General features: G+C 65.8%; 49 protein-coding genes and 2 pseudogenes (1 of these 51 only partly in view). 19 read left to right on the top strand and 32 right to left on the bottom strand.

Annotation, left to right across the window (positions count from 1 at the left end):
- Both QP140_RS07255 and QP140_RS07250 read left to right on the top strand, forming a co-directional pair.
- A protein-coding gene (locus QP140_RS07255) for a galactan 5-O-arabinofuranosyltransferase (protein ID WP_284758884.1) crosses the window boundary here: on the top strand, positions 1-1356 show its 3' portion. It extends 645 nt beyond the left edge of the window; 1356 of the gene's 2001 nt are visible here — the last part of the coding sequence; the start codon falls outside the window, past its left edge; its stop codon occupies positions 1354-1356.
- Between the two features lie 54 nt (positions 1357-1410).
- Positions 1411-5049 carry an arabinosyltransferase domain-containing protein gene (locus QP140_RS07250; RefSeq protein WP_284758882.1) on the top strand — a complete coding sequence of 1213 codons (3639 nt, stop codon included), beginning with the start codon at positions 1411-1413 and terminating at the stop codon, positions 5047-5049.
- A gap of 7 nt (positions 5050-5056) precedes the next feature.
- Here the strand turns inward: QP140_RS07250 and QP140_RS07245 are convergent.
- From QP140_RS07245 to QP140_RS07225, 5 genes and pseudogenes are all read right to left on the bottom strand, one after another.
- Positions 5057-5494: pseudogene (locus QP140_RS07245) on the bottom strand (DUF305 domain-containing protein); the annotation flags it as partial.
- A gap of 15 nt (positions 5495-5509) precedes the next feature.
- Complete coding sequence (locus QP140_RS07240) at positions 5510-7744, bottom strand: copper-translocating P-type ATPase (protein ID WP_284758881.1); 2235 nt, start codon at positions 7742-7744, stop codon at positions 5510-5512.
- Between the two features lie 51 nt (positions 7745-7795).
- Positions 7796-8122 (bottom strand): heavy-metal-associated domain-containing protein, encoded by a 327-nt coding sequence (locus QP140_RS07235; RefSeq protein ID WP_015381102.1) that lies wholly within the window; start codon positions 8120-8122, stop codon positions 7796-7798.
- Between the two features lie 111 nt (positions 8123-8233).
- Entirely contained in the window at positions 8234-9361 is a 1128-nt protein-coding gene (locus QP140_RS07230; RefSeq protein WP_284758878.1) for a sensor histidine kinase, read from the bottom strand.
- Positions 9358-10080, bottom strand: a complete 723-nt coding sequence (locus QP140_RS07225; RefSeq protein WP_284758876.1) for a response regulator transcription factor — start codon at positions 10078-10080, stop codon at positions 9358-9360. The genes QP140_RS07230 and QP140_RS07225 overlap by 4 nt, the downstream gene beginning before the upstream one ends.
- A gap of 403 nt (positions 10081-10483) precedes the next feature.
- On the opposite strand from QP140_RS07225, the gene QP140_RS07220 reads away from it, so the two are divergent.
- From QP140_RS07220 to QP140_RS07205, 4 genes and pseudogenes are all read left to right on the top strand, one after another.
- Positions 10484-11059 (top strand): CueP family metal-binding protein, encoded by a 576-nt coding sequence (locus QP140_RS07220; RefSeq protein ID WP_284758874.1) that lies wholly within the window; start codon positions 10484-10486, stop codon positions 11057-11059.
- A 70-nt stretch (positions 11060-11129) separates the two neighbouring features.
- Entirely contained in the window at positions 11130-12611 is a 1482-nt protein-coding gene (locus QP140_RS07215; RefSeq protein ID WP_284758872.1) for a multicopper oxidase family protein, read from the top strand.
- A gap of 146 nt (positions 12612-12757) precedes the next feature.
- Positions 12758-13230, top strand: a pseudogene (locus tag QP140_RS07210) (TlpA disulfide reductase family protein); the annotation flags it as partial.
- A 1-nt stretch (position 13231) separates the two neighbouring features.
- Entirely contained in the window at positions 13232-13360 is a 129-nt protein-coding gene (locus QP140_RS07205; RefSeq protein ID WP_262368734.1) for a hypothetical protein, read from the top strand.
- A 201-nt stretch (positions 13361-13561) separates the two neighbouring features.
- Here the strand turns inward: QP140_RS07205 and QP140_RS07200 are convergent, their stop codons facing one another.
- The 3 genes from QP140_RS07200 to QP140_RS07190 all read right to left on the bottom strand — a co-directional run bounded on the left by QP140_RS07200 (position 13562) and on the right by QP140_RS07190 (position 16733).
- Positions 13562-14884: a glycoside hydrolase family 25 protein gene (locus QP140_RS07200; protein ID WP_284758870.1), complete on the bottom strand. Its 1323-nt coding sequence runs from the start codon at positions 14882-14884 to the stop codon at positions 13562-13564.
- Positions 14885-15033: 149 nt separating this feature from the next.
- A complete protein-coding gene (locus QP140_RS07195) occupies positions 15034-16008 on the bottom strand; it encodes a PrsW family intramembrane metalloprotease (protein WP_284758868.1) in 975 nt (324 codons plus the stop codon).
- The gene (locus QP140_RS07190; protein ID WP_284758866.1) at positions 16005-16733 is read right to left on the bottom strand and encodes a hypothetical protein; all 729 of its coding nucleotides are present in this window, start codon (positions 16731-16733) and stop codon (positions 16005-16007) included. Before QP140_RS07190 ends, QP140_RS07195 begins: the two co-directional genes overlap by 4 nt.
- Positions 16734-16872: 139 nt before the next feature.
- Between QP140_RS07190 and QP140_RS07185 the strand changes: the two genes are divergently transcribed.
- Positions 16873-18909, top strand: coding sequence for a M13 family metallopeptidase (locus tag QP140_RS07185; protein WP_284758889.1), 2037 nt, complete (start codon positions 16873-16875; stop codon positions 18907-18909).
- A 9-nt stretch (positions 18910-18918) separates the two neighbouring features.
- Here the strand turns inward: QP140_RS07185 and QP140_RS07180 are convergent, their stop codons facing one another.
- Both QP140_RS07180 and QP140_RS07175 read right to left on the bottom strand, forming a co-directional pair.
- A complete protein-coding gene (locus QP140_RS07180) occupies positions 18919-19752 on the bottom strand; it encodes a VOC family protein (RefSeq protein ID WP_284758864.1) in 834 nt (277 codons plus the stop codon).
- Positions 19752-20114, bottom strand: coding sequence for an RNA-binding S4 domain-containing protein (locus QP140_RS07175; protein ID WP_371260091.1), 363 nt, complete (start codon positions 20112-20114; stop codon positions 19752-19754). The genes QP140_RS07180 and QP140_RS07175 overlap by 1 nt, the downstream gene beginning before the upstream one ends.
- 90 nt (positions 20115-20204) lie before the next feature.
- Between QP140_RS07175 and QP140_RS07170 the strand changes: the two genes are divergently transcribed.
- Complete coding sequence (locus QP140_RS07170; protein WP_284758862.1) at positions 20205-22457, top strand: NADPH-dependent 2,4-dienoyl-CoA reductase; 2253 nt, start codon at positions 20205-20207, stop codon at positions 22455-22457.
- Positions 22458-22529: 72 nt separating this feature from the next.
- On the opposite strand, the gene QP140_RS07165 is transcribed toward QP140_RS07170, so the two are convergent.
- Positions 22530-23222: a DNA-3-methyladenine glycosylase I gene (locus tag QP140_RS07165; RefSeq protein ID WP_284758860.1), complete on the bottom strand. Its 693-nt coding sequence runs from the start codon at positions 23220-23222 to the stop codon at positions 22530-22532.
- Between the two features lie 379 nt (positions 23223-23601).
- On the opposite strand from QP140_RS07165, the gene QP140_RS07160 reads away from it, so the two are divergent.
- Both QP140_RS07160 and QP140_RS07155 read left to right on the top strand, forming a co-directional pair.
- Positions 23602-23958 (top strand): hypothetical protein, encoded by a 357-nt coding sequence (locus QP140_RS07160; RefSeq protein ID WP_284758858.1) that lies wholly within the window; start codon positions 23602-23604, stop codon positions 23956-23958.
- 95 nt (positions 23959-24053) lie between these two features.
- Complete coding sequence (locus QP140_RS07155; protein WP_284758857.1) at positions 24054-26669, top strand: ATP-dependent helicase C-terminal domain-containing protein; 2616 nt, start codon at positions 24054-24056, stop codon at positions 26667-26669.
- A 64-nt stretch (positions 26670-26733) separates the two neighbouring features.
- Here QP140_RS07155 and QP140_RS07150 read toward each other — a convergent pair whose 3' ends face one another.
- Positions 26734-27498: a PspC domain-containing protein gene (locus QP140_RS07150; protein WP_284758856.1), complete on the bottom strand. Its 765-nt coding sequence runs from the start codon at positions 27496-27498 to the stop codon at positions 26734-26736.
- Positions 27499-27663: 165 nt separating this feature from the next.
- On the opposite strand from QP140_RS07150, the gene QP140_RS07145 reads away from it, so the two are divergent.
- Together QP140_RS07145 and QP140_RS07140 are read left to right on the top strand one after the other, a co-directional pair.
- On the top strand, positions 27664-28992 hold the full coding sequence (locus tag QP140_RS07145) for an ATP-binding protein (protein WP_284758855.1): 1329 nt from the start codon (positions 27664-27666) through the stop codon (positions 28990-28992).
- On the top strand, positions 28992-29738 hold the full coding sequence (locus QP140_RS07140; RefSeq protein WP_284758854.1) for a LuxR C-terminal-related transcriptional regulator: 747 nt from the start codon (positions 28992-28994) through the stop codon (positions 29736-29738). Before QP140_RS07145 ends, QP140_RS07140 begins: the two co-directional genes overlap by 1 nt.
- A gap of 60 nt (positions 29739-29798) precedes the next feature.
- Here QP140_RS07140 and QP140_RS07135 read toward each other — a convergent pair whose 3' ends face one another.
- Positions 29799-30086 carry a GlsB/YeaQ/YmgE family stress response membrane protein gene (locus QP140_RS07135; protein WP_070758582.1) on the bottom strand — a complete coding sequence of 96 codons (288 nt, stop codon included), beginning with the start codon at positions 30084-30086 and terminating at the stop codon, positions 29799-29801.
- 62 nt (positions 30087-30148) lie between these two features.
- Positions 30149-30622, bottom strand: a complete 474-nt coding sequence (locus QP140_RS07130) for a DUF488 domain-containing protein (protein ID WP_070758581.1) — start codon at positions 30620-30622, stop codon at positions 30149-30151.
- Between the two features lie 70 nt (positions 30623-30692).
- On the opposite strand from QP140_RS07130, the gene QP140_RS07125 reads away from it, so the two are divergent.
- A complete protein-coding gene (locus QP140_RS07125) occupies positions 30693-31013 on the top strand; it encodes a hypothetical protein (protein ID WP_070758580.1) in 321 nt (106 codons plus the stop codon).
- Between the two features lie 12 nt (positions 31014-31025).
- On the opposite strand, the gene QP140_RS07120 is transcribed toward QP140_RS07125, so the two are convergent.
- Positions 31026-31517: a flavodoxin family protein gene (locus tag QP140_RS07120; protein ID WP_284758849.1), complete on the bottom strand. Its 492-nt coding sequence runs from the start codon at positions 31515-31517 to the stop codon at positions 31026-31028.
- 49 nt (positions 31518-31566) lie between these two features.
- Between QP140_RS07120 and QP140_RS07115 the strand changes: the two genes are divergently transcribed.
- Positions 31567-32124: a gamma carbonic anhydrase family protein gene (locus QP140_RS07115; RefSeq protein WP_012359352.1), complete on the top strand. Its 558-nt coding sequence runs from the start codon at positions 31567-31569 to the stop codon at positions 32122-32124.
- Between the two features lie 177 nt (positions 32125-32301).
- Positions 32302-34794: an acyltransferase family protein gene (locus QP140_RS07110; RefSeq protein ID WP_284758847.1), complete on the top strand. Its 2493-nt coding sequence runs from the start codon at positions 32302-32304 to the stop codon at positions 34792-34794.
- Positions 34795-34904: 110 nt separating this feature from the next.
- On the opposite strand, the gene QP140_RS07105 is transcribed toward QP140_RS07110, so the two are convergent.
- Both QP140_RS07105 and QP140_RS07100 read right to left on the bottom strand, forming a co-directional pair.
- Positions 34905-35777 carry an NgoMIV family type II restriction endonuclease gene (locus QP140_RS07105; RefSeq protein WP_284758845.1) on the bottom strand — a complete coding sequence of 291 codons (873 nt, stop codon included), beginning with the start codon at positions 35775-35777 and terminating at the stop codon, positions 34905-34907.
- Between the two features lie 17 nt (positions 35778-35794).
- Entirely contained in the window at positions 35795-36850 is a 1056-nt protein-coding gene (locus QP140_RS07100) for a DNA cytosine methyltransferase (protein WP_284758843.1), read from the bottom strand.
- A 251-nt stretch (positions 36851-37101) separates the two neighbouring features.
- Between QP140_RS07100 and QP140_RS07095 the strand changes: the two genes are divergently transcribed.
- Entirely contained in the window at positions 37102-37683 is a 582-nt protein-coding gene (locus QP140_RS07095; RefSeq protein WP_284758841.1) for a hypothetical protein, read from the top strand.
- A 21-nt stretch (positions 37684-37704) separates the two neighbouring features.
- Here the strand turns inward: QP140_RS07095 and QP140_RS07090 are convergent, their stop codons facing one another.
- Positions 37705-38913, bottom strand: a complete 1209-nt coding sequence (locus tag QP140_RS07090; protein WP_284758839.1) for a proline-rich domain-containing protein — start codon at positions 38911-38913, stop codon at positions 37705-37707.
- 210 nt (positions 38914-39123) lie between these two features.
- Here QP140_RS07090 and QP140_RS07085 point away from each other — a divergent pair, with 210 nt between their 5' ends.
- Positions 39124-40227 carry a hypothetical protein gene (locus QP140_RS07085; protein WP_284758838.1) on the top strand — a complete coding sequence of 368 codons (1104 nt, stop codon included), beginning with the start codon at positions 39124-39126 and terminating at the stop codon, positions 40225-40227.
- Here QP140_RS07085 and QP140_RS07080 read toward each other — a convergent pair.
- The 10 genes from QP140_RS07080 to QP140_RS07035 all read right to left on the bottom strand — a co-directional run bounded on the left by QP140_RS07080 (position 40224) and on the right by QP140_RS07035 (position 51395).
- The gene (locus QP140_RS07080) at positions 40224-40994 is read right to left on the bottom strand and encodes an NAD-dependent deacylase (RefSeq protein ID WP_187441077.1); all 771 of its coding nucleotides are present in this window, start codon (positions 40992-40994) and stop codon (positions 40224-40226) included. The two genes, QP140_RS07085 and QP140_RS07080, sit on opposite strands and share 4 nt — an antisense overlap.
- Before the next feature lie 157 nt (positions 40995-41151).
- A complete protein-coding gene (locus QP140_RS07075; RefSeq protein ID WP_284758836.1) occupies positions 41152-42435 on the bottom strand; it encodes a Fic family protein in 1284 nt (427 codons plus the stop codon).
- 172 nt (positions 42436-42607) lie between these two features.
- A complete protein-coding gene (locus tag QP140_RS07070; RefSeq protein ID WP_284758834.1) occupies positions 42608-43357 on the bottom strand; it encodes an SDR family oxidoreductase in 750 nt (249 codons plus the stop codon).
- Positions 43358-43411: 54 nt separating this feature from the next.
- The gene (locus QP140_RS07065) at positions 43412-44770 is read right to left on the bottom strand and encodes an MFS transporter (RefSeq protein ID WP_284758832.1); all 1359 of its coding nucleotides are present in this window, start codon (positions 44768-44770) and stop codon (positions 43412-43414) included.
- A gap of 76 nt (positions 44771-44846) precedes the next feature.
- Positions 44847-46004, bottom strand: coding sequence for a cysteine desulfurase family protein (locus tag QP140_RS07060; protein WP_284758831.1), 1158 nt, complete (start codon positions 46002-46004; stop codon positions 44847-44849).
- Positions 46004-46864, bottom strand: a complete 861-nt coding sequence (gene nadC, locus QP140_RS07055; RefSeq protein WP_284758830.1) for a carboxylating nicotinate-nucleotide diphosphorylase — start codon at positions 46862-46864, stop codon at positions 46004-46006. Before nadC ends, QP140_RS07060 begins: the two co-directional genes overlap by 1 nt.
- Before the next feature lie 101 nt (positions 46865-46965).
- Positions 46966-48570 carry an L-aspartate oxidase gene (locus tag QP140_RS07050; protein ID WP_284758829.1) on the bottom strand — a complete coding sequence of 535 codons (1605 nt, stop codon included), beginning with the start codon at positions 48568-48570 and terminating at the stop codon, positions 46966-46968.
- Entirely contained in the window at positions 48570-49853 is a 1284-nt protein-coding gene (gene nadA / locus QP140_RS07045) for a quinolinate synthase NadA (RefSeq protein WP_284758827.1), read from the bottom strand. Before nadA ends, QP140_RS07050 begins: the two co-directional genes overlap by 1 nt.
- A gap of 93 nt (positions 49854-49946) precedes the next feature.
- The gene (locus QP140_RS07040; protein WP_284758825.1) at positions 49947-50657 is read right to left on the bottom strand and encodes an NUDIX hydrolase; all 711 of its coding nucleotides are present in this window, start codon (positions 50655-50657) and stop codon (positions 49947-49949) included.
- 93 nt (positions 50658-50750) lie between these two features.
- Positions 50751-51395, bottom strand: coding sequence for a CPBP family intramembrane glutamic endopeptidase (locus QP140_RS07035; RefSeq protein ID WP_284758824.1), 645 nt, complete (start codon positions 51393-51395; stop codon positions 50751-50753).
- A 139-nt stretch (positions 51396-51534) separates the two neighbouring features.
- Between QP140_RS07035 and QP140_RS07030 the strand changes: the two genes are divergently transcribed.
- Positions 51535-52527, top strand: coding sequence for an asparaginase (locus tag QP140_RS07030; RefSeq protein ID WP_284758822.1), 993 nt, complete (start codon positions 51535-51537; stop codon positions 52525-52527).
- 73 nt (positions 52528-52600) lie between these two features.
- Here the strand turns inward: QP140_RS07030 and QP140_RS07025 are convergent, their stop codons facing one another.
- Both QP140_RS07025 and QP140_RS07020 read right to left on the bottom strand, forming a co-directional pair.
- A complete protein-coding gene (locus QP140_RS07025) occupies positions 52601-53737 on the bottom strand; it encodes a GmrSD restriction endonuclease domain-containing protein (protein ID WP_284758820.1) in 1137 nt (378 codons plus the stop codon).
- A complete protein-coding gene (locus QP140_RS07020; RefSeq protein ID WP_284758818.1) occupies positions 53682-54944 on the bottom strand; it encodes a glycosyltransferase 87 family protein in 1263 nt (420 codons plus the stop codon). Before QP140_RS07020 ends, QP140_RS07025 begins: the two co-directional genes overlap by 56 nt.
- Before the next feature lie 76 nt (positions 54945-55020).
- Between QP140_RS07020 and QP140_RS07015 the strand changes: the two genes are divergently transcribed.
- A complete protein-coding gene (locus QP140_RS07015) occupies positions 55021-55821 on the top strand; it encodes a PaaI family thioesterase (RefSeq protein WP_284758817.1) in 801 nt (266 codons plus the stop codon).
- A gap of 121 nt (positions 55822-55942) precedes the next feature.
- On the opposite strand, the gene QP140_RS07010 is transcribed toward QP140_RS07015, so the two are convergent.
- Positions 55943-56506 (bottom strand): hypothetical protein, encoded by a 564-nt coding sequence (locus QP140_RS07010; RefSeq protein WP_148792317.1) that lies wholly within the window; start codon positions 56504-56506, stop codon positions 55943-55945.
- A 167-nt stretch (positions 56507-56673) separates the two neighbouring features.
- Entirely contained in the window at positions 56674-57198 is a 525-nt protein-coding gene (locus QP140_RS07005) for a GNAT family N-acetyltransferase (RefSeq protein ID WP_284758888.1), read from the bottom strand.
- Positions 57199-57348: the final 150 nt, after the last annotated feature.

The raw sequence follows: 57348 nt of genomic DNA, 5'->3' as shown, positions 1-57348 counted from the left end.
CTGGCCTCCGGCGCGACGGTTGCGCTGGTCACGGCGGTAGCGACCCTGCACGTAGCCCCGGAGGAGCCCTACGCGGCCATCGTCGCGGTGGGCATGCCAGCCGCAATGGTGATGACCCGCCACGCACTGCTCGGCTCCCGCTGGGCACTGTTCGGCGTGATGGTCTACCTGGGACTTTCTGCCAATCTGTACACCCTCTTCACGGCACTCTCTGCACTCTCGGTGGTGGTCATGGCCATCGCCGCCGCGATCCGGCAGAAGGGAATCCGCCCGCTGCTGAGCCTGCTGGCCATGGGGGTCGGCTCGATCCTCATCGCGCTGCTTGGCTGGTTCCCCTACCTGCGCGCGCTACTCACCCAGCCCCACGGTCCAACGGGCAAGGCACAGCACTACCTCCCCGAAGATGGCACCGCGTTGATGATGCCCTTCTTCGACCTCTCCGCGCTCGGTGTTCTGACCCTGATCGGCCTGGTCTGGCTGGTTGCCCGCCACCGTCAGGACGACGCCCGCGCCCTGCTGGTCGGCATCCTCACCGCCTACGGTTGGGCGGTCGCCTCCATGGCCATGCCGCTGCTCGGCACGACCCTGCTGGGATTCCGCGTGGCGCTGCCGATCGCGCTGCTCTTTGCCGTGGCCGGCACGCTGGCGATCATCGACCTGCGGGGTGTGGGGATGCCGAAGTTCTACCCGGCGACCGTGGACCCCGCGAAGTCCCGCGGTGTGACGCGCGTGTTCGCCGCGATCCTGGCATTCGGGACGCTCTACTACGCGATCGATATCCCAATGAATCACGAGAAGAAGATCGATACCGCCTACACGGACGCCGACGGCAACGCCATGCGCGGTGACCGCATGCCCGCGGACGCCACCGTCTACTACGCGCAGATCGACGAGCACCTCGCCGAAAAGCTGGGGAAGCGCTCCGGGGCGACCATCCTCACCGATGAGCAGCACTTCATGAGCTTTTACCCCTATCACGTGTATCAGGCGATGACTGCCCACTACGCCAACCCGCTGGGAGAGTTCGAGCGGCGCAACGAGGAGATCGAGTCCTGGACACAGATCACCGACCCAGATGAGCTCATCGCCGCGATGGATCGGGCAGCCGAGGAAGAAGGGTGGACCGCGCCAGACGCCCTCGTCCTGCGTGGCGAGGTGCCAGCCGAGGAAGGTGGGCCGGCGGGTCGCGACGCCACCCCGATGGAGGAAGCGGAGTTCTCCTACCTCATCGCGGATGACATCTACCCGAACCAGCCGAACGTCCGTTTCCGCACCGTCCACTTCCCGGCGAGCGCGTTCCAGAAGCACTGGGATGTCACGCAGATTGGACCGTTTGCCGTCGCCGTGCGTAACTAAGGCCACGCGCGTACTAGTCCACATTTGACCGGCGGTAACGTACAGTTATTAGCCGTGTCTACGGTGCAGCAGCAGAATAATAAACAGCCAGATCAAGGGCCCGGAAGCTCGGTGAACCCCACCGCGCCGCCACAGGCGAACCAGGCCCCGAAGAGTGGCACCAGCAGTCGGATCACGACCCTCGCGATCGTCTCCGGCTTGCTGGGCTTCTTGCTTTTCATCGCCACTCCATTCTTGCCGGTCAACCAGGAGCAGTCCTCCTTTTCTTGGCCACAGAACGGGGACCTGCGTAGCGTCACCGCACCGCTGATCAGCTACTCCCCAGAAAGCCTGGACGTTTCGATCCCGCTCTCCGAGATCGACAAGCTCAACGATGGCCAGAGCAACGTCCTATCCACCGTGCCGGAGGGCTCGAAGGAGGAGACGCTGCGCGGGCTCTTCGTCCGTAACACCGACTCCGGCCTGGACGTCATCATCCGCAACGTGGTGCCGCTCTCCCTCAAGGAGAAGGACCTCAAGGAACTCTCCGATGATGCCCTGCTGCGCATCACCTCGGATGCCGAGGTCACCCGGGTCTGGGTGGACGGCACCACAACCGACGGCGAAGAGCTGGACCCTGCGGTGTACTCCGGCGATATCGACCGGGACACCCGCCCGATGCTGACCGGCATCTACACCGAGTTCGAGAACACCCCGGACAACGCGAAGGCCGCAGCCGATGCGGGGCTCAAGGCCGACGTCAAGGTGGATTCTCGCTTCTCGAGTACTCCGACGCTACTGAAGAACATCGTCATGTGGCTCGGCCTGGCCTTCATGGTCGTCTCGCTGTGGGCGCTGCACCAGATCGACAAGTTGGACGGCCGCACCGGCTCCGGTCGCCTGATGCAGAAGGACTGGTGGAAGCCCCGCTGGGTGGACGGCTTCGTAGGTGCCGTGCTGCTGATTTGGTTCTTCATCGGCGCGAATACCGCCGACGATGGCTACCTGCTGACGATGGCCCGGGCCAGCCACGAGTCCGGCTACATGGCCAATTACTATCGCTGGTTCGGCGTGCCGGAGTCTCCCTTCGGCTGGCCGTTCTACGACCTGCTGGCGCTGATGGTCAACGTCTCCTCCACCTCCCTGTGGATGCGACTTCCCGCCCTGCTGGCTTCCGCGGTGACCTGGCTGGTGCTCTCCCGCGAGGTGCTGCCGCGCCTGGGCGTGAAGGTTAACCAGCGCGCCGTGGCGCACTGGACCACCGCGGTGGCCTTCCTGATGTTCTTCATCGCTTTCAATAACGGCACCCGCCCGGAGCCGATCATCGCGGTCTTCTCGCTGCTGACCTGGGTCTCCTTCGAGCGAGCCATCGCCACCCACCGGCTGCTGCCGGCGGCGATCGGTACGCTGCTGGCCACCCTGGCGCTGGGTGCGGGTCCGACCGGCCTGATGGCCGTGGCGGCGGTGCTGGTCTCCCTGAGCGCACTGATCCGCATCGCGGTGCGCCGCCTGCCGTGGCTGGGCGCCGAGAAGGGTGCGGGCCGCGGGAAGGTGATCCGCGGCATGCTCGCACAGATCGCACCGTTCCTTGCTGCGGGCACCGCGATCCTCGTCGGCGTATTCGGCGACCAGACGTTTAGCACCGTGCGCGAGGCCATCGCCGTTCGCTCCGACCGGGGTCCGTCGCTGTCCTGGTACCAGGAGTACGTGCGCTACACCTCACTGCTGGAGCAGTCCACCGACGGCTCCTTCGCGCGCCGCTTCATCGTGCTGATGATGATCTTCAGCCTCGGCGTGGTCGTGGCGTCCATCCTGCGCAACGGGCGTGTCCCGGGCGCAGCGAAGGCCCCCACCGCTCGCCTGATTCTGGTCATCCTCGGCACGGCCTTCTTCATGGTCTTCACGCCGACGAAGTGGACTCACCACTTTGGCGTCTACGCGGGCATTGGTGCAGCCCTGATCGGACTCGCGGCGATCGCCGCCTCGCACTTCTCGGCGAGCTCCGCGCGCAACCGCGTGCTCTTCCTGGGCACCACGCTCATGCTCTTCGCGCTGTCGCTCTCGGGCACGAATGGCTGGTGGTACGTCTCCAGCTTCGGTGTTCCGTGGTGGGATAAGACGATCCAGATCGCTGGCATTGAGGCCTCGACGGTGATGTTGGTCATCGCCCTGCTCACCCTGATCTGGGGCGTGCTGCTGGGGTACCGCACGGATGCGCAGAAGGCCCGCGCCCAGTCCGCGGGCGAGGTTGCTGACGTCGGCAACGGCACCGATGACGGTGCGGTGACGGATACGACGAACCGGAAGCGCAAGTACCGCGTCACGATGGTGACCGCGGCACCGATCGGTGCGCTAACCATGCTGGCACTGGTGTTCTCGATCGCGTCGATGGGCAAGGGCTTCATCTCGCAGTGGCCGGCGTACTCGATCGGCAAGGGCAACGCCGTCTCCCTGGCTGGGCACAGCTGCCAGCTGGCCGAGGATGTCCTCGTGGAGACGAATACGAATGATTCGCTGCTCAAGGTGGCCGATGGTTCGCCGATCGGTGACTCCCTGACCACCGAGGACTCCACTGGCTTCCTGCCGAACCGCATCCCGGCGCACATCGACCCGGATGGTCGTGGCGAGGATGCCGTGAGCCAGAACTCGGTGGAAACCGCGATGAAGCTGGATGGCGATCAGCCGAGCAGCGGCACGAATCTGAGCGAGGAAGCCAGCCAGGCCAGCAGCGAGGGTACGGACGGTACCGCTGGTGCCTCGTCCAATGACCGGAACGACGACGCCGCAGCCTCCGGTGACCGCAGCGGTGGCGCAGAGGCTGCGGACGGTGGTCAGGATTCCGGCACCGCCGGTGGCCTGCTGCCGAAGCCGGGCGTGAACGGTTCGCACGCGCGTCTGCCATTCGAGCTGGATCCTCAGCGCGTACCGGTGGTCGGTTCCTTCCAGGAGGGGCCGCAGTTCTCCGCCTCGACGACGACCAAGTGGTACTCCCTGCCGGAGAACCGGGAGGATCATCCGCTGATCACGTTGAGCGCGGCGGGCACCATCGGCCACTACGATTCCGACAATGTTTTCCAGTACGGGCAGCTGGTCAAGGTGGAGTACGGCAAGTCGACCGGCAAGGGTCAGGACGACTTCGAGCCGCTGGGCGAGGATCTACCGCTGGACATCGGCACCGCCCCGCAGTGGCGCAACCTGCGCATTCCGATGGAGTGGATCCCGGAGGAGGCGGATCAGATCCGCATCGTCGCGGTGGATACCAACCTCACCCCATCCGAATGGCTGGCGCTGACCCCGCCCCGCGCCCCGAAGCTGGAGCCGCTGAATGACTACGTGGGTTCCGAGGCTCCGGCGCTGCTGGACTGGGCCACGGCTTTCCAGTTCCCGTGCCAGCGGCCATTCGACCACAACGTGGGCGTGGCTGAGGTGCCGGAGTTCCGCATCTCGCCGGATCACTCCGCCCGCCGCATCCTTACCCCGGTGATGGACTACGCCGGTGGTGGTTCCGTGGGGCTGGTGCAGATGAGCACTCAGGCCACGGAGCTGCCGACTTACCTGAAGGATGACTGGCTGCGGGACTGGGGTGTGCTGGACCGCCTGCGGACCTTCCCGGATGCCACGGGAGAGAAGCCGCGTCCGGTTGAGGTGGACGTCGAAGAGAAGACCCGCTCGGGCTTCTGGTACAACGGCCCGATGAAGTACAACGATGAATAGTTAGCGGCTGGCCGTCAGCAACCTCGTCACGGGCCATGTCGACCGCACCTTCGTGGTGGGCGGTCATCTGCTCCAGGTAGAGGCGGGCAGCCTCGGTGCCCTGGGCTTCCTCAAGGGCTGTCATGTCCTCCTGGCTCATCATCCCGCTCATGCCACCCATTTCCCCGTGATCCATTCCACCCATCTCGTCCATGGTCCCCATGCCCCCGGAGTCGGTGACCGGCTGCTGTCCCCAGGCCTCGAGCATGGCTTTCATCCGGTCAATCTCCGGCCCCTGGGCGTCAATAACCGCCTGGGCAAACTCCACGACCTGGGCGGGGATACCCTCCTTGGCCAGGAGCATCTCACTCATCTCCACGGCCTGCTGGTGATGGGGGCTCATCATCTGGGCAAACATGATGTCCGCGTCGTTGTGATCGGCGGAGATCTCCCCGTCCGCCTCAGTCGTCGCCGTGGTGGATCAGTGGGCGGCGGCGGATGCCGGAGTAGGCGTGGTGTGTTCCTCCTTCGACTCGGTCGGAGCCAGGTGGGCCGGATCCAAATCAATGCGGCGCAACAGCTGGGCGTTCAGGGCCACCACGATGGTCGAGGCAGACATCAAGATCGCGCCCACAGCCGGGGACAGCACGAATCCGATCGGGGCGAGCACTCCGGCGGCCAGCGGCACGGCAAGGATGTTGTAGCCAGAGGCCCAGATCAGGTTCTGGATCATCTTGCGGTAGCTGGCCTGGGACAGCTCAATCATCGACAGCACTGCCCGCGGGTCATCACTGGCTAGGACCACCCCGGCAGATTCCATGGCCACATCTGTGCCAGCACCGATGGCGATACCGACGTCCGCGCGAGTCAGAGCGGGGGCGTCATTGACACCGTCACCGACCATGGCCACGCTCAGGCCACGCTCCTGTAACTGGGTGACCTTGGTGTCCTTGTCCTGGGGCAGGACCTCGGCGAAGACCTCATCGATCCCCAGGTCCTGGCCAACCGCCTGGGCGACCTGCTGGGCGTCGCCGGTGATCATCGCGACCTTCACCCCGCGGTCCTGCAGGGCTTTCACGGCGGCGCGGGATTCGGGGCGGATCTTGTCCTCGACGGCCACCGCACCGATGATCTGACCGTCGCGGACAATATGGAGCACACCGGCCCCACGCCCGGTCCAGGCGCTGGTGGTGTCGGTGAGCTCGGCCGGGGTGGTGAGGTTGAACTCGCGCAGCATGTTCGGCCCACCCACGAGGATCTCAGCGCCATCGACAGTGGCCCGGACCCCCCGGCCGGAGGCGGCGCTGAAACCAGTTGCACGGATTTGCCGACGGGAGGCCTCGGGATGGGCGGCCGCGGCCGCCACGATGGCGCGGGCCACGGGGTGCTCGCTGTCGGCCTCCGCGGCGGCGGCCAGGGCCAGCAGCTCGCCCTCGGTGACGCCGTCAGCTGCCGCGACACCGGTGACCGCGTGCGCACCCTCGGTCAGGGTGCCGGTTTTGTCGAAGAGCACCACGTCGATGGTGCGCATCCGCTCGAGCGCCATTCGGTCCTTGATGAGCACCCCGGATTTCGCGGCCCGCTCGCTGGAGATCGCAATGACCAGCGGAATCGCCAGGCCCAGGGCATGCGGGCAGGCGATGACCAGCACCGTAACCGTGCGCACCACGGCATCGTCCGGGCTGCCGATAATGGTCCACACCACCGCGGTGATCAGAGCGGAGATCAGCGCGAACCAGAACAACAACGCCGCCGCCCGATCCGCCAGGGCCTGGGCCCGGGAGGAGGACTCCTGGGCGTCGGCAACCATGCGTTGGATCCCGGCCAAGGCGGTGTCCCCGCCGGTAGCCTCCACCCGGATGCGGACGGTGTTGTCGGTGGCCACGGTACCGGCGACCACCTTGTCACCGGTGTCGCGGAAGACGGGACGGGATTCGCCGGTGATCATCGCCTCGTCGAATTCGGCGGCTCCGTCGATGATGGTTCCGTCGGCCGGCACCCGGGCACCGGCCCTCACCAGCACGACGTCGTCGACGACCAGCTCGGAGATGGCCACGGTGTGGGTGGTCCCGTTGATGACTTTCTCGGCTTCATCCGGCAGCAGGGCAGCCAGCGCGTCAAGCGCGGAGGACGCTGCCCCGAGAGCGCGCATCTCCAGCCAGTGGCCCAGCAGCATGATGGTCACCAGCAGAGCCAGCTCCCACCAGAAGTCCAGGTCAAAACCGCCCAGCCCCAGAGTGGTGACCCAGGAGGCGACAAACGCCACGGTGATGGCCATGGCGATCAGGAGCATCATCCCGGGTTGACGGGATTTCAGTTCATTCCATCCGCCCTTAAGGAAAGGCGTTCCGCCGTAGACGAAGATGATCGTGCCCAGCACCGGGGGGATCCAGGTGGATCCGGGGAATGCCGGGAGGTGGTAGCCGAGCAGGTGGGCGACCATGGGGCTGAAAATAACGACGGGAATGGACAGTATCAGCGACCACCAGAAGCGTTCCCGAAACATTGCGGTGCTGTGTCCGGCGTGTTCGCCGTGACTATGAACGTGGTGGTCGTCGTCCATGGCGGAGTGCGGGTGATCGTGGGGCATCGCCTGGCCGTGGGTGTCGGCATCTGCGTGGTGTTCGTGGCTGGCATGACCCGGGTGGTTGGTGTGGTCTGTTTCCGGAGCGGGGTGATCACCATGGTGATCGCCGGAATGGTGGGGAGTACTCATGAGGTTCCTTCCGCTCAACCCGGTCGGGGTCGAGATGATGGGTGAAACTGATCAGGATACGACGGTGTAGCCGGCCTCTTCGATGGCCCGGCGAACCATCTCCGGAGGTACGACACCGGTGACCGTGACGGTGGAAACACCACCAGCAGCGAGGTCAATCTGGACGTCGTCAACCTGGGGGAGGGCCTGAAGGGCCTGGGTCACGCTTTTCACGCAGTGCCCGCAGGTCAGACCGGTGACCTGGTAGCTAGGGGAGGACCCTCCTGCTGACGAGTCACTGGCGGCAGGGATGGAGGCGGCGTCGGCACGAGAGGCAGGTTCGCAACAGCTGCAGCCGTGGGAGGCCATCGGCAAGAGGCGGGGCGGGGAGGTGATCATGGAAAAGCTCCTACGGGTCGGTGGGATGCGGTAACGCTCGCTAGCATATACCCCCCGGGGGTATATTTTCAATGGGTGGAGGGCACGGCCCTCACGCGGGGCAGGGTGTGGTCACCGAGCAGCCTCCTCACTATCGGGAGGGGACAGCGGGAGGCAGAGGGCAAACACCGCTCCGCGACCGGGTCCGGGGGAGGTGGCGGTGAGAGTGCCGCCGTGGGCCTCGATCAATGCCTTGGAGATGGTCAGACCGATACCGGCCCCGCCGTTGTTCCGGCTGCGGGCGGCATCCCCCCGGTAGAAGCGTTCGAAGATGTGTCCGAGCTGGTCAGTTGGGATGCCCTCGCCGTCATCGGCGACATGGATGAGCGCGGTGGACGCCCCCTGTCGGTGGACGCTGATCCGGACCTGCCCGCCGGCCGGGGTGTGCCGTAGCGCGTTCGACAGGAGATTGCTCATCACCTGGCCGAAGCGTTGCCGGTCCACGAGCACCCGGTCGGTGTCTGTAATGGTCTCGACCTGTAAATCGACGCCTTTGTCAGCATAAGCTTCCCCCGCGGCAGCAGCGGCGGTACGGAGCAGATCCCCGAGCTCTTCCTCCGCCAGGTCCAAATCGATCCGGTGTTCCTGGGCCCGGGAGACATCGTCGATGTCTTCCATCAACCGGGTCAGGCGGGTGAGTTGGTCAGCCATGATCGTGTGGGTGGCATTATTCCAGTCCACGACCCCGTCCTGGAGACCATCGAGGTAGACCGTGAGCACCGATAAGGGGGTGCCCATTTCGTGGGCCAGATCAGAGAGCATCTGGCGGCGGAGCTGTTCGGTGTGTTCCAGCCGGTCGGCCATGGTGTTGAAGGCATGCGCCAGGGTGGTGACCTCGGGGCCTGCTTTTCCGGCGGGCACGCGGATACGGGAGTTGCCGGCCGTCAGGCTGGTAGCGGCGCGGGTGAGATCCTGCAGGGGGGTGCGCAGACGACGCGATAACCACAGGCTGGCCAGCAGGGCGCTGATCAAGGCGGTGGGCAGGGCGACGGCGAGGGTGATCAGGTTGGCGTCCCGGTAGGCCTGCTCGGCATGGAACAGCTCCAGCGAGGGGTCCTCCCGGCCGGCCATCAACATATGATCATGAAACAGGGTCGGGCCCACCGTCGTGGCCACGGCCGCGGCCACCATCAGGCTAATCACCACGACCAACACCTGGGCGGCCAGGAAGCGGAAGGTCAGGCCGGGCCCGTGATTCATGGCTGCCCCACCCGGTAGCCCACGCCACGCACGGTGTCGATAAACCCCCGACCCCGGGTGTCGGTGCCGAGTTTGCGACGCAAGTTGCCGATGTGGACATCGACGATGCGTTCATCACCGACCCAGGTGGTGTCCCAGACCTCGGTGACCAGGTCGTGGCGGGTCAGCACCTGGCCGGGGCGCAGGGCCAGGGCAACCAGCAGCTCGAACTCCGTGCGGGTGAGCTCCACGGTCATCTCCCCCACCCGCACCTGATGGGCGACGGGGTCAAGGATGAGGTCACCAACGATCAAGGGGGTGGTCACCTGCGGTGGGGTCGTGCTGGTACGCGGGCGGCGCAGCACCGCATGCACCCGGGTCACCAGTTCCCGGATGCTAAAAGGTTTGGTGATGTAGTCATCCGCCCCCAGGGTCAAACCGCTGATCTTGTCGTCCTCGCTGCCACGCGCGGTGAGCATGAGGATGTAGCAGTCCGAGAAGGTGCGGATCCGTCGGCATACCTCCAGGCCGTCGAGTTCGGGCAGCCCCAGATCCAGCACCACAACATCGGGGGAAAAGCGACGGGTCTCGTCCACGGCCTGGGTGCCGGTGTGCGCCTGGCGGGTATCGAAGCCGGCCCGGATGAGGTAGGAGGCCACCATCTGAGCCAGGGGTTGTTCATCATCGACGATCAGCACCCGCCCCGGGGGCGTGGCGGTGGTCGGTGTGTGGTCAGCCATAGACCCCAGTATCGCTCCGGGCAGGGGGAATACCATCCTCGCTCAGTGCCCAGCGGGGAAATCTTCATCAAATCTTCAAACATCACCATTCGACCGCCGTCACCCCTGTACCCCACCCCGGGCCGGCGGCATCGCCTCTCCTCGTCGGTTCAGCAGGCGCCACCAGGGATTTTCACTGCCTGCACCGCATACCCGGGGCGGGTAGAAGGACATCGCCCACGGCTGTGGGGTGGTGTCCCGTGGTGACCCAGCCCACCGAATTCACCCCCTTTTCGCCCTGCTATAAGGCTGTGAGCAGGGTTTTTGGCTTCTAGTCCATCCGGCACCCGTGCTAGATAAAGGTATGGCATCGACCTTGAGGCGGTGTCTTCTGACGGTCTTACCACGAACCAAGGAGATTGACGTGAAACGAGCAGCGATCGCAGTCGCCGCCCTTGCCCTCGCCCTCACGGGGTGTTCGGCCGCCGATCCGGAACCCACGGCCGACGGGACGGTGTCCCAGGATACATTCCTGACTACCCATGGCCTGGCCGACATGGACGCGGTGGAGATCATTGATCACCTCGACCGGCAGAAGGTCACTGAGCGTCCCACGGATTTGATCGCCTCAGTGCGCGCCGATGAACTGCTGCTCTCGAGCGGTGACCAGGAAGTCGTGGTCGATCTTCCCGACAATCAGACGTATGTCTCGATCGCACCCTATCTCACCTCCACCCACGACTGCTTTTACCACAGCCTCACGACCTGCCTGGGGGAACTCAGCAATGAGGATATCCAGGTCACGATCACCGATGAGGCGACCGGTGAGGTGCTGGTGGACGAGGCGACAACCACCTTCGACAACGGGTTTATTGGCTTCTGGCTTCCCGATGATGTCACCGGCCTGATTGAGGTCAGCTACCAGGGGCGTACCGGCACCACGGAGTTTTCCACCACCGACGACGGTGCCACCTGTGTCACAGACCTGCGCCTGACGTGATGGCTCAGCAAGGCCCTCACCTGCACCTATCTCCCGTGTCACTGAATTCTTACACCAGGAAGGTTAAATCATGACGAACGCGTTTTCCCGACGACAGTTTCTGCTCGGCGGGCTCGTCCTCGCCGGCACCGGGGCCGTGGCCGCCTGCACCAGCGACCCTGGACCCGCTGCCCCGGCACCAGATCCCTCCCTTCGCCCCACTTCCACCCCCACTGCGCTCGGTGAGCCGACGGTGCGCCGGACACTGACCGCCCGGCCCCTCTCCCTGGATATCGGCGGCATCGAAGCCAAGACGTGGGGATACGTCTCTGACACCGGGGATGCGGCCATTGAGGCCACCGCCGGCGACGTCCTCCAGGTCGATATCACCAATGAACTGCCTGAGAGCACCTCCATCCACTGGCATGGCATCGCACTCCACAACGCAGCCGACGGTGTGCCCGGCATGACCCAGGACCCCATTGAACCTGGCGAGTCTTTCTCCTATGTTTTTGAAGTCCCCCACGGTGGCACCTACTTCTACCATTCCCACTCCGGCCTGCAGCTTGATCGCGGCCTCCACGCCCCACTGATCGTCCGTGACCCGCAAGACGCTGAGGACCAGGACGTCGAGTGGACCATCGTGCTCGACGACTGGGTCGATGGCATTCAGGGCACTCCCGACGATGAGCTCGACAAGCTCACCGGAATGGGTTCGGGCGACCATAACATGAAGAAGGGGATGGGAGGTCACGGCCATATGATGCACGGCACCCCGGACCGGGTACTGGGCGGGGATGCCGGCGATGTGATGTATCCGCACTACCTCATCAACGGACGTATCCCCCGTGCTCACCGGACCTTCGAGGCGCGCCCGGGCGATAAGGCCCGCCTGCGGTTTATCAACTCCGGCGGTGACACCATCTTCAAGGTGGCCCTCGGTGGTCACCGCATGACCGTCACCCACACCGACGGCTTCCCCGTCCAGCCCCGGGAGACCGAATCGATCTACCTGTCGATGGGCGAACGTGTCGACGTCGAGGTCATCCTCGGCGACGGCATCTTCCCGCTCACGGCTTTGGCGGTGGGTAAGGATGACCGCGCCTTCGCCGTCATCCGAACCGCCGGCGGCCGGGCCCCCCGCCCCGATGTCGACTTCCCCGAGTTGTCGTCCACCGGGCTGCTTCTGTCCTCCCTGAAGCCAGCAGATCGTGCACTCCTGCCCGAGGGCACACCAGACCGAGAAGTCAGCATCGACCTGGGCGGGCAGATGATGCCGTATGAATGGAGCATTCTCACCGACGGCCAATCCTCCTCCGCGACCGTGCAGGAGGGCCAGCGCCTGCGGATGGTCATGCGCAACAGGACCATGATGCCCCATCCGATGCACATCCACGGCCACACGTGGGCGCTGCCCGGCAGTGGCGGGCTACGCAAGGACACCGTCCTTCTCCGCCACGGTGAAACCATGATCGCCGACCTGATCGCTGACAACCCCGGTGAGTGGGCATTTCACTGCCATAACGCCTATCACATGGAAACCGGGATGCTCAGCTCGCTTCGCTACGAGTAACCCCCACAGCAGGGTCGCTGGGGTGAGCTGGGTCGCTGCAGACCACCCACCGGGCAGCACGATGACCTTCCTCGGTGTTGTGGTCTTCCGGGACAACCAGAACACCGTCTTCTTCCCCACCGCCCCAGAATAAGGAGCTCTAATCCATGCCGAGCACACCCCACAGAGCCGCCATCGCGGTTGCCGCGGTGCTCACCGCCGTGACCCTGGTGGCCTGTTCCTCAGGCGACGGCGCCTGAAACTCCGTCGCCGTCGGGGGCACCTTCCAGTTCCACTCACCAGGAGGCCAAACCAAGATTATCTACGCAGAGGAGGACCGTGCCCCGCTGCCGGACTTCTCCGGCCCGTCGCTGATGGAAGAGGGTGAGGAGATCAGCCTGTCTGATTTTGAAGGCGAGGTCTCGTCCACAACGCTTGGGGCCAGTGGTGTGCACCGTGTCGGGCGGAAGTCGATGACCTGCAACTTGTCCAGGAGACTCTCGACTCCCTCGGTGGCACGGTGCTGGGCATCAACGTCCGTGACTACAACCAGACCATCGCCCAGGACTTCAAACTCGACAACGCGATAACCTATCCCTCGGTCTACGACCCGCCGTTTCGTTTCGCTGCGGGACTGGGGTGTGCTGGACCGCCTGCGGACCTTCCCGGATGCCACGGGTGAGAAGCCGCGTCCGGTTGAGGTGGACGTCGAAGAGAAGACCCGCTCGGGCTTCTGGTACAACGGCCCGATGAAGTACAACGATGAATAGTTAGCGGCTGGCCTGCCGGCTCAACGGCAGGCTGGCAGCGCATGTGGGTGAGAAACACTAGCTGTGCGCGAGCAGTCCTAGCTGCCTCAAGCGCCCGCTGCCTCAAGCGTTAACTGCCCCGGCAACGACGAAGCCCGCGGCTCCTCGTACCTCGAGAGGAGCCGCGGGCTTTAACTTTGGCGAGCGGGTGTACTCCAGCGCTTAGCTCAGTGCGCGAAGGAGACCCTGGAGCGCGTTCGGGTCGACGTTGAGCTGACCGTTCTGCAGCTGGCCTGCCCAGTCCTGGGTGCCGCCGACGGTCTGGATCACGCGGAGCAGCTGGCCCAGGTCAACGCTGGAGCTGCTGCCGGCGCTGCCCAGGGCACCGGACTGGCCCGCCATGTTGAGCAGCTGCTGGATCGCCTCGGTGGGCACGCCACCGTTCTGGCGAGCCTCGCCGAGGGCGCCAGCCAGCGCGGTGAGTGCGGGCAGGAGTTCCTGGCCCTGCTGGATCTTCTCCGCAACCTGGTCCTGCGGCACGCCGAGCTGCTGGGAGATCGCTGCGGCCACCGGGGCGGTGAGCTGTGGCAGCGCGCTGTTGATGAAGGTCTCCGGGGACACGCGGCCGCCGACGACGCCGAGCAGCTGGACCACGAAGTCCGAGGTGATCGGCATGTTGACGCCGGTCTGGTGCTCGATCTCGTTGACGATCTGAGCTTCCTTCTCGACGATCGGCTGGGTTGGTGCCAGCTGGTTGGAGGTCTCGCCGGCCGGGGAATTCTCCGCCATGCCACCGGCGAGGGCCTGGAGCTGGGCATCGTCGCCGTAGTACTCGTTCAGGTCGACGTCGGTAATGACGCCGTCAACGGAGCCGTTGCCGCTGTACTGCCAGAAGGTGACCTTGTCCCAGCCGCCCGGGATGTCATTGGGCAGGCTGTTGGAGTAGTAGGCCAGCCACAGCGGGTACTCGGAGAACTCCGTCGTGTTCCCCATCTTCTGCTTCCAGAAGGAGTAGTAGGTGTAGATGATCGGCTGGCGGCCGGTCTGGATCTTGATCTCGTCGATCCAGTCGCGGACCCAGTTCTGCAGCTGCTGGGTGCTCAGACCGTGGTTTTCCTCGAGGTCGAGGACCGGCGGCAGGGAAGGCTGCGGGCCGGTCGCGATCACGGAGGCGTAGAACCGGGCCTCGGCGCGCGGATCATTCCAACCCGGGCGGGCGTAGTGGTAGCTGCCCGGGATGATGCCGGCCTGCTGGGCCTTCACCGAATCCGAGGCGTAGTAGGGGTTGGTGTAGTTGGTGCCCTCAGTGGCCTTCACGAAGGCGAACTTCTGGCCGCTGGCAGCGACGGTGTTCCAATCGATGGCTGCGCCACCCGGGTGCTGGTGGGAGGCGACGTCGATACCCGGGATGGCCCAGGAGGGCACCGGGATCACGTGGCTCGCCATCAGCGCGGCGACGGTGGCAGAGGTGCCCAAAAGGGCAGTTGCCGTGAGGCGTGCAGGGGTCGAGGTACGGCGCGTGCGGCGCCAAGGCAGTGAACGCATGTGGAATAGAGTACCCAACTTTCACTCTTTTCACACCTGTATCGCACGTAATCCCCAGCACCTTACACCACTGTAATTAACAAAAGCCCCATTGCGGGGCTATGTTTTTCCCCGTCGCGGCGGCACCGCGACCCAGGGCGAGGCGCCCGCTAGGGCTCGCTGAAACCGCCCTCGACCTGCCGCAATGCCTTCTCCTCCCGGTAGAAGCACGTGGCTAACGCGGCAACCCCGGCGACCCATACGGCCGCCATCGCGAACAGTGCCGCTGGCTCCGGCCAGCTGATATTCCACAAGAAATGCAGCGCAAAACCGGCGAAACCCCAGCCGAAGACCTGCCTACAACGCCATGCTCGGCTCCGTTCGCGCGGCCCCCACAGCGCCCGCCCGATGCCGTATCCAACGAGGCCGCTGAATACCGCGTGCAGGCCGATACCGAACAGCAGCCGCATGCCGTACGCAGAAGCTGCCCCCACTACGTCCGAGGAGGGATGCAGAACACCGAGGAACAGCGCGTAGAGCGAGCTCTCGTAAACCTCCATTCCGAGGCCAACGAACACACCGGCGAGCAGGCCATGGTGCGGCCGGTTCCACCAATCGCGGCCGATCCACAGCAGCATCCAGATACCCAGGGCCTTCGTGATCTCCTCCGGCCAGGCCCCACCAAAAGCCGTCGAGAGGATGGGCAGGCCAAGCTTCTCCGGAATCTCGCTGGCCGCATCCGCCGCGGTGAATACCGCAAGCACGCTGCTGGCACTAGCACCCCACCACAGCGCCATGGCCACCAATCGTCGCGGCGTACCCCGGTAGCAGCGCAGATGGCTGAGCCCCCACCAGGCCACGGCAACCAGAGCAATGGAGATGCCAAGGGCAACCAGCAGTGGCAGCCCAGGGGCCGACGGCGTCGCAAGCAGCAGCGCGAAGATGGCCAATACTGTGCAGAGCACCGCCAGCAGGGTGAAGCAGATATAGACCCCACCACGCCGAATGCGGGGACCCGAGGCAGCCTCCGGCGACATGCCCAGCGCGGAGCCAGCCTCGGAGATCGGCAGTGGCAGGGCGCTCCTCTGCGGTGTCGAGTCGGCAGGGTTGCTGCGCCCCTGGGTTTGCTGTTCCGGCAGCATCATCGGCCTCCCTCCTGCTGCTGTGGAGAGACCTCGGTGACGGCCTCTGGTCGCAGCTCGGCGGTCTTCAGCAGCTCGTTGACCATCGCCTTCGTGCTATCCACTCCCCGGGCCGTGACCTGCAGGCTAACGAGAGTGCCCTCACCGCCCCCGCCGTCATCCTCGCGGAAGAACCCGACCGTCCGACTGAGGTCGGCATCGGAAAATGGGTCGACGTCCTCGCCCTCGTCGTTGGCGGCGGCTACCTCGTAGTAGTCGGTCACCCAGACGTCAGTCACCCCGGTGCGCTCCTTCAGCTCCGGGGCGATCTCGAGTGCGGTCTCCGTGTACCGGACGGGTCGCATGCTCTGCAGATCCGCGAAGTTAATCGCCCGGATCGCCCGGTCCACCGCCAGCGCCTGGTCCTTTACCGAGAGCATGCTCACGACCTCCACCTGGGAGGAAGGGCAGGAGAACTCCGGCGTGACCATCGCATCCTCGGTGATCGGTGCGGCGCAGTCACGCAGCACACCGAAGTCCAGGGGCCAGTCCGCGAAACTCATCAGGTTTTCATCGAAAGCCTCCGCCGGGTTCGCGTAGTGAGCCGGCGCCTCGGCGCTCAGCGCGGCGTTCACCGCCACCGGCCCCGCGAGCCCCACCACGGCCGCTGCTCCCACCGCGGCGACGTAGCGGTTTCGCCGCGCCTTCCCGAACGGCACGCTCGGGGCCGTCAACTGTCTCCGATCCATTTTTTCATCGTAGCCCCCGCCCCAGACACACCCCATGTCCACCAACACTGGTCCGGCGGGCGGCACGGTCGCCGACCGGGGTGACGTCCTAAAAAGAGAAGACGACGCCGTGTCTGCAGCGCGCACTACAGTGGGGAACATGAGCGAAAAGAAGACAACATCCAGCCAGCCGGAACTGCCGGATAACATCACCGAGGCCGCCGCGGGCGAGACTATTTCGCCTGCTCAGGACCTGTACCGCCACGTCAACGGGCAGTGGCTGGCCAGCCACGAGATTCCCGCAGACCGGGCCGTCGACGGCACCTTCCACCAGCTGCGTGACCAGTCTGAGAAGGACGTCCGCGCCATCGTCGAGGCACAGCCCGCCGATTCCCAGATCGGGGCGCTGTACTCCTCCTTTATGGATGAGGAGGGCATCGAGGCGGCCGGGCTCGCACCGCTGGACGCCGACCTGGCCGGAATCAACGCCGCCGCGGACATTCGCGAGCTGGCCATCGAGCTGGGTGAGCTGGACCGCGCTGGCGTCGGCGGCGTGGCGGGCTACTTTGTCGCCAAGGACGCCGAGGGCGATGCCGAGCGCGCCTACCTGGTGCAATCCGGGCTAGGCCTGCCGGACGAGGCCTACTACCGACAGGAGCAGCACCAGGAGACGCTGGCCGCTTACCGCGAGTATGTGACGGACATGCTGGAGCTCTACCTCGCGGAGGGGCGGACTCTGCCGGGGAGCCACGCGGGTGCGGGAGCCGCGGAGGCCGCCGAGGCAATCCTGCGCTTCGAGACCACGCTTGCCGAGGGTCACTGGGATAACGTGACCAGCCGCGATGCGGATAAGACCCACAACCCGATGGCGGTGGCGGACCTGCCGACGGGCTTCCCCTTCGCGGAGTGGTTCGAGGCCACCGGCATTGCCGCTGGTAGCACGGCTGCCGAGCGTGTGATCGTGAGCCAGCCGAGCTTCATCGAGCACGTCGCGAAGCTGGCCGGCAGCGTGGCGTTGGACGATTGGAAGCTCTGGGCGACCTGGCGCGTGCTGAACTCCCGTGCGCCTTACCTGCCGGCGAAGTTCACCGACCGGCGTTTCGAGTTCTACGGCCGCACCCTGAGCGGTTCGACGGAGCAGCGTGCCCGTTGGAAGCGCGGCCTGGGTCTGGTCGAGGGCGCGATCGGCGAGGAGGTCGGCAAGAAGTTCGTCGCCGAGCATTTCCCGCCGGAATATAAGGAGAAGATGCTCGAGCTGGTGGACTACCTCATCGAGGCCTATCGCGAGCGCATCTCCACCCTGGAGTGGATGACCCCCGCCACCCGCGAAAAGGCGCTGGTGAAGCTGGGTAAGTTCAGCGCGAAGATCGGCTACCCGGAGAAGTGGCGCGAGTTCGATGGGCTGGAGTTCGCCCCAGGCGGGGCCGAGCTGCTGGCTAACGTGCGGGCGGCCAGCCGTTTCAATCACGACTACGAGATCAACAAGCTGGGCAAGCCCACGGATCCTGCGACCTGGTTCGCCACCCCGCAGACCGTCAACGCTTTCTACAACCCAGTGATGAACGACATCACCTTCCCCGCCGCGATCCTGCGCCCACCGTTCTTCAGCATGGACGCCGACGCCGCCAGCAATTTCGGCGCGATCGGCGCGGTCATCGGCCACGAGATCGGGCACGGTTTCGACGACCAGGGCTCGAAGTTCGACGGCGACGGCAACCTGCATTCCTGGTGGAGCGAGGAGGACCGTGCGGCGTTCACGCAGCTCACGGACAAGCTCGTCGCGCAGTTCGAAGGTCTCGTACCGACCGGACTGAAGCAGCGCGGGGAGACCGCGCACAAGGTCAACGGCTCCTTCACCCTGGGCGAGAATATCGGTGACCTCGGCGGCCTGGGCATCGCCATCGTCGCGCTGCGCCGCTACCTGAGCGACCAGGGCGTGGCGGTTGAGACCGCCGAGGGGCCAAGCGCGGAGTACCGGGAGGCGCTGCAGCACGTCTTCCTGCAGTGGGCGCGGGTCTGGCAGACGGCCATCCGCCCGCAGATGTCCGCGCAGTACATCTCCATCGACCCGCACTCGCCGGCGGAGTTCCGCTGCAACGTGGTCGCGTCGAATACCCCGGAGTTCTACCAGGCCTGGGAGGTCACCGAGGCCGATGGCATGTGGCTGGCCGAGGACCAGCGCGTGACCATCTGGTAGCTACGCGGCCTAGAGGTCGGCGAAGAGGTCGGGCTCGAAGTCCTCGGTCTCGTCCGGGACGTACTCCTCGACCTCGGTGAGGTTCAGCAGCGCGCCGGTGGGATCGGTGATGGTGGCGACCCGGCCGAACTCGGAGTCGAAGGGCTCCCGGATGATCTGGGCGCCCAGCTCGCGGGCGGTATCGACCGCAGCGTCGATGTCCGCGACCCCGAGGTAGAGCGTCCACATGGAGGGCAGCTGCATCTCCTGGGTATCCCAGAGGCCGACGAGTGCTGCGCCCTCGAACTCGCCGAGCGCGTAGCGGCTGCCGTCGGAGTTCTTATCAACGCGGATATCCCAGCCGGCGAGCTCGTGGTAGAACTCCAGAGTCTCGTCCCAGCCCTGGCCGACCATGAGCTCGTGCCATACCGGCGTGCCCGGCTCACCTGCGGCGAAGAGCGCGTGCTCATCCGCAGGATTCTTCAGGCCGATGGCCGCCCCGCTGGGGTCGATGACCACGGCCATCTCGCCGCGGTCGGTCTCACCATCGGCGCCCTCCCCTTCCGGGGCCCCGAGCACCCGCGGCTCCAGGACGGAACGGGCACCGGCGTTGACGGCGGCGTTGTGCGCGACCGTGACGTTCGGCGTGTAGAGCGCCAGGCCCCACATGGAGATCTTCTCCTCCGGGATGGCACCGATGCCGGCGACGGGCATGCCGTTCTTCGTCGCGACGGCGTAGCCCTGGCCGTGCTCGCGGTATTCCCAGCCCACGAGTTCGGCGTAGAAGCGCTTCGCGGCATCAATATCGGTGGTTGCCAGGTCCAGCCACAGCGGCATGCCTGGTTGCGCCTGCATAGCGGGCATTAGAGATTCCTCCACTTTTCGGGGTCGAAGTCGTCATCGGCAGTGGCTTCATCGAAGAACTCCCCAAGGTCGTCCTCTTCAGCCAGGTTTTCGCTATCGGCAACACTACGGCCATTCGCTCCGACCTCTGCGCCGAGGGTGGTGCCGGTCTCGGGGTCGGTGATTGTCACCTGGTCGCCGTCTCGCAGGGCCTTGCCGCGGCGGGTTTCGGCTGCGCCGTTGACCGACACCGCCCCTTCGGCGAGGACGTCCTTGGCCATTCCCCCGGTTTCCACAAGGTTGGCGAGTTTCAGGAACTGCCCCAGCCGGATCTCGGTGTCACGGATAGGCACGACAGGAAAATCTTGCTGCATGTTGCCCATCCTACGGTGCCGGATTGGGCGAGTCGTTTTTGCTTTTCTTTTTATTGCATTTACGCATCTTCGGCACTTTGCTAGGGCAAAATCAGCAACATGACAAGCCCCGCATTCACTAACGCTTCCAGCTCTTCCGCCGATTCTGGTGCGGCGGGAGAATCCCAGTACCCGACGATGCTTTCGCCCCTCGAGGTTGGCGGCAAGACTTTCCGCAACCGCGTGATCATGGGTTCCATGCACACCGGCCTCGAGGACAAGCTCGAGGACGCCCCGAAGTTGGCCGAGTTCTTCCGCGAGCGCGCGGAGGGCGGTGTTGCAGCCATCGTGACTGGTGGCTACCCGCCCGTGCTGGAGGGCAACCTGACGCCTTTTGGTCAGCCCTTCAACTCCCAGGAAATCGCCGACGCCCACCGCCAGGTCACTGAGGCCACTCACGCCGGTGGTGCGCTGGCCATCCTGCAGCTGCTGCACGCTGGCCGTTACGGCTACCACCCGATGGCGGTCTCCGCCTCCGCGACCCAGTCCCCGATCACCCCGTTCCCGGCCCGCGAGCTCTCCGACGAGGAGGTCCGCGCGACGATCAAGGCCTACGGCGAGGCAGCAAAGTATGCCAAGGATGCCGGCTACGACGGCGTTCAGATCATGGGCTCCGAGGGCTACCTGATCAATCAGTTCCTCGCGGAGCGCACGAACCAGCGCACCGATGACTGGGGTGGTTCTGCGGAGAAGCGGATGCGCTTCCCGATCGAGATCGTCAAGGCGGTTCGTGCCGCGGTCCCTGAGGACTTCGTCATCGACTACCGCATCTCGGTGCTGGACCTGGTCGAAGGTGGCCAGACTCAGGAGGAGATCCACGAGTTGGCCCGCCAGCTGCAGGACGCCGGGGTGGACATGTTCAGCTCGGGTATCGGCTGGCACGAGGCGCAGGTTCCGACGATCGTCACTTCCGTGCCGCGTGGCGCCTTCGCCTGGGCGACCGCCGAGCTGCGCAAGGTCGTGGATGTGCCGGTGGTCATCGCTAACCGCATCAACACCCCGCAGGTCGCCGAGCAGCTGTTGGACGGCTCCTTCAACCCGGAGGGTGGCGAGGCCCGCACCGGTGGCGAACCCTTCGGCGAGTTCGTCTCCCTGGCCCGCCCGATGCTGGCGGATGCTGAGTTCGTCAACCGGGCTGCGGCAGGCGAGGCGGAGCTGATCAACCACTGCATCGCTTGTAACCAGGCCTGCCTGGATCACACCTTCACCAATGAGCGGGCAACCTGCCTGGTCAACCCGCGCGCGGGTTACGAGACGGAGCTGAAGCTGCTGCCGACCCGAACCACAAAGCGGGTGGGCATCATCGGCGCTGGTGTTGCTGGTCTGTTCGGTGCCGAGGCCCTGGCGGAGCGTGGCCACCACGTGGAGATCTTCGAGGCCAGCGATAAGGTCGGCGGCCAGTTCCAGCTGGCCATGCGAATCCCTGGCAAGGAGGAGTTCGTCGAGGCGCTGAAGAACGTGCAGGCCCGCCTGGCTAAGCGCGAGGTACCGATCCACCTGGGCTCCCCGCGCACCCCAGAGGAGCTGCTGGAGGCCGGCTTCGACGAGGTCGTGGTGGCCAGCGGCGTGACCCCGCGCATCCCCGAGTTCCCGGGCCTGGCGGAGGCACTGCGCGGCGAGGTCGAGGGCGTGAGCGCCATGACTTACGCGGAGCTGCTCAGCCGCGAGAAGGAGGCAGGCAAGAACGTCGCCGTCATCGGCGCCGGCGGCATCGGCTACGACGTCACCGAGTTCCTGGTGGAGGACCGTGGCGGCCAGCCGCAGTCCATCCGCGAGTGGAACGAGCAGTGGGGCGTAACCACCGACCCGGAGGCGCGCGCAAACCTGACCCGACCGAATCCGCCGCAGCCGCTGCGCAAGGTCACCATGCTGCAGCGCAAGATCACCCGCATGGGTCGTGGGCTGGGCAAGACCACCGGCTGGGTGCACCGCGCAGCGGTGGCGATGGCCGGGGTGGAGCAGATCGTGGGCGTGACCTACGAGAAGCTGGACTCCGAGGGCCTGCACATCACGGTGCCCGCCCAGGACATCAAGGAGCTGCAGAAGGCGCTATCCAAGGCCAAGAAAGCCAAGGACACCGAGGAGCTCGCCCGCCTGGAGACCGCCATCCGCGAGGAGCGCAAGGAGCTGGTCATCCCGGTCGACACCGTTGTGCTGTGCACCGGCCAGGAGTCCGTCCGTCCGGATCAGGCCGACGACACCAGCGAGGGCGTGGAGCAGAAGGTCCACATCGTCGGTGGTGCGGATGTCGCCGCGGAGCTGGACGCCAAGCGTGCGATCCGACAGGCCGTGGAGCTCGCCGCCCGCCTCTAAAGCCCGCCTTTAAGGGCTTCCTCTAGAGCCGCTTCTAGGGGCTGCCCCTGGAGCTGGCTCTAAGGGCTACCCCTAAGGCTGCTCTGCTTCCGGCTCCGGCACCCGGTCGTCGACCATCCCGATGGCCTGCATCAACGCGTAGCAGGTCGTCGGACCCACGAAGGTGAAGCCGCGACGTTTAAGCTCTGCGGCCATCGCCACCGATTCCTCGGACTCCGAAGGCATCTCTGCGACGTTGCTGGGAGGCTGGTGCTCGGCCGGGGCGTAGGACCAGATCAGCACCGGCAGGCCCGCGGGCAGGCGGCGCGCCGCCCCACCCAGAATCTTCCGCGCAGGGTGCCCTTCCGGTAGCTCCTGCAGCTCCGGGTCCTCCCGGAGGGCCACCGTGGCCTCGGCATTGCGATAGATCGCGGCGTGCTTCCGCGGGTTGCGGATCAGCGCAGGGTCAGCGAGGGCCGCCTCGCGCTGCTCTGCGCTCATCTGCGTGATGCGGGTGGCGTCGAAAAGGAAGAAGTGATCCCTAAAAGCGCGACGCTTGCGCAGAATCGTCGCCCACGACAACCCCGACTGGAAGCCCTCGAGGCAGATCCGCTCCAGCAGGCCGGATTCCGTGATGACGGGCCGGCCCCATTCCTCGTCGAAATACTCCCGCTCCAGTTCGGAGCGCGTGGCCCAGGGCGGGCGAACCACCCCGTCGGCGTCGATGATGTTGCCACGAGCGGTCGTGACCGGCTGGCGATGATTGTCAGATGTGCGCTTATCCATAATTCCCCCTTGAGTTTAGGCTGTGCGAAGTGTTGATTCACCGCTCGCGGCTTGTGCCCCGCGCGGCTCGCCGTGCACTTCGCTGTGCACACTAGCGGGCGCAGCAGACATCGCCCTCTGATTAAGGCAGAATTCAGCCCCGCCGCGGCGTTAAAACATTCTCAAACCCGCTGGTCAGAGTTTTCCCAGTATCGCTACCTCCGGAAAATTACCCCCGTTTCGATGCTTGCGAAAATGGTATTCATCTAGCTAAAATCAGCTCCCTACCCCGGGTGCCTCTTCTTGGGTCGCGCTGCCCTACGGCGGCCAGCGCAGAGAGCAGCAGGCATCCATTAAAACGTGATCGAGCAGTTCGCCAGACAAGCAAAGGAGGGCCACGATGAACACACCGTCGATGAACCGCCCCCGCCCGGCGAAGGATCACCCCGAGAACGACGAGCCCCGCGATACCGGCACCTTCAAGGCCACCCTCCCCGCGCTCGGCGGCTTCCTCACCTCCGATGGCCAACCCATCGATCCCGCACCGCAGGATCAACCCGCGCCCCGCGCGACGCTCCCCTTCTACTGCGATGGCGAGGACCCGACCCCACGACTGTGGCTCACCGTGACGTCGACCCTCCTGGTGATCTCGATCGTCACCCTGATTCTGGTCTCGCTGTTGCTCTACGTCCTCGGCGACGACGTCATCGGCCCCGCCGACGGCCTGTTCAGCGTGCTGCGGACCTCCGTCCGCTAGGTCGGCCCCATCAGATTCACGGCGAAGAGGCCGCGCTCTTCCTCCCCCGCGCCCGCCAGCACCGCGCACCACCGTGGGCTAATTTGATAGGCAGCATGTCTACCACCCCCACCCCTAATCTGCCCTTTTCCGCTGGCCGCACGGCCCTGCTCAGCGCGCTCGCGGAGTTCGGCGCGGCTGTGGTGCACGCCCCGCCGGGCACGGGCAAGACCACCCTGGCCCCGCAGTTCCTCGCCGATGCTGATCTGGTTGCTCCTGATCAGCGCGTGATCGTGACCCAGCCCCGACGCGTGGCTGCCCGCTCCGCCGCTGCCCGTCTCGCCGAGCTGCGAGGCACCGAACTGGGCGACGAGGTGGGCTATACCGTCCGCGGGGACTCCCGCGTATCCAGACAGACCCGGATCGAGATGGTGACCCCCGGCGTGCTGCTCCGGCGCATGCTGCGGGACCCCGACCTGCCTGGGGTGGGTGCGATCGTCGTGGATGAGGTCCATGAACGCCACATCGAGTCCGACCTGGTCTTCGCCATCGCCGCCCAGCTGCGGGAGTTGCGCGATGACCTGCTGGTCGTAGCGATGTCCGCGACGGTGGACGCCCAGCGTTTCGCGAATCTGCTCGGGGTACCGGAGGCGGTGGTGCACGTTCCAGCCCCGATCTACCCGTTGGATATCCACTACGCCGCTGCCGCGGATTCCATCACCCACCGCCGCAGCGATAGTCGCCCCGGCCAGCCCGGTTCCATCGAGGCCTTCATCGCCGCCGGGGTTCGCCGAGCTCTCGCGGAGACCGCCGAAGGCGACATCCTGGCCTTCGTCCCGACCATCCGTGGCACCGAGCTGCTCGCGCAGCAATTCGACTCCCCCGAGCTCGCCGCCTTCGCGCTGCACGGCCAGCTCAGCCCGAAGCAGCAGGCCGAGATCGTCAACCCGCGCGGGGCCACCAGCGCCAACTCCTCCCGCCGGGTCATTTTCGCTACGGACGTCGCCGAATCCTCGATCACGGTGCCGGGCGTGCGCGTCGTCGTGGATACCTGCCTGTCCCGCGTGTCCCGGCGCGATTCCTCCCGCGGCATGTCCGTTCTGGTCACGGAGTCCGCCGCCCAGGCCAGCTGCGTGCAGCGGGCGGGTCGTGCGGGCCGCGAGGGCCCGGGCACGGTGTTCCGCCTAATCAGCGCGGATGAGTGGGCCCGACTGCCGGAGTTTGCCGCCCCTGCGATCCAGACCAGCGACCTCACCGGCGCGCTGCTGGACGTCGCCGCCTGGGGCGCACCCATGGGTGAGGGTCTGGCGCTGCCGGACCCCTTCCCCCAGAACAACGCCGCTGCCGCCGCTGCCACGCTCCGCCAGTTGGGGGCGATCGACGCCGACGGAACCATCACCGAACTCGGCGAACTACTGGTCACGCTCCCCCTCGATCCGCGCCACGCCCGCGGTGGCCTACTCGCCAGCCGGCGCGTCCCGGTGGAGCTCGTGGCCCGTGTGCTGCAGTTTTTGGACGTCGCCAGCTCCCAACGTGCCCCGGCCGAGGCGGTCAAGGATATTTCGCCGAAGGATCCGGCGGTACGCAGGCTCGTCCGCTTGTTGCAGCCGCACGCCCCACGTGAGCTCAGCGACCCGCTGACCGGGGAGGACGCCATCGCCTACACGATCGCCTGCGCTCGGCCGGACCTGCTCGCCCGGCGCGTTGAGCCGGGGTCGGAGCGGGTGCTGACCGTGGGCGGCACCGGGGCAGTCATCCCGAAGGGCATGCCCGGGGTGGATGCGCCGCACAATGAGCAGTGGTTCGCGGTGGCGGATATCGGGCGCAGCGAATCGGCGTCCGCGCGGAAGTCCGGGACGGGTTCGATCCTGCGCTCGGCCATGCCGATCTCCGAGGAGCTGGCCCTGGCCGCAGCCGGTGGCGTCGTAAAGGAAAGGACCGCGAGCTACAGCGTGGAGAAGAAGCGGGTGCAGGCACGGGAACGGACGGTCGTGGGGGCGGTCGAGTTGAGCAGCGCCCCGGTCAAACCCAGCGCGGCGGAGGCGGAAGAGGCGGTGTCCGCCGCGATTGCGCAGGCCAGCCCGGAGCAGCTGGAGGAGATGCTCCAGCTCAGCGGGAACGCTCGCGAGCTGGTGAAACGCATGCAGTACCTGCACGACGCCGCTGCCGCTGGCTTCGAGCGTGCGTCGGGCTACCCGGATCTGCGGGCGGGGCTGCCGGAGGAGCTGTTGAGCTTTATCGCGGCGGATATTGCGGCGGGACGGCGGCCCGATATCGCGAGCCTGCTGCGCGGGCTGATCCCGTGGGACCAGCCAATCGACGAGCTCGCGCCGGAGTCCCTGGAGCTGCCGAGCGGGCGGACGCGGCGGCTGACCTACCCGGAGGTGCTGATCGGAAGCGCCGCGGATGGCGCTGTGAATGACGCGGCCAGCGAGGCTACAGACGAGGTCGTCCCGGAGAGCTCCGGCGAGGGGCAGGCCGAGCCAGCCCCCGAGATCCTCGCCGAACCCGTGGTGTTGGCGACGAAGCTACAGGACGCGTTCGGCCTCACGGAGTCCCCGCGCATCGCGGGCCGGCGGGTGCAATTCCACCTGCTTTCCCCGGCGCAGCGGCCGGTGGCAGTGACCGATGACCTGGCGAGCTTCTGGGCCGGTCCCTACCAGGGGGTGCGCAAGGATATGCGGGGCCGCTACCCGAAGCACGCCTGGCCGGAGGACCCGGCGGCGGGTTAAGGCAAAAGAAAAAGGAGCCCCGAAGGGCTCCTCGTACTGCAGTGCAAGCGGTTACCGGCGAGTGCTAGGCCCGGGGCTGATCCCCGTCGCTCGGTTCAGAATCCTGATGCGCGGTATCACCCGCCGGGTCCTCCGCACCCTCATGTTCAGCCCAGGCGAAGGCCGTGGGGCCCAGGGAGTTCCAGCTCGGTGGCGTCACCGGACCAGCGACGTCGGTGGACGCCGGCCCGCCGGGCGCACCGGCAACAGTTCCCTCAAAACCGGCGGGGTATTTAAAATTTTGCATCACCTGTGGCGGGATTGGCGTCCTCTTGTGGAGGAACCAGACCCCCGCGGCACAGACCAGGAGCAGCAACAAGCTACCCACCTGCAGGATCGTGGCGCTCACCATGAAGCACAGGGCGAGCACGATGGTGGCGCATACTGCGGTGCGACGCTCGGCCTTCAACATGGCCTGCCGTTCCTTGCCGCCCGGGGCAGAGTCCTCGGGGATCTTCCAGTTCAGGAGGCGTTCTACAGCCGGCTGTTCTAGGCCGCGACGGGGCAGTGCAAGCACAGCGGCCGCATAGAGGGCAACACCGAAGCCGCCCGCGAGAGCAAGAGCCACGAACAGGATTCGGATGAGCAGCGGGTCAACTTGGTAGCGGACCGCGATGCCTTCGCAGACACCGCTGATCCAGGCGCGGGAGCCGTCCTTCTTCGGCAGACGGTACGGGCGGGTTCGCCACATCTCGCTGACCGTTTGAGAGAAGGACGCCGACGTGGGTTGTTGGGAACCGGCAGCTGGATGCTCACCGCCGGATTGGTTGCTGTTGGTGAAATTCCTCATGCTTCTAACTCTGCTGATCCCAGCCCAAACACACATCGGGGAGAAACCCTGATTTTATCGGCTCAGGGTTTCCACGGGCGAGCCACAGTTCCCTCCCCTCCCCTGGCACAATATCGGGGTTTTACCCTGATGTGGGGCTCCGGGGGACGTGAAATACTGAATCCTATGACCGATACGCCCAACCAGCCACGCAGTGAGCTGCCGCACCCCTACCCCACGTACCGCCGTAATTCGGCGGACCGGGTCCTCGCTGGCGTGTGCTCGGGGTTGGCGGAGCACCTGGGGTTATCCACCCTGCTTATTCGGCTCATCGCGGTTGTGCTCTGTGTGATTCCCCCGGTAGCCCTGGGGTTGTACTGCGGAACCTGGGCGCTCACCGACGCCACACGGGGGACCAAGGCTGTGCGCGCTCGTTCCCACCGCTGGCTACTGCTCCTGGCTGCGGCGGTGCTGGTTACCTCCAGTGTTTCCTTCGACGCGGATGGCGGAATCATGCTCCCAGCCCTGGTCGCGATCCTTGGTGCGGTGTTGGTGTGGCGGACGTACCGCCCCGAGACTGCCGGGGACCCGGCAAACGCACCAGGTGACACCCCTAAAATGGCCGGCCCTTCATGGGTGCAGTGGGTATCTCTGATCGGTGGCACGCTGCTGACGCTCGGCGGAGTCGTGCTGCTGGTGTGGCAGCTTCTCGCTGAGAATAATTCGACTACGCCCCAGGTCCTCCTGTGGGCTGTGGTCGCCGCCTTGGCGCTAGTCGTGGGCTTCGGTGTGCTGCTGGTCCCGCTCTGGCTGCGCCTCTGGCGCATGGCATCTGAGAATATGCAGCAAAAAGCCGCCGAAGCCGAACGGCAGCGCATCAGCTCCCGGATTCACGACAGTGTGCTCCAAACCTTGGCGTTGATTCAGAAAAACTCCTCCGAACCCCATATCGTGGCAGCAGCTCGCAGCCAGGAGCGCCAGCTGCGCCAGTGGCTGTTCGGCGAGGGCGAATCCGTGGAGACCACCACCGTCATGGGCGCGCTGCGCGTGGCCTGCGGCGAGGTGGAGGACGCCTACGAAGTGCAGATCCGCCCTGTCCTCGTGGGCGAGGATATCCCCAGCACCCCGGAATCCATCGACCTGGTGCTCGCCGCCCGCGAGGCGATGGTCAACGCCGCGAAACACTCCGGATGCTCCGAGATCAGCGTCTATGCGGAGCTCAGCACCACCCGCATTGAGATCTTCGTGCGCGACCGGGGACCCGGCTTCGACCTCGATCAGGTTCCAACCGACCGCCATGGTGTGCGGGGCTCGATCATCGAGAGGATGGCTAAGGCTGGCGGTAGCGTGGAATTCGACACCACCGGCGGCACGGAAGTTATCCTCACGCTGCCACTGGATCCGAACAAACGCCTACGCCACAGTGGCCTCGAAGCCAACCCCAGCGGTCACACCGGCTCTGGTGGCCACGCCGGACCCGCCAACAACAGCGATCAGGAGGAAACCCCCAAGTAATGACCGACATCCGCGTCTTTTTGGTGGACGACCACTCCATGTTCCGTGCTGGTGTACGCACCGAACTCACGGGTGCCACCACCGCTGCCGGGGAGCCCATCACCATCGTCGGCGAGGCCGAGACCGTCCCCCAGGCCATAACCAAAATCCACGAAACCTGTCCCGACGTGGTGCTTCTGGACGTCCACATGCCCGACGGCGGCGGGCTCGAAGTCCTGCTCAACACGTTGGATACCGGAGCTCGTTTTCTGGTTTTGAGCGTGTCTGATTCCCCAGAGGACGTCATCACGCTCATCCGCGCCGGCGCCCGTGGCTACGTCACGAAAAACACCTCCGGGCCCGAGCTCGTCAGCTTCATCTCGCGGGTCCACTCCGGTGACGCGGTCTTCTCGCCGCGGTTGGCCGGCTACGTGCTCGACGCGTTCTCCTCCGTCGCCCCCTCCCCCGAGGTTCAGGCGCCCTCCCAAGATTTGGGACGCCAGCGCGGCGGCGTCCTGAAAGATGGGGCCGAAAGTACCGAGTCGGCCGGCTCGGCGGGCGGGAACCAGCCGAATCTCGACGAGCTGACGCCCCGGGAGCACGAGGTGCTACGGCTGTTGGCGCGTGGCTATACGTATAAGGAGATGGCCGAGCGGCTGTTCATTTCCGTAAAGACCGTGGAGACCCACGTGTCGAACATTCTGCGCAAGACGCAGCAGACGAACCGACGGTCGCTCTCCCGCTGGATGGAACGCAGAAACAGCTGAATCCGGCATAGAAAAAGGAGCCCCGAAGGGCTCCTTGGTGTGGGCTGTGCCGGAGGCGGTTTAGCGCTTCGGCAGAACCATCTTGAGGATCCACAGGAGGATCACCGCGCCGAGCAGGCAGGTCAGGAAGCTCCAGAACATGCCGCCGGAGTTGACGTTGAACAGGGTGAGGACCCAACCGCCGATGAAGCCACCGACGATACCAACGACGATGTTGGCGAGAACACCCATCTGCGCGTCGGTGCCCATGATCTTCGAGCCGATCCAACCCGCCAGACCGCCGATGATGATCCAGCCGATGAATCCGAGGGCCGGGGTTGCTTGTGCTGCGAGAATCAATGTATCCATGCCCTCCAGTCTGCCAGCACCTGCGGTTTTATGCCAGGTTTATTTTTCTAGGGCGAGTTATTCTAGCGATCGCGCCGCTCTCGGAGGGTGGCGTTGAGCCACTCCAGGAGCACGATCGCGTGGTTCTGTTCAGTGTCTTTCGCGCCATAGAGCAGCAGCACCCCGTCCTTCGCGGTCTGCTCGGTTTTCGCATCCGAACGGGGTGGCTTGGCGCCGGCCTCCTCGAGTTCCCGCAGTGCGTCCTCAATCTCCCCGTTATCGAGCGCATCATCCAGCTCCGTGCGGTAGCGGTTGCTGAAATCCGCGAAGCTCAGCTCACCCGAGTGGAAATCCTTGCGCAGCTCCGATGAGGGAGTCAGTTCCTTGGGCCAGCCCGTCAGGGGCAGATTCTCCTTGGATACTCCCCGTGGCCACAGCCGGTCGACCAGGAACCAGGCCTCTGCCTCGCCGCCGCTACCGCTGTTCTGGTCGCTGCTCTGCGCGCTCCCCTGTGCGCCGCTGTCTTTGACGACGTCGTAGACCCGTGCCAGTTCCATCTGTTCGCTCCTTCGTTCCGCTTATCTCTTCTTCCGCCCTCCACGGTACGTCCGCGGGTAACCTGGGGATATGTCTATGAATCTGAAGAAGGCCAAGGACGTCAACACTGCCGCTGTCATCGCCACCGGGCTCATCGGTGGCTGGCTCACCGCCCGCGAGACCGAGATCCGCCCGCTCGGTGGCGTGATTCTCGCTGCGGCCGGCGGTTACGCCGCCCGCTCCTGGAACGCCAAGGTTGGCGCGCCCACCGCCGCTGGGCTCACCGCCGGTTACCTCGGGGCCTTTGGCCTCTCCCACCCGCTGGCGAAGAAGATCGGCGCCTGGCCGGCTGTCCTCGCGGTCACCGCAGCATCCGCTGGTGCCGCGCACTTCCTCTCCGACGCGAAGTAAGCCCGCCCAGCCTTAGCTGAGCAGCGCGCCCACCATGGCCTCCGCCATGGTGTCGAGCCGGTCCTGCTGCTCCGCCGGGTCCCCGGTGAAGGCCACAGGCTCGGCCGCCACCTCCCACTGCAGGCCGGTGATGATGGAATCCATCGCTTTCTCCGCCCCAGTGGTATCGAATCCACCCCGGATCCACCAGGAGACCGGGGTGCCCTTCTTTTCCTCGTTGACCTCGTAAAACAGGGTGTCGAAGTAGTGCTTCAGCGCCCCGGAGATATAGCCGAAGTTCGCGGTTGTTCCGAAGATCACCGCGTCCGCTGCCAGGAGTTCCGCCTTATCCGGTTCCAAGGCCTGGCGCTCAACCACCTCGATGCGCGGCGCGCTCTCCCCCAGCGCCTCGGCGGCCTGCGCGGCAGCCTCCTGACACTTCTCAACCACCCGCCGGGCAATCGGCCGCACCGTATCCGTCGGGCTGTGGTGCACGATCAGCAGAGTTCGAGTGTTGCTAGCCATGCCCCCATTATGGCCACCCGCGGGCCCGGAAGTGGGCAAGATGGGAACCATGAGCACCGCACCACTGATCCTTCCCTTCCAGGGCGTTCGCCCACGCATCCACGAATCCGCCTATATCGCCCCCGGCGCGACCATCATCGGGGACGTCGAGATCGGCGCCGATTCCTCCGTCTTCTACGGCTGCGTCCTGCGCGGGGACGTCGGCCCGATCCGCATCGGGGAACGCACAAATATCCAGGACAACTCCGTCCTGCACGCGAACCACGACTCCCCCTGTGTCCTCGGTTCGGACGTCACCGTCGGGCATAAGGCCCTCGTCCACGGCTGCGAGATCGGCGACGGCGTCCTGGTCGGCATGTCAGCGACGATCCTCTCCGGTGCCCGTGTTGGTTCCGGAAGCCTCATCGCGGCTGGTGGCGTCGTCCTAGAAAACCAGGAGATCCCGGCGGCGTCGCTGGCGGCGGGGGTACCGGCGAAGGTGCGTCGTGAGATGAGCGAGCAGGCACAGCAGGGACTGGTCGAGCACGCGGGCCGCTACGTCGAGATCGCGAAGGGGCAGCCGGATCCGTCGGAGGCGATCGAGCTCGCTGAGGTGCGTTTCCGCTAGCTACTCCAGCTGCCGCTCACCACCTCGCGTCCGTCCACTCCCCTCGCATCCGCTTGCTCCCGCTCATTTTCCGGCCGCTGCCACCGACGTTGCAGGGCTTGGGCAGGACACTTCCTCACACCCCACCAGCGAGCCTTCTTCTGAGTTCGGCCCGGCACCCGATAGCATGAAGGGGCTATGGCCAGCACAGGTGGGAAAAGATTCCGTAACGATATCGAGGGCTTGCGCGGTTTCGCGATCGCCCTCGTGGTGATTTTCCACGTCTTCGTGGGCAAGGTGTCCTCGGGCGTGGATGTCTTCCTTCTGCTGGGAGGTGTGTTTTTCTTTGGCTCCCAGCTCGCGAATGCGCGCAACCCGAAGGGGCTGACATTCGTTCAGTCGCTCGTGCGCATCATCCGGCGGCTCTTCCCGCTGCTCGCGGTAGTCGTCGGCGCGACGTTGGCGGCGGGGCTGCTGCTCATGCCGCGGATCCAGCACCTGCAGCTATCTAAGGACGCGGTCGGCGCGCTGGCCTACATCACCAACTGGCAGCTGGCGTTTTCGGGCCGTGATTACAACACCGCCAGCTCCACGGTCTCGCCGTTCCAGCACCTGTGGAGCATGTCCGCGCAGCTGCAGATCTACGTCTCCTCCCTGATCGCGGTCACCCTGATCGCGCTCATTTTCCGACGTTTTTCCCGCAAGGCCTTGGCTGTCATTCTCACGGCAGTCACGGTGCTTTCCTTCGCCTTCGCGACGTACCAGCACGGCCAGGATCAGGCCGTGAACTACTACCACTCCTTCTCCCGCTTCTGGGAGATCGGACTGGGTGGCCTGCTGGGCATGCTGATCATGCCGCGTTCCGACCACGGCGAGAAGCCGCCGGCGCCGATCGTGCCGCCGCTGAACACGTGGGTGCGTCAGATCTTCGGCTGGCTGGGCCTCATCATGATCGCCTCCACCGGCCTGATCATGGATGGCGCCCAGACCTTCCCGGGCCCGGGCACGCTGTTCCCGCTGGTGGGTGCAGTGCTGGTGATCCTGGCTGGGCAGAACGGCAAGCCGGTGGGTGTTACCCGCATCCTGGAGAGCCGCTTCATGCAGTTCCTGGGCCGGATCTCCTACGCCCTGTACCTGTGGCACTGGCCGCTGCTGATCATCCTGGTGTCCTACACGGGCTACGACGCCCAGGCTCAGCCGCTGTTCGGCGTGGCCATCATCGCGGCCTCGGTGGTCATGGCGTGGCTGTCCAACCGCTTCATCGAGCGCCCGCTGCGTCAGACCGGCCGCCCGCGTCGCGCGCACGTGCTGTGGACCCCGAGCTACTGGTGGGAGTCCATCCGCGTGTGGCCGAAGACGGCCTACGCGATGGTGATCATCCTGATCGCCGGTGGCGTGGTCGCGGCGGCCCCGGTGGTGGCGAAGAACCAGGTCGAGGAGGGTGAGGAGCTCTGGCGCCTGGCGTCGAATGTGGAGAACTACCCGGGACCGTTGGCCTTCAGCAACGACGCCTTCGTCCCACCTCGTCAGCCCCTGGCCCCACCGTTCGAGGAGATGGGCCCGCTGCTGCCGCCGACGCAGCCGGATGGTTGCCAGATCGGCTTCGAGGAGGATCACCTGATCCTGAAGCGGAACTTCAACCGCTCCGAGGAGGACTGCGCCTACGGTGACCTGGACTCCGAGCGCACGGTGTACGTGATTGGTGGTTCCCACTCCGAGCAGTTCATCCCCGCGTTGGACGAGGTGGGTCGCCGCCAGGGCGTGAAGTTCATGCCGATCCTGAAGATGGGCTGCCCGGTCAACGCGAATGTCACGAAGTGGGATGGTTCGGACTTCCCGTCCTGCCGTTCCTGGTCGAAGAAGGTTGTGGACCACATCCTGGCCCACCCGCCGACCGAGGGCGTGTGGATGACCGGTTCCCGCCCGTCGGATATCGCGGGTAATGGGCCGGAGCAGGTGCCGCCGGAGTATGTGGATCTGGTGAAGCTGTTCACCGAGAACGGCATCCACAGCTACCTGATGCGCGATAACGCCTGGCACATCCAGCCGCCGGAGATGGGTGACCCGGTGCCATTCAACCTGCGCGAGTGCGTGGGCGAGATGGTGGACGGCACCCGCACCGCCACCGAGCGTGGCCGGAACTTCCCGGGTGTGCGGGACCGTTGGCGCCCGACGCCGGAGGAGATCGAGGAGATCAACGCGGAGTGCGGCACCCCGCAGGACGCCTCCCTGCTGCCGGAGGACCCGCAGTTCAAGGCTTATGCGGGTCTGGACGTGACGCTGCTGGATGTCACCGATGGCTTCTGTAAGGACGGCTGGTGTCCGGCGATCATCGGCAACCTGGTGGCCTACCGCGATCAGCACCACTTCACGAACATCTTCGCCTCCCGCTTCGCGGATGCGATTGAGTACCAGATGTACAAGAAGCCTCGTGGCGCGGAGGGCTCGGAGGATAAGGCCCGTAAGGCGCCGGATGCGCGGGCTGAGGAGTCCGGTGAGGTCACTCCCGGAGCCCCAGGGGCAGAGCAACCGGGTGCACCGGACGCTGGGCAGCCGGGCGCTGGTCAACCGGATGCCGGTCAGCCTGGCGCTGGATTGGACGCCCCGAGCCCGGATGAGATTGGGCAGCACCCGCCGGTGCAGGCCCCGGCGGTTCCCCAACCCGCTGCCCCGGCCGGCGACTTTTACTAGCTAAGTTCCGGGGCTCGGACCCCCTAACTGAACAAACCCCAGCGGCTTACCGCTGGGGTTCTTTCATGCGTGTTGCTTCTCTCTTGCAGCTAGTGGCGTTCTTGGAATTTTTAAGAGATCAGATCCAGGGGCATGTCGGAAATATCGCGCAACCGTCGCCCGTGCACCAGCATTTCGAGAATTTCCTGAGCGTCTTCCGAACCTGCTTCATGCACCGCTTTGCGCAGTTCAGGAAGCGCAGCGTGGTACACCATGTCAATGTCACCGGTGCCCAAGGCCAAGGAGGCGATCCTCGAAATCATCGGCTCCGCGGTAATCGCAATGATGTGCGGGGCGCGCCCCTTCCGGTTGCGAATCAGGTTGAGCGCCTCACTCCGTGTGTTCTGCGCGCGGTCGGAGCGCATGGTGAATTTGCAGCTGACAACCGCATGCAGAAACCGAGAAGAGGAAGGCTGCGTATTGGATGCACGCATGGGAGAAAGCAAACCAGCCTGTTCATCCACGAACTCCAATTCGGCGTTCAACGCTTCATCGCTATAGGCATCTCGCGTGACGAGGATGTCCGGCGCGATGGAATAAGAGTTCCCTAGCACCGCGGCGAGGGTTGGCTTGTTTTCGATTTCGACCGCCAAGTCCCCAAGGTGAAGATAAGGCTCATAGCGAGCGACGTGACTCGCACGGTGGGAGGATCCCACGACGTCGACAAACCAGTTTCCTGGCTGCACAGCCGCCATCGACCGGATCGTTGTACGCAGAAAGGTGCCGACCGCGTTCTCGAAGTTCGATCCCGCCGTCTGCCCCGCTAGCTTCTGCCGCACAGGCACGCCCAGGTTCTCCGCCAGGTGCAGCGCAACATCCCGACTAGCTCGGCTGTTCTTATCTGCATTCGAGGCGATGCCTTTATCGGAGATCGCCAAGGTTCCCGTATCGATGAGCTCTTGAATGAAATCTTTACGAGCCTGCGAAAGGACAGCTGGGTTCATACGTGGGCAATTCATATCTAGCTAGTCATTTCGAGCAATTGGGCCGCCCCATACGGAAATGCAGGCAGCGAACCATCGGGGATCGGTTCCTTATTGAGCGCAGAGGCGATTCTCTCGCCGATGGCACGTGCAACCGGCGGTGGAAAAGCGTTCCCGACCTGCCTCCACGCCGCGGTTTTGCGGCCCATCCACTTCCAGTCCTCTGGAAATCCCTGGATCACCCCACCCATCTGGACAGTCAGCCTAGGCATCTCCTCGTTCGGGTCCTCGGTGAAATCCGCGCCAGGAGCCTCCTCCGCGATAGACGAGCCCTTCACCCCCAGCCTCTTCCATGCCGCACGCGCACGCGAAGGCCCCACGTCCGGGCCCCCATGCTTCTTACTTCCGCCAACCAGTGTTGGGGCGATATCTTGCGCACCTGCTGCCCAAGCGGTCGCACCTGGCCAACCGCGAGAGGACATCAGATGATGCAAAGCCTCTCCCACCGTAGTGCGATGCGAGACCGGCTCAGGCCAGGCAAAATATTCTGCATATTCATGCTGCAGCGCCACCATAATAAATCGTGGCCGGAGCTGCGGCACCCCATAATCGGCGGAAATGACCAGCTCCCAGAACACGGTATAGCCCATGTCATTCAGCTCTTCGATGAGCTCGGCGCGGTAGGCCTCGAAACGCGGCTGTGCCATGCCTCGGACATTCTCAAGCATCACCGCTCGGGGCCTTGCGATCCTGACCAGCTGCAGCGCCCGCGGGAAAAGATCCCGCTCATCATCCTTTCCGAGCTGCTTACCCGCGATGGAAAATGGAGGGCAGGGCACGCCACCAGCGAACAAGTCCAAGTCCTCGGCATAAGGTTCGATATCGAAACTCAGCACATCTTCGGCGAGAACGTTCCAACTAGGCCTATTTGCCCTTAACGTCTCTACCGCATCTGGGTCGATCTCAACGGCGGCGAGATGATCAAACCCAGCTTGCTCCAGACCTAGCGCCTGCCCCCCTGCACCAGCGCAGATCTCCACCGAAGTTAAAGCCTCCGCCTTGAAGGCGGGCACTGCATCATCATTTCCAGTCATGGTTTACTCCGCTGTCCAAGTCTTCTGGCTCCAGTGAGCCAAGTCAATCTGTTCGATTACCGCCGAACCTCGCGCCCGTCCACCCCCAGCTGCGTGCAAAGGACAACGAACGTAGTGGTGCGTCGCACAAACTAACCTGCGCACTCTCGGAAGTTTTCGCCTGTTAGTCTAGCAACGAGCCAGACAAGGATACCCCTTATTCGCTAATATGTTCGATTAATTCGCTCCGAACCGCTCAGTTCCTCCCTGCCATGCCACACATCGTTTTTCTCGACGCCAACGTGCTGACCAGCACCACCGTGCTGCGGTGGCTTTTCGACCTGCGCGCAGCACTGGTCGGTGAGGGGTGCGAACTGCGGCTCGTGACGTCCTTAAAAACCCTGTCGGAGACCGGCGCCACGATGAACTGGCGCGTACCGCAATCCACCGGTGCGCAGCGGGATCAGCGGATGGCGGAGCTGCGCCGCGAGATGGACGACGTCCTCCCCCACTATCCCAAGGACCTCGCCTTCAGCGGGAAAGACCCCGGCGACTACCACGTGCACGCCGCCGCAACCGCCTGCGAAGCCACCACGCTGCTGAGCTTCAACCGCCCCTCGGACTTCACGAAGAAGCCCGCCCGGGAGAGCTACCGAGTCACCAACCCCGACGATTTCCTCCACGAACTCGGCACCACCCATCCCGGTGCGTTGGCGCAGGCCGTGGCCGCGCGCACGGGCAAGAAGGGCACGGATGAGGAAGGCACAGCAAACATCGCCTCGCTGGTTCTGCAGCTCAAGAAAGCACGATGCCCCCGGCTCGCGAAACTGCTGCCGGGGGCACTGGGAGGCTAAGCTGGCCGCGCTAGTGGCGCCTTAGTCCTGTGTGGCGAGATCAAACTTCCAGGCGCTGCCCTCAAGATCACCGCTGCTATCCAAGTCACTGACCAGGTAGGCCTGTCCCCCGCGGTAACCCACGTACTCCGCATCCTCGAGGTCGCCGCAGTAGCTGAGTTTCTTGGTCGCCCCCTCCTTGAGGCGCAAACGCTCCGGGTCGCGGTCCAGCTTGAGCGCGCTACCCGTCGGGAACACGACGCGCATATCCGGGACGTGGAATTGGAAGGCGAAACGATCAGTCTCCCGTCCCAGGCGGAACGTCGCGTCCGCGCAGACCTGCGCCTTGTCAACGTCGATCTTGTCGACGGTGATCTTTGAGCCCGAGTAGCCGTCGTCCTTGACCTTCTGCGCCTCCCCAGTCTTGGCAACGTTCTTGCCCAGCTTCTCCCACAGCGGGGAGGAAACCTCGACCGGTTCGACGTTGACCGGCAGGTACTCCGGGGAGTCGAAGTCCGTCAGGTCCTTGCTTGCGGTGGCCTCGCGGTCCTGAATGTCCAGGTTTGTCAGCTGGCTGGCCAGCGGCTTCAGCGCGTCGCACGTCGCCGGAGTGGACAGGGTGCCCACGAACAGGCCGCTCTTGCTGTAGTAGGTGCACTTTTCGGTCGGCTCGGTGGACAGGTAGCCGTCCTCGCTCTTTTCCTGCGCGGTCCAGCCGCGCAGACCGTCGCTGCTCAGGGAGACGCTGTCGTCCGGCACCGAGAAGCTGGACGACGAGCTGTCGATCTCCATGGTGACAAGGACCTCGCCACCATCGGCGGTCTCGTACCAGCCCTGGCAGGTCTCCTCGTCGCCGGAGACTTGGACGTCCTTGAGGCCAACGGAGTTCCAGAACTCTTCCCCCAGGTCGCAGTCGGCGAGCTTGTTCTTGGAGACGTGCTTCGCGATCTGCTCGTTATCCCAGCCCAACGGCCCTTTTTCGGTACCGCGAGTGGACTGGTAGACCCACAGTCCCGCGTAGACCAGTGCCGCGATGACGACGACGGCTAGTGCGGTGAACGCCCACGGCTTTAGGTTCTTGCGGGGCTTGTCTTGCTGCCCCTGCGGCGGTTGACCCCCAACGGGTCCCTGTGGGCCCTGTGAACCTTGTGGCGGCGGGGCACCGTTGCCGGCGGGCTGCTGCGCAGGCCCGTTGGCTGGCTGGGACGGCACGCCCCAGTCGTATGGCTGGTTCTGGTTAGGCGAATTCACGTCAGGATTCCTTCTCAGGTGGCGTCCAGCTCCCTTTCATCGGAGCACAACAAGAAACACGGTATCGCACGCGAAATGGTCTCGTGCGGATAGTGCAAATGTGCGGGTAGAAGGCCAATCGGGGAAGTTCGGTAGAGCGGAGCATTCGCTCCCAGTGATCTGATAAATTCCTGTTAGAAAAACCCGTCGATGCTGGCCGGAAGGAAGCACATGGCCCACTACGACCTTTATCAAGCTCTCAATCTCGACCGCTCCAAGGCACCGGACGAGATCAGCGCCGAACTCTCCGAACGCCTGGAGAACAACGAGCTGGACAATATCGGTGGCCGCGAGGAAGTGGAGATCGCCCGCTCCATCCTGGGTGATCCACAGAAGCGCACCGCCTACGATTCCCGCCTGGATGATCCGAACGCGCCTGAGGTGGACGTCAACGCCCTCCGCCAGCTCGCCGCCGCGGACTTCTCCGCAGGCGCTGCGCCGACGGGCGATCACGCAGCCGGCGCCGGTGTTGCAACTGGTGCTGCCGGTGCCGCAGGCGCAGCGGGCATGGCTGGCGCAGCAGGTGCCCAGCACTCGCAGGAGAAGCAGGGCCCGTCGCTGGGCGAGCGCTTCAAGGAGGCCGGTACGAAGACCCAACAGCAGGTCGCGCCCGCCGTGGAGAAGACCAAGAAGGAGTTCGGCCGCTCCTCCAAGATGGCAATCCTCATCACCGCGATCGCCACGGCCGTCGTGATGCTGCTGATCTTCGCCGCCGTGAGCCTCTTCGGCGGCAAGGGCGGCGATAACGTCACCGGAAAGGGTGCGCCGAATAAGAAGATCGAACAACTGTTGAAGCTGCGCGACCGGGACAAGACGGATAAGTGGATCCGGGAGAATATCCACATCAAGGCCCAGGATGCCCTGATCGACGAGCTGGATCTCAACGATGATTACCGTGGTATCGACCGCTACCTGGGTGCTGAGGACCCGAAGGCCCTGTACACCGTCGATGACCAGGACTTCATGCGCCTGTCCATGAACTTCGACGAAGACAAGGTCAAGGACGCGTACAAGAACAGCCAGCTCAAGAAGAGCTACACCGTCCAGATCGGTGATAAGAGTGGCCGTGACACCGGCCAGCGCCTGGACGTCGTTGAGCTGGAGGACGGCAAGCTCGTCGTGAAGTTCTACGACGTGGGCTCGCAGAGCTGGGCCGATTTCGTCGAGGACTTCGACGTCGACGACATCAGCTCCGGCAGCAAGTCCTCTTCCTCTTCCAAGGGCTCCTTTGGTGACTTCTGGAGCGAGCTGACACGACAAGCATTCGGCGATTAATTCGCCGCCGCGACGATCGCCGGGGCACCCTCCGCCGCGGTGGCCCGCAGCGACCAGTCCGCCAGCCGGGTGAGGTCGGTGCGCTCCGGGGAGATCTCCAGGATGCGGGCGCCTGCGGCCTTCGCGACCTGCGGCAGGCCCGCGGCCGGGTAGACCACGCCCGAGGTGCCAATGATGACCACCAGGTCAGCCTCCCGCATCGCGGCCTCGGAGGCATCCCACTCGCGGTGCGGCAGCGGCTCGCCGAACCACACCACGCCCGGGCGGATGGGGTTGCCGCACAGGGAACAATTCGGCGGGGTGACGCGCTCCAGCTGCTGATCGGGGAACTCAGGGGTGCGGGCGGGCTTGTGGCAGATGGCGCAGCGGTAGCTGAAGAGGCTGCCGTGCAGGTGCGAGATCCGCTTGCTGCCCGCCCGTTCGTGCAGGTCGTCGATGTTTTGGGTCACCACATGCAGGTTGATGCCCCGCTCGGAGGCCCAGGAGGAGTTCTCCCACTCGGCTATGGCCACGTGGCCCGCGTTGGGCTGTGCCTGCTGGCAGACATGCCCGCGCCAGAGGTACCAGGCGTACATGGGGTCAGGATCCTTGGCCCAGGAGTCCAGGGAGGCCATATCCTGCGGGTTGATGCGCTCCCAGATACCTGTCTGCGCGTCGCGGAAGGTGTCCAGCCCGGAGTCCTTACTCATTCCCGCGCCGGTGAAGACGACGACGTTACGCGCGCCCGTCAGGACGTCGATCAGTTCTTGCGGTAGGCCGTCGTTCAGCGTGAAAACACCAGAGTTCGTGCTCATGGCCCAAGGCTAGCCCGTGGCTGGTCGTGCCGGGTTCGGGTTACCCAAGAAGCTGCTCGCCCCTCCTGCCCGGAACCAGCCCGGCGCCCAGCTCAGCAGCAGGAAAGCAAGCTGCACTCTGCGAGTTCCACTACTCCGGCCGGGCTGGTGCACCTCGACCCTGGGGTTCTGCGAGCCGTGTATCGAATTGGCTACTAGCGAGTTTCCGGTCAGCGTAGGTGATGAGATCGAGCACGTCGTCCGCATAGTAGCCACGTTGTCCTTGTGGACCCACAGACTTTGACCGCAAGATTCCGGCCTCCTCCAAAAAATCCAGTGCTTGACGGGCACTCGCAGGAGCCTTCCCATAGATGCGGTTGACCGTAGCCACCGTGACCACTGGGTGTTCCGGCAAAGCCTCCAAGAGGCGTATCACCAGGGAGTCCCGGCGCAGTTCTCGCACCTTCCCGCTAGCCTTCCTCGCAGCATCGACTTGCTCCGCCCACTGCTGTTCCATAGCGCTCAATTCATTCGAAAGCTCTTCTGCCTGGCCCACTGCCACATCAGCCGCTTCAACGAATAGGTCGAGCCACCCGGAAAGGTCCCCCTCCCGGAACTTGGTCAATCCCTCGACGTAGCGCTGCGACCATGTTCCCAGAACGAGGCTGATGGGCAGGAGGGTTTTCGGCGCGAGGCCACGGCGTTGAAGGACCCCATGAATGAGTGCTCGACCGACCCGGCCGTTCCCATCTGCGAACGGGTGAATCGTCTCGAATTGTGCGTGGACAATCCCCGCCTGGAGAAGCGCACCGTGGGTTGCACTATTCAGGTATTCAACGAGGTCTTCCATAAGTTCCGGAACGTATTCTGGCGGGGGCGGAACGAACTCTGCTCCAATTGGGGTGAAGTCCCCGCCACCGATCCAGTTTTGTTGCTCACGTACGCCTACAGGGATCCTCCGCCCACCGCCGATGAGCTGCTCCTGCAGACGCTCCAGCATGTCGACCGTGATTGGACCCAGCGCTTCGAATTGTTCCTCCACGCTACGGAGCACGGTGAGGTTGCGAGCCACCGCTGCAGCATTCGGTTTGAATCCCCGGACATCCTCACTCTGCGCGAGTTCTGCAAGAGCAATCTTGTCTACCCTCGGCGCAATCCCCTCGATCTTGGAAGAAGCAACTGCCTCCGAACGCATCAGCCATCGGGCGATGCTCTCCAACTGCGTGGCGCCTTGTAGCCGCCCAAGCTGCAAAATCTTCCGCTCCACAACGGCCGCTTTGTACGACACGTCGTCGTCGACAAGTAGCGGTGCACCACGCCGGCCCTGCATCAAAAAATCTGGGACAAACGCGCGGAAGTGTCCACCAGCCTTATCGCGTTTCGGCACCCCTGGTGCATCGATTGGGTGCCAATGCTGATCAACGTAGTGCCCCATACACGCCTCTTCCTGGGTAGCCGGGCTACGGCTCACGCCCTGGGCGGCAAGCCAAGACTTATCCTTTAGTGATTAAGGGCTACACCTTCGGCTCAAGGTTTATACCTTAAGCGTTAAAGGGTAACTCTTCGGCTCAAGAGTACCCTTTTAACTTTTATCCCAGCACCCTGGTTTAGACCTGATCGATCGGCTTGATCATGATCGTCTCCACATCCATGTGCGCGGGCCGGGCCGCGATCCAGCGCACGGTTTCGCCGATATCCTCCGCCACCAGGTTCTGCACGCCCTCGTAGACCTCGTCCGCGCGGGCTTGATCCCCCTTGAAGCGGTTTAGCGAGAAGTCGGTAGCAACGCGGCCCGGGTCCAGCTGGCAGACGCGGATGCCGTCCTCGGCGAACTCCATGCGCATCACGTCCGTCAGTGCGGTCTCCCCGAACTTCGCGGCGTTATAGCCCGCCCCGTTCCGGTATGCGCCACGCCCGGCCATGGAGACCACGTTGATCACCTGTGGTGCCTGCCCGGCCTTGAGCTGTTCGTATAGGGCGCGGGTGACCTGCAGGGTTCCCATCACATTGGCCTCGAACATCCAGCGCCAGTCCGCCGGGTCGGTCTCCACGATGGGTTCCAGGCCGCGCGCCCCGCCCGCATTGTTGACCAGCAGGTCAACGCTGCCGAATTCCGCGGCGAGCTGTTCGGCCACCGCGTCGATGGAGGCCTGGTCGGTGACGTCGAGGACGATGACGGTGGCCTGGCCGCCGGCGTCCTGAATTCGGGCCTGTACCTCCCGGAGGCGGTCCTCGCGGCGGGCGGTGAGGACGACGTGCCAGCCGTCGGCGGCGAGTGCTTCTGCAGCGGCGGCCCCGATGCCTGCGGAGGCCCCGGTGACGACGGCGGTGCGGGTGTTATCCGTGGTGTTAGTCATGCCCCTCAGGCTAGTCGGCACCGCAGACACGCGCGCCGATTCGCCGACGGGGACCTAGTCCCGGTCGCTGCTCACCCGGTCGGTGCTCACAGAGCCCGGCCGTCCCGCAACGAGTGTGGCCGGCCCCTGCACAGCGCCGATAGCCACGGCCACAACGAGCATGACCACTGCAGCGCCAACGTAGAGCGCCAGCGGCGACCACCCCGAGTCCACCAGGTAGCCGACGACGAGCGGGCCCATGATCGCACCGATGCGCCCCACGCCCAGCGCCATGCCCACGCCGGTGCTGCGCAGGTGGAAGGCGTAGGACTGCGGGGTAATCGTGTACATGCCGGTCACGCAGCCGTTGAGCAGCATGCCCACGGCCACGCCCAGCGCCAGCATGAGCACCGGGAAGTCCGTGCTGAGGATGAAGGCAACCAGGACCCAGCCCGCCGTGAGGGCGAAGATCACCAGTGTGGTGCGGGTGCTCAGTCGGGTGGTCAGCAGACCGAAGAGCACGGAGCCCACCGTTCCGCCCAGGGCGAGCATGATCCCGCCCAGCGTGCTGAGCTGCTCGCTCAGCCCCACCTCGGTGAGCAGTTTTGGGGTCCACTGATTCGCGAAGTTGAAACCGAAGTTCACCAGCGCGAAGCCCAGCCACAGCAGCAGGGTGTTGCGCAGCAGCTCCGGGCCCAGCAGGTCGCGGGCACGGCCCCGCTCTGCAGCCGAGGGGACCGCGACGGTCACCCGCTGCTGATCCTCCGTGCCAGCCGGCACCTTGCCCATGCGCCGGGCCAGACGCTGGAGGGCGGCGTCGTCCCCGCGGGCGGCGAGGGTCTCCGGGGTCTCCGGAACGAAGAAGAGCACGGCGAGCAGCGCGACCGTCGTCAGCACCGCGCCAGCGAAAAACACGACACGCCAACCATGATCCGGGATGAGGGTGGAGGCAATCGTGCCGCACAGGGAGGCACCCAGGCCGTAGCCCGCGGCGTAGATCGCCATCGCCAGGCCGCGGAAGCGCAGATTGGAGAACTCGGAGGTCAGCACGGTCACGCACGCGAGCACGCCGCCCACGCCGATGCCGGTGATCACGCGGTACACGAACAGCTCCGGCACGCCGCTGCTGAACCCGGTGGCAATCAGCCCGGCCAGGGTGATCACCAGGGAGATCACGATCAGGCGCTTCCGGCCGAAGCGGTCGGCCAGCGGGGCCAACGCCACCGCACCAACCCCCACGCCGATCAGCGCGGAGGCCAGCAGCCAGCCGAGGGTGGCGCCGCTGAGATCAAACTCCTTAGTCACCGCATTGGCGGAAAAAGCCATCGCGACCAGGTCATAGCCGTCCAGGGCGTTGACGAAGGCGGCGACCGCGATGATGAGCCACTGATAACCGGACATCCGGGTGTTATCGATGAGTTGGCGCAGATCCATCAATAATCCTTAAATTCTGCGTAGCCCCGCCGGTCAGGGGGCGTGAAACTACGTATCCATTGAACTGGGAATAAACCTAGCCATTGGGGCGGACAGAAAGAATTTCAGCCCTTAAGATTCGAATAATCTGTTCGATCTCTGCCTCCTTCAGGGGTGAAGGCAAGGTGAAGCGGAGGGCGGATTGCGCCACCTCCGGGCTATAGCCCATCGCTAGCAACACCGGGGAGGGCTCGGACTGGCCCGCACGGCAGGCCGATCCGGAGCTCACCGCGAAGCCCGCGGTATCCAGCGCCACCAGCAGGGACTCACCGCTGACCCCCTCGACGACGAAGGAGGCGTGGTTGGGCAACCGCTCGGTGGGGTGCCCGGTCAGCGCCGCCCCCGGCACGTCCGCGAGCACGGCCTCGATCAGCGCGTCACGGGAGGCCATGAGTTCCACGGCGCGGGTGCCGATCACCGCACGGGTGGCGGCGACGGCAGCAGCGAAACCCGCAGCACCGGCGATATTGCTGGTGCCCGCGCGCCGCCCATTTTCCTGCTCCCCGCCGTGGATGACGGGCTCTAAGGCGATATCCCTGGGCAGGAGTAGGGCGCCCATGCCCTGCGGTCCGCCGAATTTATGGGAGGCCACCGCCGCGCTGGTTACTCCAGCACCGGGCCAGCCCCCGTCCGCGAAGCTCACCGGCAGGCCGGCGGCGGCCTGGACGGCATCGATGTGAAGGGAAATCCCCAGCTCGCGGGCGGTGGAGCTGAGGTTTTCGATGCTGCTCACGCTGCCGACCTCCGCATTGGCCAGGCCCACGGCGACCAGCGTGGTATCCGCGGTGAGGAACTCCCGGGCGGCGGTATCGAGCACGCGTCCCGTCGCGTCGACGGGCAGGTAGTCCACGGTGAAGCCGTGGATGCGTCGCAGGTAGTCCACGCTGGCCAGCACAGAGGAGTGCTCGGCCTTCGTGGTCACGACCCGGCGCCCGCGCGGATTGGCGAGCGCGCGTCCGATGATGCCGAGGTTATTCGCCTCCGTCCCGCCGGCGGTGAAGATCACGCCGTCTGTGGGGACGCCGAACGCCCGCGCCACCGTGGTGCGGGCGTGGTCGAGCTCCCGGTCCGCTCGGTGCCCGGCGCTGTGCACGCTGGCGGCATTACCCGGACCGGCGTCCCACACCCGGTTCATCGCCTCCCGGGCGGCCGGGTGGAGCGGTGCGGTGGCGGCGGCGTCGAGGTAGCGGGACATTAGGCCGGATCCAGAGCGTCGAGCCCCAGGTCAAGGGAGCCTGCGGAGTGGGTGAGCTTGCCGACGGAGATGACGTCCACGCCGGTGGCCGCGAGCTCCGCGACCGTCTCCAGGCTGACGTTGCCGCTGGCCTCGGTGGCAGCGCGGCCGTCGATCAGGGCCACGGCCTCCGCGAGCTCGGCGGGGCCGAAGTTATCCAGCATGATGCTGTCCACCCCGGCGGCCAAGACTGGCTCGATCTGGTCCATGCGGTCGACCTCCACCTCAATGTGGGTGGTGTGGCCGACCCGGTTGCGGACGACGCGCAAGGCCTCGGTGATCGAGCCCTCCCCGAGGCTGGCGGTGAGTGCGGCGAGGTGATTGTCCTTGACCATCACGGCGTCGGAGAGCCCGTAGCGGTGGTTGTGGCCGCCGCCGACGCGCACGGAGTGCTTCTCGAAGGCCCGCAGGCCAGGGGTGGTTTTCCGGGTGTCGACGATGCGGGCATTCGTGCCTGCGACGGCGCTGACGTAGCGGGCGGTCAGGGTAGCGATCGCGCACATGCGCTGCGCGAAGTTCAGGGCGATGCGCTCGGCGGTGAGCACGCCGCGGGCCGGGCCCTCGATGACCGCGAGCTTTTGCCCCGCGGTGAAGCGGGTGCCCTCGGCGGCCAGCTCGGTCACGGTGATCGCCGGGTCGGTGAGCTCGAAGGCGGCGCGGACGACCTGCCCGCCGGCGAAGACCCCGTCCTCGCGGGCGGTCAGCGCGGTGCGGAGGCGGGCGTCGGCGGGGATGGTCGCCTCGGAGGTGATGTCTCCCCACGGGGCGTCCTCGGCGAGGGCGGCGCGGACGGCGGTGGTGATGGTGTCTTGGGTGAGCATGGGGCCTTTCGGGTTCTTCTACAGGTCTTGTTGTCGTGGGGCTTGTTGCCGTGGGGCTTGTCGCCGCGTTGTGCTAGCTGGTCAGGGTGCTTTCCTGGGCGTCACGTTCCGGCGGGGACGGCCCGCAGGAAACGGGAGTTAGCCTGGGCCGGGTCTGTGCGGGGATAGTCGCGGCGGCGGTGGGCTCCCCGGGATTCGGTCCGGGCCTCCGCCGCGGTGGCCACGAGTTGCGCGACGGTGGCGATGGCGCCGGGGGTCTCCGCGAGCCGCTGCCGGGCCTGCCGGATGCCCTCGCCGGTTCTTTCGACGTCCAGCCCCTCGCCCACGGCGTTCCGCGCAGCGGAGTCACCCTGTGCGGCGGCGTCGTCCTGCCCGGCGTCGTCCTGCCCGGTGCCTTCCGGCAGCGTCAGTTCGACGTCCAGCACACGCCCCTCGGCGGTCGCGGTGGCCAGGCCCGTGGGTTGCTGCCCCCGGTCGCCGGGGGTCTGCGCGGCGGCGTCCTTGCCAGCTGCGGCGGCGAAGACCAGCGCCTCCAAAAGGGAGTTCGACGCCAGACGGTTCGCCCCGTGCACGCCGGTCCGGGCGGCCTCACCAGCTGCGTAGAGACCGGGAACGCTGGTGCGTCCGTGCAGGTCGGTGGCGATTCCGCCCATGCAGTAGTGCGCGGCCGGGGCGACCGGAACGAGCTCGTGGCGCCAGTCGATGCCCTGCGAGGCGAGCATCGCGGTGATGCCTGGGAATTCCTCGGTCAGCTGCGGGATGTGGCGGGCGTCCAGCCACACGTTCTCGGTGTGCTCGTGCAGGGCGCGGCACACCCCGGTGGCGACGACGTCGCGGGGCGCGAGCTCTGCGCTCGGGTCGACGTTCTTCAGGAAGCGCTGGCCCGCATCATCGAGCAGCACTCCCCCGGCCCCGCGCACCGCCTCGGAGATGAGGAAGTTGGTGCCCGCCAGGACAGTGGGGTGGAACTGGACGAACTCCATATCCGCCAACACCGCCCCGGCGCGGGCCGCCGCGAGGATCCCAGCACCCGTGCACACCCCACCGCTGGTGGAGCGCGGGAAGATGCCGCTATATCCGCCGGTGGCGACGATGGTCGCATCCGCACGGAGGTCTATCGTGTCACCCGCGCGGCGCACCCGGGCGCCGGTGACCACGCCATCCGTGAGAAGCAGTTCGGCCAGTTGGCAGCCGGGGTATTGGGTGATCCCACCACCCTGCGAGCCACCACTGCGTTCGCCCGCCTTCTGCTCAACCTTCTCTGCCACCTTCTCCGCGAGGAAGGCGTGCAGCGCCGCGCCGGTGCGATCACCCCAGGCGTGGACGATCCGCTCCGCGCTGTGCGCCGCCTCCAGCGCGAGCGCAGGCGTGCCATCCGGGAGCAGGTCGGCGGGGAAACCGGCCGCGAGCAGGCGGCGCACCGCCACCGCGCCTTCCGCGGCCAGGAACTCGACCGCCCGGGCCTCCTCGGTGCCCGGCGCGACCAGCCCCGCCCCCGCGGCCAGGGTGTCCGCCACGTGCGCGGTCACGCTATCGGCCGGGTCGATCGCGGCGGCGATCCCACCCTGCGCGAGCTGCGTGGCACCCCGGCTGGCGGCGATGCTGTCACCCGGATAGATCAGGGCGACCTCGGCACCAGCGGCCGCCGCGGTGAGCGCGGCGACCATGCCGGCCACCCCGGAGCCTAGGACGTTGACCTGCGGCATCAGTGAGGCTTCGCGGCCAGCATGCGCTCGAGGGCAACCTCGGCGTGCTCGGCGACGGCCTCGTCCACGGTGATCTGGTTGACCACCTTGCCGTCCACCAGGGACTCCAGCGCATAGGCCAGGTACGCGGGGTGGATGCGGTACATCGTGGAGCACGGGCAGACCACCGGGTCCAGGCAGAAGATGGTGCGGTCCGGGTACTGCTGGGCCAGGCGGTTGACCATGTTGATCTCGGTGCCGATGGCGATGACGTCGCCCGGCTTCGAGGCCTCCACCTCGCGGCGGATGACTTCGGTGGAGCCGGAGACGTCCGCGGCGTCGACGACCGGGGCCGGGCACTCAGGGTGGACGACAACGCGCACGCCCGGGAACTCAGCGCGCGCCTTTTCGATCTGGGCGACGGTGAAGCGCTTGTGCACGGAGCAGAAGCCGTTCCACAGGATCACCTTCGCCGCCCGGATCTCCTCGGCGGTGTTGCCGCCCAGCGGCAGGTGCGGGTGCCACATGATGATCTGCTCGTCCGGGATTCCCATGGCGCGGGCGGTGTTGCGGCCCAGGTGCTGGTCCGGCAGGAAGACGACCCGCTCGCCGCGCTCAAAAACCCAGTCCAGGACGGTGCGGGCGTTCGAGGAGGTGCAGACGATCCCGCCGTTGCGGCCGCAGAAGGCCTTAATGTCCGCGGCGGAGTTCATGTAGGTCACCGGGATCAGCGGTGCCTTGTCGGCGACGGCACCGTCAGCAGCAACGTCCCCGTTGGTACCCAGCACCTCGCTGAGTTCCTCCCAGCAGGCCTCGACCTGGCTGATGTTGGCCATATCGGCCATGGAGCAGCCCGCGGAGAGGTTCGGCAGGATCACGGCCTGGTTGTCCTGGGAGAGGATGTCCGCGGTCTCCGCCATGAAGTGCACGCCACAGAAGACGAAGGCCTCGGCCTCCGGGTGGGCCTTCGCCGCCTGGGCGAGGTTGAAGGAATCACCCACGAAGTCCGCGAACTTCACGATCTCGTCGCGCTGGTAGAAGTGGCCCAGGATCTTCACCCGGTCGCCGAGGGTCTCGCGGGCGGTGGTGATCATGGCGTCCAGCTCGTCCGGGGTGGCGGTGGTATAGCGCTCCGGCAGCACGCCCTGGCGGGGTGCGGCGGTCGGGAAGTCATCGCCGTGGGAAGCGCCCGGCCCGTAGGAGGAGTTCTGGTCGACCTCCCAGGGCTCGGCGGGCAGCTGGGAGTCGCAGGTGCTGGACTCAGCGTCGGCGGCCTTGAGGATGAGGTTTGTTACGGAGCTCATAGTCTTGCGCTTTCTGTGGTGGCTGCCGGTGTAGGCAGGCGGGTTGAGTGGTGGGCTAGTCGTGTCAGGTGTCGTGTCGCCGGTTGTCGGTTTCTACAGTTCCGGCCGGTCGGATTCGGGGACGAAGCGGTAGTACTTCGCTGGTCGGTGTTTGGTGCCTTCCTGGTGTTTCCCGGTTTCCTCGACGTCCCCGCTGGCGAGGACCTGGCGACGGAAGTTGGCCGGGTCGAGCTTCTTGCCGAGGATGACCTCCTGGACCTGCCGTAGTTCGGCGATGGTGAAGGAGTCCTCCAGGAAACGGTGCGCGACGAGGGCTTTTTCGGTCCTTCTTCGCAGCCGGTCGATGCCCGCGGCGATGATTTCCGCGTGGTCGAAGGCCAGGGGTGGGAGGTCATCGGTGCGGAACCAGGCGATGTTCTGTTGTTCTGGACGGCACTGCTGCTGGAAGTCGCTGTCTCGGAACTGTGCCCAGTAGGCGATGGTCACGGTGCGCTGCGCCTCGGCGGAGCGTTCCACCGATCCGAAGGCGTAGAGCTGTTCCAGGTAGTTCGGCTCCGCCTGGGCGGCGGCGACGAGGTTCTCCAGTGCGGTTTCGGTGAGGGTTTTATTCCACTCGGTGGGCCCGCCGGGCAGCGCCCAGGCGCCCTCGAAGGGTGGCCGGATGCGGCGCACGAGTGGCACCCACAGGGCGGGGCTGGCGCCCTCCACGTGTGGTGGGTCGATGGCGAAAGCCACCGTGGACACCGCCACCGTGGGGCCGAGTTGCCGCCTTTCGGCGACGTTTAGGCCGGTCCAGCGCCTCATGCCGGGCCTCCTCACTACTTAATGTCATATTGACACTAAGTAAGAATATGGTGCAGCTCACCCCCGGTCAAGGCGAATGGCCGGGTCGGGGTGCTAGAAGAACAGCGGGAGCAGGAAGGCCATGCCGGTGCTCCAGGAAAGGTGCAGCGCAGTGGCGCCGAGGATATTGCCGTACCGGCGGGCGAGCAGCGCGGTAAACAAGCCAATACAGAGCGAACCGACCAGCAGCAGCGGGACGCCCATCGCCACCGTGACCAGCACATAGAGCGCCACCTGCAGGCCGAGGGAGGCGGCGGGGCTCGCGAGGGAATCCAGGGCGCGGCGAGCGACGTCGCGGAAGAAGAGCTCCTCCCCCACCCCATTGAGCACCAAGGTCAGCACCGTGGCCCACAGCGCGTCCACCCGCATGTTGTCCATCAGCCCCGCGACCGGCTCCGCCAGCACCGGGATGGTGCGGGTCACCATCGCGCCCAGCAGGAAGATCCCGAGCAGCACCACGCCCAGACCCACGCCGATCCCGAGCTCGCGGGCGGCCGTGGAGCCGGCGCGCGGGCTAAAGCAGCGGCGGTCGCCGACACCCAGCCACGCGCTAAGCCACACCAGGAAGGCCACGGCGGTGGCCAGGTAGAAGCTGGCCGAACCAGCGGGCGAGGAAGAGACCCAGAACAGGCTGGCAGCACCCAACACGGCCGGGATCAGGATGATGGCGTAGCGCAGCGCCACAGGCTTATTCTCCATGCGCCAGATGCTACCGGGGCGGGCAGTCACGCCCCGCACGCCGTTCAGCCAGTTGCTCCGCGCATTCGCCGCTTACTAGCCCACCCACACGCCGCCCGCGCGCTGTTCACCCGCCGCCCGGAATGCTTAAAGTGAGAGCATGCTTCCCCAGATTTCCGTCGGCGCACTCGGCGGCACCATCGCCATGAGCTCCCAGAACGCGACTTCTCCCGTCAACCCCCAGCTCGGGGCCGAGGACCTGATCGCCGCCGTCCCCGACCTGCAAGACGTCGCCCGGATCAGCGCGAAGACCATCAACAACGTCGCCTCCCCGGCGATCACCATGTCGGATATCCTCGCCGCGCTGCGCTACGCGGAAGAGGCCGTGGGCGCTGGCGCCGCGGGCGTCGTCCTCACCCACGGCACCGACACCCTCGAGGAAACCGCCTTCCTGCTCGACCTGATGTGGGGCCGGGAGGAACCGATCGTGCTCACCGGCGCGATGCGCTCGCCGAACCTGTTGAGTTCCGACGGCCCGGCGAATCTCATGTCCGCCGTCCTCACCGCCGCCAGCCCGGACGCCCGCGGCCTCGGCGTCCTCGTTGTTCTGGACGACACCGTCCACGCCGCCCGCACCGTCGCGAAGACGGACGCCACCGCGCTGTCCACCTTCCAGTCCCCCGGCTGGGGCCCGCTGGGGCGGATCTTCGAGCGCGAGCTGCACCTGCAGTTCCGGCCCGCCCGGCGCGAGGCCGCCCTGCCCGCCCCGGCGGACGAGCCGGTGCGTATCCCGATCGTGGAGAGCGCAGTGGCCGAGGACGGCGAGTGGGTCGCCGCATTGGCGCAGATGAGCCCGCGGGCAATCGTGGCCAGCGGCCCGGGCGTGGGACACCTGGCGGTGCCTGCCGCCGACGCCCTGGAAAAGGTGCTCGAGGAGGGAACCCCGGTGATCGTGGCCTCCCGCACGGGGGCGGGGCGGACCCTGACCCGCACCTATGGCTACCCGGGCTCCGAGGCCGACCTATTGGAGCGCGGCTTCATCCTGGCCGGTTCGCTCACGGCCCGGAAGGCCCGGCTGTTGGCGCACGTGCTGCTGGCCGCGGGTGCTGATGCCGAGCAGCTCCGCGAGGGCTTCGCCCGCTTCGGCGCCTAGGCAGCCCGCGGCAGCGGGGCTGCACCGGAGCCCAACACCCCAGCAGGACATACCCCCATTCGGCCTCGCTGGCCTATTCGCAGGCCACGCCGTCCTTGTCACCATCCAAGCCCGGGCGGTAACCAGGCTGACCAGCGTAGATCGGGGCAGCCCCGGCCGCCCGAGCCGCGGCACAATTCTTGTAGTACACCGCGCCACCCGACTGTGCAGGGGCCACCGGCGCTGGGGCCAGCGGTGCGGGGGCTGGCTGGGCCGGAGCCGGTCGCGGCTTCGGCGGAGCCGGCGGGGCAGGCTGCGGCGGCGGAAGCTGGGCCGCACCCGGTCGCAGCAGGCCGTCGATGGCGTGCGGCCCGGTGCCGGTGCCGTCCCCGGCGAGGTTGATGGAGCCCGGGCCGCAGCCGTCGAGCACCCGGTTGATGGCCTCCTTCTCCGCAGCGGTGACCCACAGCTGGTAGGCGTGCTTCACGTTCACCTGGATGGCGACGTACTGGCAGCGGAAACCCTTATTCTTCGGCAGCCAGGTCGCGGCGTCTCCGTCCCCCTTCTGGGTATTCGCCTTCCCCTGAACGGCCAAGAGGTTGCGGTGGTCATTGGCGAAGGCCTCGCGGCGCTCCGGACTGAGCTGCTGGGCGCCCTTCTGCCAGGCATCCGAGAGCGCCACCACGTGGTCGATGTGAACCTCGTTGGAGGTTTGCGGCCCGCGCTGGAAGTTCATGACCTGCCCGGTATACGGCTCCTTGAGTTGGCCAGCGAGCACCTTGCAGCCCTTCGGTGCCGAGACCATCGTCATGTCGCGGGCCAGGACGTCATTGCGCTGGTCGCAGCCGTTGCGGTCGATGTCCTTCCACCGCTGGCCGAACTGGGAGCGCTCGTAGCCGGTCTTCGGCGCGCGCCCCTTGACGGCCAGCTCGTCGAGTTTGCCGCGGACGATCCGCACCGCGTCCGTATCCTCCGGTTTCTTCTCCTCCGGGGCCGGGGACGCGTCGGCGGCGGCTGCTGCCTTCTCCTCTGGTGCTGGGGAGGATTCGGCCGTATCGCTCGCCGCACTGGTGGCAGCCGAACTCTCGCCGACGGGCTCTTCGGTTTCGAGCTCGCACGCAGTGGCGAAAAGCAGTCCGGTGGCACCCAAGACTGCCAGTACTGGGCGGAGCGCCCTAGCGGGCGTCTTCCACCGCTGGTGAGGGCTGGTTTTCTTCATGGCTGGCAGCATAGCCCACGCCCCCGACAGGTTCGGTCTTCCAGGCGTGAATTAATAGAACACAGAATAGAATCAGGCCGGTCCAGCCCTGGGAATTACCCAACAGCCACAGGCCCGGTTCGAAGGCGTAGGTCTCCTGATCCGGGTACAGGTCGTGCAGTCCCAGGTAGTTGGCCACGATCACCAGCAACGCGGCGATGCGGACCGCCTGTGAGCGGGTGCAGAACACCAGCGGGAAGACCAGCACGATGCCGATCCAGTGGTGCGTGACAGCCAGCGGCCCGGCCAGGCACACCCCCAGGATCACCAGGATCAGGGCGTGCACGCGGCGGCCGGTGCGCTCGAAGCGCCAGGCGCCCCACAGGCTAAGCGCGGCGATGATGAGGAAGCCCGGCTTCATGATCGCCAGCGCGGTGTCCCCGTCGACCCCCAGGCGGGCGATCAGCCCGGTCAGCGACTGGTTCGGCGGATACGGCGGCGCACCGCCCCGCTCCTCGTTCACGAACTCGGTCGTCCAGAAGTAGCGGGAGGCCTCGGGGCGCAGGATCCACCCGATGACCGCGGTGAGCAGGAAGAACCCGGCGGAGCGGGCGACGGAAGCGAAGTCCTTGCGCACCAGGAAGATCAGCGCATAGGCCGCCGGGGTGATCTTGATGCCCGCGGCGATACCGATTCCCAGGCCCCGGACGCGTCGCGGCGTGAAGCCGAAAACGTCCGCGGCGACCAGCAGGATCAGAAAGACGTTGATCTGGCCGTAGTTGAGGTGGGCCCGCACCGGCTCGAAGCAGGTGGCAAGGCCGGTAAGCCCAATGGACCAGGCCCAGAAGTAGCGGTTATCCATCGGCCCCGGCAGGCCAAGCCCACTGCGCTGCAGCCACCGCACCGCCATCGCGATGATGCCAAAGAGGGCTGCCACGCTGGCCAGCGTCCAGAGGACCTCCATGGTCTGCTCCCCCACCCAGGTCAGCGGGGCAAACAGCAGGGCGGCGAAGGGCGGGTAGATGAAGCGGAATCCGGAACGGGTGTCGAAGTCCACGTAGAGGTTCTCGCCGTCGATGAAGGCTTGCCCGGCATCGCGAAACACGCCCACATCCAGCAGGTACGCGGATAGCGCGTGCTGGACGCCAGCGGTGATGCCGACCGCACCAACGATCAGCCCCACGACCAGCACAACAGGTCCGAGCAGGTGCTGCGCCCGGGCGAAATCTGGTTTTGACATGCGAAAAACCTTAGCAGCCCGAGGAAAACCCGCGGTGTGTCAGCAAGCCCCGCCCACTTATGGGAACATGAATTTTATGAATTCAGCAGTCAAGACGATCACGGGCGCCGCGGGCAAGCCCTTCCAAAAGCTCAAGCTGCCGCAAAAGGTGCTGCGCGAAGGCTTCGAGAACCCCAGCCTGGCACGGCGACTGTTCAACCTGTGGCCCCCGCTGCTGGGCGCGGGCGTGCGCATCACGCACATCGCGGATGACTGGTCCGCCGGCCGCCTGGAGCTGAACCTGCGCTGGTGGAACCGCAATATGCACGGCGCGGGCTTCGGCGGCACGCTGTTTTCCATGACGGACGTGCTCTTCGGCACGCTGGTCATGGGCCGCCTGGGTTCGGACTATGAGGCCTGGACCCGCACCGGCACCTTCCAGTACCTCTCCCCGGGACGTCGCGGCGCCTACCTCGACGTCGAGGTCACCGACGAGCTGCTCGCCTGGATGAAGGAGGTCGTCGCCGAGGACGGTTACTGCAACGTCCCTTATACCTCGGTGATTTACAACAAGGACGGTTCCGTGGCCGGCATCGGTCAGCAGGATCTGCACGTCCGTCCGCGCCGTTCCGGCAAGCTTGCCCACCTCAAGCGCGCCCCGGAGCCGAAGCACGCCACCGAAGCCCGCGGCCTGGTGCTGGAGTCCCTGGCCAACGCGGTGCTGTGGCACTGCTTCAAGGAGCAGCCGAGCGTGCTGACCTCCCTGATGAGCCGCCAGCGCCGCATCCCGCAGCCGGATGAGCAGATGCGCATGGTGGTCCGCGAGGTGCTGGACCGCGAGGCTGCGACCCGCGAGGAGCTGCTGGAGCTGGGCGTGGCGGAGAAGTTCCTGGGCTAGGGTCCGGCCACCCCGGCCCCTCCCTGAGGCACATAAAAAGCCGCCGACCACGGTGAAAACCAGTGGTCGGCGGCTTTCGCGCTAGCTCTGCCCGCTGCGCGCCTTAACCGCTCCTCGCCGGTTAGTAGATGGCGGCGGACTCGATGCGGCTCGGGGTGGCGTAAGCGATCGTGGCGGTGCAGACGATGCCCGCGAGCGTCACCAGGGTCGCCCAGTCCCCGTCCAGCAGCCCGCCGAGCAGCACCCACAGCACCGCGGCCACCACCGCGAGCGCGATCACGGCGATGCCGAAGAGGTGCTCATTGCCCGTCCCGGAGACCGGGATGTACAACAGACCCGCGCCGATGCCGATCAGGCCGGCGACGACGGCCGCGAGCACGGCGGAGGACACGCCACCGGCGCTGTAGCCCGCGATTTGGGCGACCAGCAGGTCGACGAGGAAGACGACGGCGAAGGTCACGACCGCGCCGAGCAGCGCGAGCAGCACCAGGTTGCTGACCACCTTCTTCGTCTGGAAACGGCCCGCGATCAGGCCCTCTTGCGAAGGCTGGGCCTCGTAATAGCCCTGGTTGTACTGCTCCTGACCGTAGCCTTCGCCATAACCCTGCTGGCCATAACCCTGGCCGTAGCCTTGCTGGCCGTAGCCCTGGTTGTACTGGCCTTCGTTGTTATTGGGGTAGGTCATGCCATCAATCCTTTGTCCTTATATTGTGCGGTGCCCAACTTTACCGGCTGGGCTCCTCTCCATCAGCCGGGCAAGGCTTTCTTAAAACTCAAGACGCCCCGCCGCAGCCCCGCCGCAGCCCCGCCGCCGTAGGCCCGTCGTGGTACTCAGACTCCTCAGGCGAAAGCTTAAGCGCCGAAGCCCCGCAGCGCGTCGCCGTCCAGCCGGTAGGTGTCCCACCCGGACATGGGGTAGGCGCCGAAGGACTTATAGAACTGGATGCTGGGCTCGTTCCACTTCAGCACGGACCACTCCATGCGCTGGTAGCCGCGGGCCACGCACACGTGCGCGAGCTGCTGGAGCAGTAGTTTCCCGAGCCCGTTCTTCCGGTATTCGGGGCGGACATAGAGGTCCTCCAGGTAGATGCCGTGGGTGCACTCCCAGGTGGAGAAGTTGAGGAACCACAGCGCCATGCCGGCCAGACGTGGGTGCTCGCCCGGCGCGACGTCCCCATTCTCGGCGCCGCTGCTATCCGCGACGTCCCCGTCGATCACCTCAACGACGTGCCCGAACACAGCCGGGTTCTCCCCGAAGAGGTGCTCGTGGAGGGATTCCTCGGTGGCGTGGACGGCGTCCGGCTCCTCCTCATACTCCGCGAGGTCCTGGATGAGCTCCAGGATCTGGGGAATGTCGGCTGGGCTCACCCGGCGCAGGCGGAAGCCTGCCGGGGCTTGAAGGAGCGGGTCTGTGCTCGTGCTGCGTGGTTCAGAACTCAGGGTTAAGGGTCAAAAGGGGATGCGGACGGGATCTTGGAGGATTCCACTTATGAACCGTTCGTACACAGATCAGCAGCGTCGCAGAGC

The sequence above is a fragment of the Corynebacterium sp. UMB9976 genome (assembly GCF_030212265.1).
Lineage (GTDB): Bacteria > Actinomycetota > Actinomycetes > Mycobacteriales > Mycobacteriaceae > Corynebacterium.
Note: the sequence above shows the minus strand (reverse complement) of the source record. Positions and strands in the feature narration are given on the sequence as shown.

Bases quoted from the DNA above. Each gene is read 5' to 3' on its own strand.
- QP140_RS07185 (WP_284758889.1), top strand. From the start codon at position 16,873: ATGAGCGAAAAGAAGACAACATCCAGCCAGCCGGAACTGCCGGATAAC.
- QP140_RS07150 (WP_284758856.1), bottom strand. From the start codon at position 27,498: ATGAGGAATTTCACCAACAGCAACCAATCCGGCGGTGAGCATCCAGCT.
- QP140_RS07230 (WP_284758878.1), bottom strand. From the start codon at position 9,361: ATGAATCACGGGCCCGGCCTGACCTTCCGCTTCCTGGCCGCCCAGGTG.
- QP140_RS07225 (WP_284758876.1), bottom strand. From the start codon at position 10,080: ATGGCTGACCACACACCGACCACCGCCACGCCCCCGGGGCGGGTGCTG.
- QP140_RS07035 (WP_284758824.1), bottom strand. From the start codon at position 51,395: ATGGAGAATAAGCCTGTGGCGCTGCGCTACGCCATCATCCTGATCCCG.
- QP140_RS07235 (WP_015381102.1), bottom strand. From the start codon at position 8,122: ATGATCACCTCCCCGCCCCGCCTCTTGCCGATGGCCTCCCACGGCTGC.
- QP140_RS07195 (WP_284758868.1), bottom strand. From the start codon at position 16,008: ATGATGCTGCCGGAACAGCAAACCCAGGGGCGCAGCAACCCTGCCGAC.
- QP140_RS07025 (WP_284758820.1), bottom strand. From the start codon at position 53,737: ATGCTGCCAGCCATGAAGAAAACCAGCCCTCACCAGCGGTGGAAGACG.
- QP140_RS07165 (WP_284758860.1), bottom strand. From the start codon at position 23,222: ATGGATAAGCGCACATCTGACAATCATCGCCAGCCGGTCACGACCGCT.
- QP140_RS07215 (WP_284758872.1), top strand. From the start codon at position 11,130: ATGACGAACGCGTTTTCCCGACGACAGTTTCTGCTCGGCGGGCTCGTC.
- QP140_RS07135 (WP_070758582.1), bottom strand. From the start codon at position 30,086: ATGGATACATTGATTCTCGCAGCACAAGCAACCCCGGCCCTCGGATTC.
- QP140_RS07125 (WP_070758580.1), top strand. From the start codon at position 30,693: ATGTCTATGAATCTGAAGAAGGCCAAGGACGTCAACACTGCCGCTGTC.
- nadA (WP_284758827.1), bottom strand. From the start codon at position 49,853: ATGAGCTCCGTAACAAACCTCATCCTCAAGGCCGCCGACGCTGAGTCC.
- QP140_RS07110 (WP_284758847.1), top strand. From the start codon at position 32,302: ATGGCCAGCACAGGTGGGAAAAGATTCCGTAACGATATCGAGGGCTTG.
- QP140_RS07075 (WP_284758836.1), bottom strand. From the start codon at position 42,435: ATGGGGCACTACGTTGATCAGCATTGGCACCCAATCGATGCACCAGGG.
- QP140_RS07015 (WP_284758817.1), top strand. From the start codon at position 55,021: ATGAATTCAGCAGTCAAGACGATCACGGGCGCCGCGGGCAAGCCCTTC.
- QP140_RS07100 (WP_284758843.1), bottom strand. From the start codon at position 36,850: ATGACTGGAAATGATGATGCAGTGCCCGCCTTCAAGGCGGAGGCTTTA.
- QP140_RS07010 (WP_148792317.1), bottom strand. From the start codon at position 56,506: ATGACCTACCCCAATAACAACGAAGGCCAGTACAACCAGGGCTACGGC.
- QP140_RS07240 (WP_284758881.1), bottom strand. From the start codon at position 7,744: ATGAGTACTCCCCACCATTCCGGCGATCACCATGGTGATCACCCCGCT.
- QP140_RS07040 (WP_284758825.1), bottom strand. From the start codon at position 50,657: ATGAGGCGCTGGACCGGCCTAAACGTCGCCGAAAGGCGGCAACTCGGC.
- QP140_RS07190 (WP_284758866.1), bottom strand. From the start codon at position 16,733: ATGGATCGGAGACAGTTGACGGCCCCGAGCGTGCCGTTCGGGAAGGCG.
- QP140_RS07085 (WP_284758838.1), top strand. From the start codon at position 39,124: ATGGCCCACTACGACCTTTATCAAGCTCTCAATCTCGACCGCTCCAAG.
- QP140_RS07180 (WP_284758864.1), bottom strand. From the start codon at position 19,752: ATGCCCGCTATGCAGGCGCAACCAGGCATGCCGCTGTGGCTGGACCTG.
- QP140_RS07155 (WP_284758857.1), top strand. From the start codon at position 24,054: ATGTCTACCACCCCCACCCCTAATCTGCCCTTTTCCGCTGGCCGCACG.
- QP140_RS07050 (WP_284758829.1), bottom strand. From the start codon at position 48,570: ATGCCGCAGGTCAACGTCCTAGGCTCCGGGGTGGCCGGCATGGTCGCC.
- QP140_RS07115 (WP_012359352.1), top strand. From the start codon at position 31,567: ATGAGCACCGCACCACTGATCCTTCCCTTCCAGGGCGTTCGCCCACGC.
- QP140_RS07030 (WP_284758822.1), top strand. From the start codon at position 51,535: ATGCTTCCCCAGATTTCCGTCGGCGCACTCGGCGGCACCATCGCCATG.
- nadC (WP_284758830.1), bottom strand. From the start codon at position 46,864: ATGCTCACCCAAGACACCATCACCACCGCCGTCCGCGCCGCCCTCGCC.
- QP140_RS07020 (WP_284758818.1), bottom strand. From the start codon at position 54,944: ATGTCAAAACCAGATTTCGCCCGGGCGCAGCACCTGCTCGGACCTGTT.
- QP140_RS07060 (WP_284758831.1), bottom strand. From the start codon at position 46,004: ATGTCCCGCTACCTCGACGCCGCCGCCACCGCACCGCTCCACCCGGCC.
- QP140_RS07120 (WP_284758849.1), bottom strand. From the start codon at position 31,517: ATGGCTAGCAACACTCGAACTCTGCTGATCGTGCACCACAGCCCGACG.
- QP140_RS07160 (WP_284758858.1), top strand. From the start codon at position 23,602: ATGAACACACCGTCGATGAACCGCCCCCGCCCGGCGAAGGATCACCCC.
- QP140_RS07200 (WP_284758870.1), bottom strand. From the start codon at position 14,884: ATGCGTTCACTGCCTTGGCGCCGCACGCGCCGTACCTCGACCCCTGCA.
- QP140_RS07065 (WP_284758832.1), bottom strand. From the start codon at position 44,770: ATGGATCTGCGCCAACTCATCGATAACACCCGGATGTCCGGTTATCAG.
- QP140_RS07105 (WP_284758845.1), bottom strand. From the start codon at position 35,777: ATGAACCCAGCTGTCCTTTCGCAGGCTCGTAAAGATTTCATTCAAGAG.
- QP140_RS07070 (WP_284758834.1), bottom strand. From the start codon at position 43,357: ATGACTAACACCACGGATAACACCCGCACCGCCGTCGTCACCGGGGCC.
- QP140_RS07175 (WP_371260091.1), bottom strand. From the start codon at position 20,114: ATGGGCAACATGCAGCAAGATTTTCCTGTCGTGCCTATCCGTGACACC.
- QP140_RS07140 (WP_284758854.1), top strand. From the start codon at position 28,992: ATGACCGACATCCGCGTCTTTTTGGTGGACGACCACTCCATGTTCCGT.
- QP140_RS07130 (WP_070758581.1), bottom strand. From the start codon at position 30,622: ATGGAACTGGCACGGGTCTACGACGTCGTCAAAGACAGCGGCGCACAG.
- QP140_RS07170 (WP_284758862.1), top strand. From the start codon at position 20,205: ATGACAAGCCCCGCATTCACTAACGCTTCCAGCTCTTCCGCCGATTCT.
- QP140_RS07095 (WP_284758841.1), top strand. From the start codon at position 37,102: ATGCCACACATCGTTTTTCTCGACGCCAACGTGCTGACCAGCACCACC.
- QP140_RS07145 (WP_284758855.1), top strand. From the start codon at position 27,664: ATGACCGATACGCCCAACCAGCCACGCAGTGAGCTGCCGCACCCCTAC.